The 57,294-nt window shown below is 70.9% G+C and carries 55 protein-coding genes (2 of these 55 running past the window's edge); 48 read left to right on the top strand and 7 right to left on the bottom strand.

The window, feature by feature from the left end; translation table 11 throughout:
* Positions 1–150 carry the 3' end of an HAD family hydrolase gene (locus ABIA35_RS28040; RefSeq protein ID WP_370341724.1) on the top strand. The gene continues 513 nt to the left of window position 1, outside the view, so the window shows 150 of its 663 coding nt (coding positions 514–663); its start codon lies beyond the left edge, outside the window; it ends in the stop codon at positions 148–150.
* 190 nt (positions 151–340) lie between these two features.
* Here ABIA35_RS28040 and ABIA35_RS28035 read toward each other — a convergent pair whose 3' ends face one another.
* Positions 341–1,318 (bottom strand): RecB family exonuclease, encoded by a 978-nt coding sequence (locus ABIA35_RS28035; RefSeq protein ID WP_370359875.1) that lies wholly within the window; start codon positions 1,316–1,318, stop codon positions 341–343.
* A gap of 114 nt (positions 1,319–1,432) precedes the next feature.
* On the opposite strand from ABIA35_RS28035, the gene ABIA35_RS28030 reads away from it, so the two are divergent.
* From ABIA35_RS28030 to ABIA35_RS28000, 7 genes are all read left to right on the top strand, one after another.
* The gene (locus ABIA35_RS28030; protein WP_370359874.1) at positions 1,433–2,704 is read left to right on the top strand and encodes a site-2 protease family protein; all 1,272 of its coding nucleotides are present in this window, start codon (positions 1,433–1,435) and stop codon (positions 2,702–2,704) included.
* Between the two features lie 73 nt (positions 2,705–2,777).
* Positions 2,778–3,806, top strand: a complete 1,029-nt coding sequence (locus ABIA35_RS28025) for a tRNA (adenine-N1)-methyltransferase (protein ID WP_370359873.1) — start codon at positions 2,778–2,780, stop codon at positions 3,804–3,806.
* A 163-nt stretch (positions 3,807–3,969) separates the two neighbouring features.
* Positions 3,970–4,926 carry a carbohydrate ABC transporter permease gene (locus ABIA35_RS28020; RefSeq protein WP_370341719.1) on the top strand — a complete coding sequence of 319 codons (957 nt, stop codon included), beginning with the start codon at positions 3,970–3,972 and terminating at the stop codon, positions 4,924–4,926.
* A gap of 103 nt (positions 4,927–5,029) precedes the next feature.
* Complete coding sequence (locus ABIA35_RS28015) at positions 5,030–6,373, top strand: extracellular solute-binding protein (RefSeq protein ID WP_370341717.1); 1,344 nt, start codon at positions 5,030–5,032, stop codon at positions 6,371–6,373.
* On the top strand, positions 6,370–7,242 hold the full coding sequence (locus ABIA35_RS28010) for a carbohydrate ABC transporter permease (protein ID WP_370341716.1): 873 nt from the start codon (positions 6,370–6,372) through the stop codon (positions 7,240–7,242). The genes ABIA35_RS28015 and ABIA35_RS28010 overlap by 4 nt, the downstream gene beginning before the upstream one ends.
* Entirely contained in the window at positions 7,235–7,984 is a 750-nt protein-coding gene (locus tag ABIA35_RS28005) for an HAD family hydrolase (protein WP_370341715.1), read from the top strand. Before ABIA35_RS28010 ends, ABIA35_RS28005 begins: the two co-directional genes overlap by 8 nt.
* A gap of 19 nt (positions 7,985–8,003) precedes the next feature.
* Positions 8,004–9,296, top strand: coding sequence for an MBL fold metallo-hydrolase (locus ABIA35_RS28000; RefSeq protein WP_370359872.1), 1,293 nt, complete (start codon positions 8,004–8,006; stop codon positions 9,294–9,296).
* Between the two features lie 117 nt (positions 9,297–9,413).
* Here ABIA35_RS28000 and ABIA35_RS27995 read toward each other — a convergent pair whose 3' ends face one another.
* On the bottom strand, positions 9,414–9,716 hold the full coding sequence (locus tag ABIA35_RS27995) for a ferredoxin (RefSeq protein WP_370341712.1): 303 nt from the start codon (positions 9,714–9,716) through the stop codon (positions 9,414–9,416).
* A 329-nt stretch (positions 9,717–10,045) separates the two neighbouring features.
* Between ABIA35_RS27995 and arc the strand changes: the two genes are divergently transcribed.
* The 11 genes from arc (at position 10,046) to ABIA35_RS27940 (ending at position 20,174) form a co-directional block, all read left to right on the top strand.
* A complete protein-coding gene (arc, locus tag ABIA35_RS27990; RefSeq protein WP_370359871.1) occupies positions 10,046–11,830 on the top strand; it encodes a proteasome ATPase in 1,785 nt (594 codons plus the stop codon).
* 151 nt (positions 11,831–11,981) lie between these two features.
* Complete coding sequence (locus ABIA35_RS27985; RefSeq protein WP_370341708.1) at positions 11,982–12,209, top strand: hypothetical protein; 228 nt, start codon at positions 11,982–11,984, stop codon at positions 12,207–12,209.
* The gene (locus ABIA35_RS27980; protein ID WP_370359870.1) at positions 12,196–12,501 is read left to right on the top strand and encodes a type II toxin-antitoxin system PemK/MazF family toxin; all 306 of its coding nucleotides are present in this window, start codon (positions 12,196–12,198) and stop codon (positions 12,499–12,501) included. Before ABIA35_RS27985 ends, ABIA35_RS27980 begins: the two co-directional genes overlap by 14 nt.
* 138 nt (positions 12,502–12,639) lie before the next feature.
* Complete coding sequence (gene dop / locus ABIA35_RS27975) at positions 12,640–14,151, top strand: depupylase/deamidase Dop (protein WP_370341706.1); 1,512 nt, start codon at positions 12,640–12,642, stop codon at positions 14,149–14,151.
* Between the two features lie 171 nt (positions 14,152–14,322).
* Positions 14,323–14,532, top strand: coding sequence for a ubiquitin-like protein Pup (locus tag ABIA35_RS27970; RefSeq protein WP_370341705.1), 210 nt, complete (start codon positions 14,323–14,325; stop codon positions 14,530–14,532).
* A gap of 74 nt (positions 14,533–14,606) precedes the next feature.
* The gene (gene prcB / locus ABIA35_RS27965; RefSeq protein WP_370341704.1) at positions 14,607–15,467 is read left to right on the top strand and encodes a proteasome subunit beta; all 861 of its coding nucleotides are present in this window, start codon (positions 14,607–14,609) and stop codon (positions 15,465–15,467) included.
* Positions 15,468–15,533: 66 nt separating this feature from the next.
* Complete coding sequence (prcA, locus tag ABIA35_RS27960) at positions 15,534–16,376, top strand: proteasome subunit alpha (protein ID WP_370341702.1); 843 nt, start codon at positions 15,534–15,536, stop codon at positions 16,374–16,376.
* Positions 16,377–16,447: 71 nt separating this feature from the next.
* Complete coding sequence (gene pafA, locus ABIA35_RS27955; protein ID WP_370341700.1) at positions 16,448–17,809, top strand: Pup--protein ligase; 1,362 nt, start codon at positions 16,448–16,450, stop codon at positions 17,807–17,809.
* Between the two features lie 127 nt (positions 17,810–17,936).
* A complete protein-coding gene (locus ABIA35_RS27950) occupies positions 17,937–18,935 on the top strand; it encodes an FKBP-type peptidyl-prolyl cis-trans isomerase (protein WP_370341699.1) in 999 nt (332 codons plus the stop codon).
* Positions 18,936–19,027: 92 nt separating this feature from the next.
* The gene (locus ABIA35_RS27945; protein WP_370341697.1) at positions 19,028–19,402 is read left to right on the top strand and encodes an FKBP-type peptidyl-prolyl cis-trans isomerase; all 375 of its coding nucleotides are present in this window, start codon (positions 19,028–19,030) and stop codon (positions 19,400–19,402) included.
* Positions 19,403–19,544: 142 nt separating this feature from the next.
* Entirely contained in the window at positions 19,545–20,174 is a 630-nt protein-coding gene (locus ABIA35_RS27940) for a LysE family translocator (RefSeq protein ID WP_370341696.1), read from the top strand.
* Positions 20,175–20,209: 35 nt separating this feature from the next.
* Here the strand turns inward: ABIA35_RS27940 and ABIA35_RS27935 are convergent, their stop codons facing one another.
* Both ABIA35_RS27935 and ABIA35_RS27930 read right to left on the bottom strand, forming a co-directional pair.
* Positions 20,210–20,755, bottom strand: a complete 546-nt coding sequence (locus ABIA35_RS27935) for an anti-sigma factor (protein ID WP_370359869.1) — start codon at positions 20,753–20,755, stop codon at positions 20,210–20,212.
* A gap of 27 nt (positions 20,756–20,782) precedes the next feature.
* Positions 20,783–21,868: a DUF3866 family protein gene (locus ABIA35_RS27930; RefSeq protein WP_370359868.1), complete on the bottom strand. Its 1,086-nt coding sequence runs from the start codon at positions 21,866–21,868 to the stop codon at positions 20,783–20,785.
* Between the two features lie 142 nt (positions 21,869–22,010).
* On the opposite strand from ABIA35_RS27930, the gene ABIA35_RS27925 reads away from it, so the two are divergent.
* The 8 genes from ABIA35_RS27925 (at position 22,011) to ABIA35_RS27890 (ending at position 30,477) form a co-directional block, all read left to right on the top strand.
* Positions 22,011–23,135 (top strand): helix-turn-helix transcriptional regulator, encoded by a 1,125-nt coding sequence (locus ABIA35_RS27925; RefSeq protein ID WP_370359866.1) that lies wholly within the window; start codon positions 22,011–22,013, stop codon positions 23,133–23,135.
* Complete coding sequence (locus ABIA35_RS27920) at positions 23,132–24,103, top strand: helix-turn-helix transcriptional regulator (RefSeq protein WP_370341691.1); 972 nt, start codon at positions 23,132–23,134, stop codon at positions 24,101–24,103. Before ABIA35_RS27925 ends, ABIA35_RS27920 begins: the two co-directional genes overlap by 4 nt.
* A complete protein-coding gene (locus ABIA35_RS27915) occupies positions 24,100–24,894 on the top strand; it encodes a zinc ribbon domain-containing protein (protein ID WP_370359864.1) in 795 nt (264 codons plus the stop codon). Before ABIA35_RS27920 ends, ABIA35_RS27915 begins: the two co-directional genes overlap by 4 nt.
* 8 nt (positions 24,895–24,902) lie before the next feature.
* Positions 24,903–25,112 carry a hypothetical protein gene (locus tag ABIA35_RS27910; RefSeq protein ID WP_370341689.1) on the top strand — a complete coding sequence of 70 codons (210 nt, stop codon included), beginning with the start codon at positions 24,903–24,905 and terminating at the stop codon, positions 25,110–25,112.
* A 75-nt stretch (positions 25,113–25,187) separates the two neighbouring features.
* On the top strand, positions 25,188–25,412 hold the full coding sequence (locus ABIA35_RS27905; protein WP_370341688.1) for a translocase: 225 nt from the start codon (positions 25,188–25,190) through the stop codon (positions 25,410–25,412).
* A gap of 16 nt (positions 25,413–25,428) precedes the next feature.
* Positions 25,429–26,406 carry a twin-arginine translocase subunit TatC gene (gene tatC, locus ABIA35_RS27900; RefSeq protein ID WP_370341687.1) on the top strand — a complete coding sequence of 326 codons (978 nt, stop codon included), beginning with the start codon at positions 25,429–25,431 and terminating at the stop codon, positions 26,404–26,406.
* 90 nt (positions 26,407–26,496) lie between these two features.
* Entirely contained in the window at positions 26,497–27,459 is a 963-nt protein-coding gene (locus ABIA35_RS27895; RefSeq protein ID WP_370341686.1) for a diacylglycerol kinase, read from the top strand.
* 147 nt (positions 27,460–27,606) lie between these two features.
* Positions 27,607–30,477 carry a DEAD/DEAH box helicase gene (locus ABIA35_RS27890; protein ID WP_370341684.1) on the top strand — a complete coding sequence of 957 codons (2,871 nt, stop codon included), beginning with the start codon at positions 27,607–27,609 and terminating at the stop codon, positions 30,475–30,477.
* A 119-nt stretch (positions 30,478–30,596) separates the two neighbouring features.
* Here ABIA35_RS27890 and ABIA35_RS27885 read toward each other — a convergent pair whose 3' ends face one another.
* Positions 30,597–31,517, bottom strand: coding sequence for a 5'-3' exonuclease H3TH domain-containing protein (locus tag ABIA35_RS27885; RefSeq protein ID WP_370359917.1), 921 nt, complete (start codon positions 31,515–31,517; stop codon positions 30,597–30,599).
* A gap of 251 nt (positions 31,518–31,768) precedes the next feature.
* Between ABIA35_RS27885 and ABIA35_RS27880 the strand changes: the two genes are divergently transcribed.
* The 8 genes from ABIA35_RS27880 (at position 31,769) to ald (ending at position 41,186) form a co-directional block, all read left to right on the top strand.
* The gene (locus ABIA35_RS27880; RefSeq protein ID WP_370341683.1) at positions 31,769–32,971 is read left to right on the top strand and encodes an ABC transporter substrate-binding protein; all 1,203 of its coding nucleotides are present in this window, start codon (positions 31,769–31,771) and stop codon (positions 32,969–32,971) included.
* On the top strand, positions 32,968–36,360 hold the full coding sequence (locus ABIA35_RS27875) for an ATP-binding protein (RefSeq protein ID WP_370359863.1): 3,393 nt from the start codon (positions 32,968–32,970) through the stop codon (positions 36,358–36,360). The genes ABIA35_RS27880 and ABIA35_RS27875 overlap by 4 nt, the downstream gene beginning before the upstream one ends.
* Before the next feature lie 12 nt (positions 36,361–36,372).
* Positions 36,373–36,870 carry a roadblock/LC7 domain-containing protein gene (locus tag ABIA35_RS27870; protein WP_370341681.1) on the top strand — a complete coding sequence of 166 codons (498 nt, stop codon included), beginning with the start codon at positions 36,373–36,375 and terminating at the stop codon, positions 36,868–36,870.
* Positions 36,867–37,295 carry a DUF742 domain-containing protein gene (locus ABIA35_RS27865; RefSeq protein WP_370341680.1) on the top strand — a complete coding sequence of 143 codons (429 nt, stop codon included), beginning with the start codon at positions 36,867–36,869 and terminating at the stop codon, positions 37,293–37,295. Before ABIA35_RS27870 ends, ABIA35_RS27865 begins: the two co-directional genes overlap by 4 nt.
* Positions 37,288–37,872, top strand: a complete 585-nt coding sequence (locus ABIA35_RS27860) for an ATP/GTP-binding protein (protein WP_370341679.1) — start codon at positions 37,288–37,290, stop codon at positions 37,870–37,872. The genes ABIA35_RS27865 and ABIA35_RS27860 overlap by 8 nt, the downstream gene beginning before the upstream one ends.
* A 64-nt stretch (positions 37,873–37,936) precedes the next feature.
* The gene (locus ABIA35_RS27855) at positions 37,937–38,380 is read left to right on the top strand and encodes a hypothetical protein (RefSeq protein ID WP_370341677.1); all 444 of its coding nucleotides are present in this window, start codon (positions 37,937–37,939) and stop codon (positions 38,378–38,380) included.
* Between the two features lie 100 nt (positions 38,381–38,480).
* Positions 38,481–39,689: an RtcB family protein gene (locus ABIA35_RS27850; RefSeq protein ID WP_370341676.1), complete on the top strand. Its 1,209-nt coding sequence runs from the start codon at positions 38,481–38,483 to the stop codon at positions 39,687–39,689.
* Between the two features lie 381 nt (positions 39,690–40,070).
* Entirely contained in the window at positions 40,071–41,186 is a 1,116-nt protein-coding gene (gene ald / locus ABIA35_RS27845) for an alanine dehydrogenase (RefSeq protein WP_370341674.1), read from the top strand.
* Positions 41,187–41,253: 67 nt separating this feature from the next.
* Here the strand turns inward: ald and ABIA35_RS27840 are convergent, their stop codons facing one another.
* Positions 41,254–41,892, bottom strand: a complete 639-nt coding sequence (locus ABIA35_RS27840) for a hypothetical protein (protein ID WP_370341673.1) — start codon at positions 41,890–41,892, stop codon at positions 41,254–41,256.
* A gap of 196 nt (positions 41,893–42,088) precedes the next feature.
* Between ABIA35_RS27840 and xerD the strand changes: the two genes are divergently transcribed.
* The 7 genes from xerD to ABIA35_RS27805 all read left to right on the top strand — a co-directional run bounded on the left by xerD (position 42,089) and on the right by ABIA35_RS27805 (position 48,862).
* Positions 42,089–43,000 carry a site-specific tyrosine recombinase XerD gene (gene xerD / locus ABIA35_RS27835; protein WP_370341671.1) on the top strand — a complete coding sequence of 304 codons (912 nt, stop codon included), beginning with the start codon at positions 42,089–42,091 and terminating at the stop codon, positions 42,998–43,000.
* Between the two features lie 407 nt (positions 43,001–43,407).
* Positions 43,408–44,427: a ParA family protein gene (locus ABIA35_RS27830; protein ID WP_370341861.1), complete on the top strand. Its 1,020-nt coding sequence runs from the start codon at positions 43,408–43,410 to the stop codon at positions 44,425–44,427.
* 2 nt (positions 44,428–44,429) lie between these two features.
* Positions 44,430–45,125: a hypothetical protein gene (locus tag ABIA35_RS27825; RefSeq protein ID WP_370341669.1), complete on the top strand. Its 696-nt coding sequence runs from the start codon at positions 44,430–44,432 to the stop codon at positions 45,123–45,125.
* 16 nt (positions 45,126–45,141) lie between these two features.
* Positions 45,142–46,143, top strand: coding sequence for a ScpA family protein (locus ABIA35_RS27820; RefSeq protein WP_370341668.1), 1,002 nt, complete (start codon positions 45,142–45,144; stop codon positions 46,141–46,143).
* Positions 46,140–46,931, top strand: coding sequence for an SMC-Scp complex subunit ScpB (gene scpB, locus ABIA35_RS27815; protein ID WP_370341667.1), 792 nt, complete (start codon positions 46,140–46,142; stop codon positions 46,929–46,931). Before ABIA35_RS27820 ends, scpB begins: the two co-directional genes overlap by 4 nt.
* A gap of 113 nt (positions 46,932–47,044) precedes the next feature.
* Positions 47,045–47,755: a septum formation family protein gene (locus ABIA35_RS27810; protein ID WP_370341665.1), complete on the top strand. Its 711-nt coding sequence runs from the start codon at positions 47,045–47,047 to the stop codon at positions 47,753–47,755.
* A 90-nt stretch (positions 47,756–47,845) separates the two neighbouring features.
* Positions 47,846–48,862: a pseudouridine synthase gene (locus ABIA35_RS27805; protein WP_370341664.1), complete on the top strand. Its 1,017-nt coding sequence runs from the start codon at positions 47,846–47,848 to the stop codon at positions 48,860–48,862.
* 67 nt (positions 48,863–48,929) lie between these two features.
* Here ABIA35_RS27805 and ABIA35_RS27800 read toward each other — a convergent pair whose 3' ends face one another.
* Entirely contained in the window at positions 48,930–50,492 is a 1,563-nt protein-coding gene (locus ABIA35_RS27800; RefSeq protein WP_370359862.1) for an MFS transporter, read from the bottom strand.
* Between the two features lie 101 nt (positions 50,493–50,593).
* Here ABIA35_RS27800 and ABIA35_RS27795 point away from each other — a divergent pair, with 101 nt between their 5' ends.
* The 6 genes in view from ABIA35_RS27795 to ABIA35_RS27770 are tightly spaced (at most 60 nt apart) and all read left to right on the top strand, a layout consistent with a single transcriptional unit that may run on beyond the window.
* Entirely contained in the window at positions 50,594–51,523 is a 930-nt protein-coding gene (locus tag ABIA35_RS27795) for a helix-turn-helix transcriptional regulator (RefSeq protein WP_370341662.1), read from the top strand.
* A 60-nt stretch (positions 51,524–51,583) separates the two neighbouring features.
* A complete protein-coding gene (gene aroH, locus ABIA35_RS27790) occupies positions 51,584–51,946 on the top strand; it encodes a chorismate mutase (protein ID WP_370341661.1) in 363 nt (120 codons plus the stop codon).
* A gap of 28 nt (positions 51,947–51,974) precedes the next feature.
* Entirely contained in the window at positions 51,975–53,060 is a 1,086-nt protein-coding gene (locus ABIA35_RS27785) for a prephenate dehydrogenase (RefSeq protein ID WP_370359861.1), read from the top strand.
* Positions 53,061–53,107: 47 nt separating this feature from the next.
* The gene (locus tag ABIA35_RS27780; RefSeq protein WP_370359860.1) at positions 53,108–54,268 is read left to right on the top strand and encodes an exonuclease SbcCD subunit D; all 1,161 of its coding nucleotides are present in this window, start codon (positions 53,108–53,110) and stop codon (positions 54,266–54,268) included.
* Complete coding sequence (locus tag ABIA35_RS27775; protein WP_370359859.1) at positions 54,265–57,111, top strand: AAA family ATPase; 2,847 nt, start codon at positions 54,265–54,267, stop codon at positions 57,109–57,111. Before ABIA35_RS27780 ends, ABIA35_RS27775 begins: the two co-directional genes overlap by 4 nt.
* Positions 57,080–57,294: the 5' portion of a DUF445 domain-containing protein gene (locus ABIA35_RS27770; protein WP_370341860.1), read on the top strand. Its footprint extends 1,072 nt past the window's final position; the window shows 215 of its 1,287 coding nt (coding positions 1–215); it begins with the start codon at positions 57,080–57,082; the stop codon falls past the right edge of the window. The genes ABIA35_RS27775 and ABIA35_RS27770 overlap by 32 nt, the downstream gene beginning before the upstream one ends.

Raw genomic sequence — 57,294 nt, 5'->3', positions numbered from 1 at the left:
CCGACCGGCGCCGCCGCCGGCCACGCCGCAGGCTGCCGCGTGATCGCGGTGCCGCACGCGGCGCCGGTGCCCGAGCGCGAGCGGGTGACGGTGGTGGATTCGCTCCGGCGAGTGAATCTGGCCTTCCTGCACGGATTGTTCGACGAGTAGACGTCGGACGAGAGATAACTGGCCCATGGGGGACGACGAGGGCATAGGCACCGGCGACATCCTCGACGACACGGTCGGCCGAAACCGGCGCTTCCGAGTGGGAACGGGATGGCTGGACCGAGGCTGCGAGCCGGAATGCTTCGGCGCGGCGCCCGCCCCGATACCGGCCGAGCGCTTGCATCCCGCCGAATCAGCCTTCTTCCCCGCCCGCCTCGCTCGTCGTCGTCGCCGCCCGCCCCCGCTGCCCGGGCACCGCATCCGAAGCCTCGACCACCTGCACCGGCGGCAGCACTGGCGGTGTGCCGCCGTACTCCGGGCACAGCGCCTTGTGGTCGCACCAGTCGCATAGGCGTGAGGGGTTCGGGCGCCACTCGCCGCGCTCGGCGGCGGCGCGGATCGCGCTCCAGAGGGCGGCGACCTTGCGTTCGGTGGCGCGGAGGTCGGATTCGTCGGGGTCGTAGGTGACGATCTGGCTCTGTCCGCCCAGGTACATCAGCTGGAGGCGGCGGGGGACCACGCCGCGGGTCTTCCACAGGACCAGGGCGTAGAACTTCATCTGGAACAGCGCCTTGCCCTCGAAGGCCGGGCCCGGGGCGCGTCCGGTTTTGTAGTCGACCACGCGGAGCGCGCCGTCGGGGGCCACGTCTAGGCGGTCGACGAAGCCGCGCAGCAGGAGTCCGTCGGCTACGCGGGTGTGGACGAACAGTTCGCGCTCGGCCGGCTCCAGGCGGTTCGGGTCCTCCAGGTGGAAGTAGCGCTCCAGCAGGTCCACCGCGCCGGCCAGCCAGGCCTCGTCGCCGCCGGCCTCCTCGGCCAGCGCTTTGAGCTCCGGGTCGGCCTGGACCATGCGCTCCCATTCGGGGGGCAGCATGCTGGAGGCCGAGGTCGGGGTGCGCTGGCCGGTCGGCAGGTCGAAGAGGTGCTCCAGGACGGCGTGGACCAGGGTGCCGCGGGTGGCCGCCGCGCTCTTGCGCTCCGGGAGCTTGTCGATGACGCGGAAGCGGAACAGCAGCGGGCAGGTCATGAAGTCCGATGCGCGCGAGGGTGACAGCGCCATCGGGAGCGTCACGGTCGCCGTTGTCGTTGCCGCTGTCGCCGCTGCCTCCGTCGTCCCCGCCGCCGTCACCGTCACAGGGCTCGTCGTCACCGCTGCGTCCATCGCGTCCATGGGCCTCGACCCTACTCGGCGGTACCGACATCCCCGGCGCCGGGCACGCCGTGTGATGAGATCGCCCGCGCGGTGAGTGGTCTTGCAAGTTCGCCTGCGCATAGAGTCGAAGACGTGGCGGAAGACGAGGGCAGGCAGAGCACCGGTGGTGGTGGCTCCGAGGGCGACGGCGGCGGATCCGGCCGCAATTCGATCCTCCGCGGCCCCGGCCTGCGCCTGGGGCGGCCGTTCGGCATCCCGCTGTACGTCTCGCCGTCGTGGTTCGTGGTCGCCGCTTTCATCACGGTCCTGCTGGCCCCGCAGTCCGGGGACGTCTCCGACCCGAACAACGACTTCGGTAACGAGCTCGGCGGCTGGCGCTTCGTCCTGTCCCTGGCCTACGCCATCTTCCTCTACGCCTCCGTCGTGGTCCACGAGCTCGCGCACTCCGCCCTGGCCAAGCGCCTGGGCCTGCCGGTGCGCCGTATCGTCATCCACTTCCTCGGCGGCGTCTCGGAGATCGAGAAGGAGTCCGACGCGCCCGGCAAGGCGTTCTGGATCGCCTTCGTCGGCCCGCTGACCTCCGCCGCGCTGGCCGGCATCGGATTCGCGGTCTACCAGGTCATCCCGCACGACGACACGGTCAGCCTGGGCCAGAAGGTCGCCGCCACCCTGGTCTTCGGCTTCTGGGCCTCCAACATGCTGGTGGCGCTGTTCAACCTGCTGCCGGGCCTGCCCCTGGACGGCGGCCAGATGCTGCGCGCCGCGGTCTGGAAGGCCACCGGCCGGTCGATGGCCGGCACCGTCGCCGCCGCCTGGGCCGGCCGGGTCCTGGCGATCGCGGTCTTCGTCGTGATGAACCTGCTCTACGCCCGCGGCGGCAGCATCCAGCCCTTCGGCCTGGGCCTGGCGGTCTTCATGGCCATGTTCATCTGGTTCGGCGCCACCCAGGCCCTGGTCGTGGCCAAGCTCCGGGAGCGCATCCCGGGCCTGTCGGCGCGCAAGATGACCCGCCGCGCGATCAGCGTCGAGGCCCGCACCCCGCTGGCCGAGGCGCTGCGGCGGGCGCACGAGGTGAACGCCCGCGGCATCGTGCTGGTGGACGGCAACGAGAAGCCCACCGGCCTGGTCAACGAGGCCCAGGTGATCGCCACCCCCGAGCAGCGCCGGCCGTGGATCGAGGCCGGCGACGTGGCGCGGCCGCTGGCGGAGAACCTGATAGTGGCCGCCGACCTGACCGGCGAGGCCCTGCTGGACGTGCTGCGGGCCAACCCGGCGCCGGAGTACCTGGTCGTCGAGGCGGGCGGGGAGATCGTCGGGGTGCTGGCGGCCTCCGACGTGCAGGCGGCGTTCCTGGGCAAGCCGCCGAGCCCGCCGCCGGCGGCGCAGCGGCGGATGCCGGTCTAGCACCGGTCTGGCACCGGCCCGGCACTGAACCGGGGCGGTCTGGGGGTACCAGCAGCGCCGGTAGGCTGAAGGGATGGACAGCACGCCCTCGACGCCCTCCGCCGAGCCCTCTGAGCCCGCTGAGCCCTCTGAGCTCTCCGAGCCCACCGGCGCCGACCACCGCCGCGGCCCCTTCAAGCCCGGCGACCAGGTTCAGCTCACCGACGCCAAGGGGCGGATGAGCACCATCACCCTGCAGGCGGGCAAGCAGTACCACACGCACAAGGGCTCCTTCGATCACGACGAGCTCATCGGCTCGCCCGAGGGCGTGGTCGTGAAGACCTCCGGCGGCAACGAGTACCTGGCGCTGCGCCCGCTGCTGTCCGACTTCGTGCTGTCGATGCCGCGCGGCGCGGCCGTGGTCTACCCCAAGGACGCCGGGCAGATCGTGCAGATGGCCGACATCTTCCCCGGGGCCCGGGTGGTCGAGGCCGGCGTCGGCTCCGGCGCGCTGACCTGCTCGCTGCTGCGGGCCGTCGGGGACTCCGGCAGCGTGCACTCCTTCGAGCGCCGCGAGGAGTTCGCCGAGATCGCGGCGAAGAACGTGCGCTCCTTCTTCGGCGCCGAGCACCCGGCGTGGGAGCTGACGATCGGCGACCTGGCCGAGAAGCTGGCCGACGAGGAGGTCGACCGCGTCGTGCTGGACATGCTGGCGCCGTGGGACTGCGTGGACGCGGTCGCCAAGTCGCTGGTGCCCGGCGGAGTGCTCGTCTGCTACGTCGCGACCACCACCCAGCTCTCGCGGACCGTGGAGACCCTGCGCACGCACGGCGCGTTCACCGAGCCGCAGCCGTGGGAGTCGATGGTGCGCGGCTGGCACGTGGAGGGCCTGGCGGTGCGGCCGGACCACCGGATGATCGGCCACACCGGCTTCCTGGTGACCGCGCGCCGGCTGGCCGACGGCGTCACCCCGCCTGTGCGCCGCCGCCGGCCGTCCAAGGGCGCCTACGCCGCCGACTACCTCGCCGAGGGCGCGACGCCGGCGGCCGGGAGCGCCGCCGACCCCGAGTTCAACGAGGACGGCACGGTGACCTCCTCCGTGGCGCGCCGCGTGCTGCCCTAGCCGTCCTGATCCCGCGCGGGCGCGGAAGGTCGGCCGGTCTTCCTGGTTAGGGACTGGCCAACATTCCAGGACACCACAAGATCGCGAATATAAGAAGCCTTGTAGTCATCTGTTCATCGAAACGTCGCGGGAACGCAACCCGGACCCGCGACAGTTTCGTGCCGTGACCGCAACGACCGAGGCCGGCAAGGCCCTCGCCGCACCGCCCGGCCCGGCCCGCCGACAGCGCGCCCGCGACTTCCGCGCCACGCGCTGGGGCTGGGCGTACTCGGCTCCTGCCGTGCTGGTGTTCCTGGCCTTCGTGATCGTCCCGACCGGGTACACGTTCTACGTCTCGCTGTGGAAGTGGAACGCGCTGAACCCGGCGCTGTCCAAGTTCAAGGGGCTGGGCAACTACTCGCGGATGTTCGACGCCACCCAGCCCACGTTCCTGACCAGCCTGGGGCACTCGCTGTACTTCACCGGCGCGATGGTGATCGGCGGGACCGCGATCTCGCTGGGCCTGGCCCTGCTGCTGCAGCGCGGCGGCGCGCTGCTGAACGGCACCCGGGTGGCGCTCTTCCTGCCGCACGCCACGCCGGTCATCGCCACCTCGATGATCTGGACCTGGATCTTCAACTACAAGTTCGGCCTGGCCGACTGGGTCCTGCACAGCCTGCACCTGCCGACCTCGCAGTGGCTTCAGTCCTCCTCCTCGGCGATGCCCGCGGTGGTCGTCTACAGCCTGTGGCACGAGGTCGGCTTCACCACCGTGGTGTTCCTCGGCGGGCTGGCCACGCTGTCCAACGAGCTGTCCGAGGCCGCGCGCGTGGACGGCTGCTCGGCCTGGCAGGAGTTCTGGCACGTCACCTGGCACCAGCTCAAGCCGGTCACCGTGTTCGTCATCGCCATCACCGCGATCACCTCGCTGCAGGCCTTCACGCAGTTCTACCAGCTGGCCAACGGCGGCCCGGCCTACGCCACCACGACCCTGAGCTACCTGGTCTACCAGGAGGCCTTCGTCTTCAGCGACACCGGCTACGGCGCGGCGCTGGCCGTGGTCCTGTTCGCCGTCACCGTCTTCTTCACCCTCGTCCGGCGCCGCACCGCGGCCGGCGGCGAGTCGCACGCTCTCGTCTGAACACGCTCTCGTCTGAATCTGAATCTGAATCTGAATCTGGTTCTGGTTCTGAATCTGAATCCGCACTGCCACCCACCCCTCGAAATCGGGAGACAGAACACCCATGCGTAAGCGCATAACCGCGGCCGCGGGCCTGGCCGTCCTCGCCTTGACCGCCACCGCCTGTGCCGGCGGCGGGACCTCCACGCCGAAGTCCAGCGGCGGCACCTCCGCCAAGAGCTCCGGCTCCGGCACCGAGCTCGCGGTGCCCACCGGCCCGGTGACCATCACCTTCGAGGAGGCGATGACCATCGGCACCCTGAAGCCGGCGATGGAGAAGCTGGTCTCGGACTTCCAGGCGAAGTACCCGAACATCACCGTCAAGCTCCAGGGCGACCCGGACTACGGGACGATGTACACCAAGGAGAAGGCCGAGGTGCAGGCCGGGAACGCCCCGACCCTGGGCCAGGCCTACGAGAGCTGGGCCTCCTACTTCAATTCCGCCGGCAAGCTGGTCCCGATCAGCGACCTGGCCGGCACCGACACCCCGGCCGAGATGTCCACGTTCTACAAGGGCATCCAGACCGACATGAAGCTGCCGGACGGCAAGACCTGGATGTGGCCGTTCAACAAGAGCGTGCTGGTCCTGTTCGAGAACTCCGACATGCTGGCCAAGGACGGCCAGAGCGAGCCCAAGACCTGGGACGACTACGCCACCGTCATGAAGGCGGTCTCCAAGGACGGCGTCACCGGCTCCACCATCGACCCCGGCTCGGCCACCGGCGCCGCCTACGGCACCCAGTGGTTCGAGATCCTCTCCGAGGCCGACGGCGCCAAGCTCTACGACGCCGACGGCACCCCGCACCTGAGCGACCCCGGCGCCGTCAAGGCCCTGCAGTACATGCAGGACCTGAAGAACGCCAACGCCCTGGCGACCGGCAAGAACTACCCCGGCGAGACCGCGCTGGGCGCCCAGAAGGGCGCGTTCGACATCTCCTCGGCGGCCGGCTACGGCTTCGAGAACAAGACCGTCGGCGGCAAGTTCAAGCTCGGCATCACGGCGCTGCCCTCCGGCCCGGCCGGCGCGGTCAACGAGCTGACCGGCACCAACATCGTGATGTTCACCGGCGCCACCGCCGACCAGAAGGCCGCCGCCTGGGCCTTCCTGAAGTTCATCGACAGCCCCGCCGAGCAGGCCGGGTGGTCCGCCACCTCCGGCTACCTGCCGGTGACCAGCCAGGCCCTGAGCGACCCGGTGATGCAGGACTTCGTGGCCAAGAACCCGTACGTGACCGCCGCGGTCTCCGAGCTCGACACCGCCTTCACGCTGCCCGGCTTCGACTGGATCTTCAAGTGCCAGGGCTATGAGGCCACCGCGATCCAGGAGGTGCTGGAGAACGGCAAGCAGCCCTCTGACGCGCTGAACACCGCGCAGACCGCGTGCACCGCCGCGAAGGCGCAGGGGTGAGCAAGAACACGGCATCCCGCGGCATGGCGGGGTCGAGCCGCGCCGGGCGTTACGCCCGGCGCGCGCTCGCCGTCGCCGTCGGCGTGGCCTTCGTCTTCCCGTTCTACTGGACGGTGGTCATCTCGCTGGGGCACCCCGGCGAGTTCAGCAGCTTCCCGCCGGTGCTGGTGCCGCACTGGGACTGGTCGAACTGGTCCCGGGCCTGGCACTCGGCGCCGTGGGTCCGCCTGTTCGGGAACACGATCCTGATCGCCTCCTGCACCGTGGTCCTGTGCCTGGTCACCTCGCTGCTGGCCGGCTTCGCCTTCGGGGTGCTGCGCTTCCCGGGCCGCAAGGTGCTGACCCTGGTGGTCCTGTCCGTGCTGATGATGCCCGGCACGGTGCTGATCATTCCGGACTACGTGCTGGCCAACGACCTGCACCTGCTGAACACCTACTGGATCCAGATCATCCCGTGGGGCGCCAGCGTCTTCGGGATCTTCCTGGTCCGGCAGTTCTTCCTGACCATGCCGGCCGAGATCCTGGACGCAGCGGCGCTGGACGGCGCCTCGCGGCTGCGCTTCCTGCGCTCGATCGGCGTGCCGATGGTACGCCCGGCGCTGGTCATCGTGGCCATCAACGTCTTCCTGGGCTCCTGGAACTCGTTCCTGTGGCCGGTGATCATGACGAACTCCAGCATGGACTCCTCGAACACGGTGCAGCCGGTCGAGGTCGGGCTGTCGACCTTCGCCAACGCCGAGGGCACCGACTTCCCGGGCCTGGCCGCCGCGGTCACCTTCACCACGCTGCCGGTCATGGTGTTCTTCCTGCTGTTGCAGCGGCAGTTCATCCGCGGCGCGCTGTCGGCGGCCGGAGGCGTCCGTGGCTGAGCCGGGGATGGGGACGGGGACGCCGGACCGCCGGCCGGTCCTGGTCGTGGACTTCGACGGCACCGTCTACCGCGACGACGGCCCGGTGCGCTTCTACGCCGAGCACGCGGCCGGCAGCCTGCCGAACGAGTGGCGCGGGCGGTTCCTGGACCTGTTCGAGGCCTACCTCGAGCACGGGGTGGCCGCCGCGGACCGGGTCGCCGACGAGGCCGCGGCCGCCGTGCTGCGCAGCTCGGTGGACGCCTGGGGCGCGGCGGCGGGCCTGGCGGCGCTGTCCGGCGTGGGCACCGCGGCCACCGAGGAGGCGTTCCTGGCCAGCCGGCAGTACATGCTGACCGCCGACTGCCGGGTCACGGCGGTCCCGGCGCTGGTCGAGGCGTTCGAGAAGCTGCGCGGCCAGGCACGGATCGTGCTGGCCACCAACAGCCCGGCCGGAGGGCTCGCGCCGCTGCTGGCCAAGCTCGGGGTCACCGGCCTGTTCGAGGAGGTCGTCTCCGGAGCGAACAAACCCGAGGGACTGCGGCGCTGGATCGCCGCGGAGCTGGCCCACCGGCCGGCCGTCGAGCTCTTCTCGCTCGGCGACCACTACTTCAACGAGATCGAGCCCGCGATGTCGGTCGGCGCGAGCGCCGGCTACATCGACCGGTTCGGCCGCGCCGACGGCCCCGCGACGCTGAGCGCCGCGACGGTCGAGGACCTCCTGCCCGGGATCGTCTCCTGGGTTCGCGCGCACAATTCATAGGAAGAGAACACATATCTCCATGGCAGCAACCGTCGAGTTCTGGGGCGGGGTCGGCGTCATCGGCTCCAGCAAGATCCTGATCACCGAGGGGGACCACCGCGTCCTGCTCGATTTCGGGCTCGACATCCCCCGCGGCACCGACCTGTTCCGTCCCCCGGTCGTGCCCCGGCCGCACCGCTACCTCGCCGACCGGCTGCGGGTCGGCGCGGCGCCGCGGCTGCCCGGGGTCTACGACCCGGCGATGGTCGAACCGGGGGATCCGCTCGGCGAGGACGGCCCGGCGACGGCGGTGTTCGTCAGCCACGCCCACATCGACCACTGCGGTCTGGTCGGAACCCTCAGGTCCGGAATTGAGGTTCACGCGGCCCCGGAGACCGTCGCCGTGATGCGCGCGCTGACCGCCGCCGGCGACGGCCTGCCCGGCGGCGACCCGGACTGGCGGCCGCTGGCCGACCAGACGCCGGTGGCCTTCGGGCCGCTGACCGTCGAGCGCGTCACCGTCGACCACGACGTGCCCGGGGCCAGCGGATACCTGGTCACCACCTCCGACGGCGTACTGGCCTTCACCGGCGACATCCGCTTCCACGGCCGCGCGCCGGAGCGGGCCTGGCAGCTGGCCGAGCGCGCGGCGGGCTGTGAGATGTTCGTCACAGAGGGTACGGCCCTCGGTCTGCCGGCGTTCCCAGGCCCGGTGCGCACCGAGGACGACGTGGTCCGGGACTTCGCCGCGGTGCTGGAGGAGGCGCGCGGGGACCTGGTGCTGCTCGCGATGTACCCGCGCGACCTGGAGCGGGTCGCGGAGTTCATCGAGGTGGCCGGCGCCGCCGGGCGGCGGATCCTGTGGGGCGACCCGGTCGCGGCGTTCCTGCGCGCGCTGGACGTCCAGGGCGTGGTGGCGTACTCCGAGGTGGGTCTGGAGGAGCTCAAGGCCGATCCCGGCGCCTTCGTCTACCAGCCCGACCTGCGCGACCTGCGCGGCATCCCGGACCTGGCGGACCTGCCGGTGGGGGAGCGGACCGTCTGGCTGCACGCCAACGGGGAGCCGCTGGGGCCGTTCGAGTCCCGCTGGGCGCTGTTCACGGAGTGGCTGGACGTCCTGGGCATCCCGCTGCGCCGGATCGGCTCCTTCGGCCACGCCACGGCCGACGACCTGCACACCCTGGTGCACCGGGTCGCGCCGCGGACCGTGGTGCCGATCCACACGGATGCCCCCGAGCGGCTGCACCCGGTCGGCGGTCCGGTGCGGCTGCTGCCGGTCCTGGCGCGGCGTTATGACCTGGGCGGTCACCCGATCGAGCGGAATTTTTCCTGAGGCGGCAACCTGGACGGCCGGTGAGACGTCTGGGTTAGCGGGCCACGGGGAAGACGGCGATGGAGACAGGTGCCGAGCTGGGGCGGAACCCGTCTCCCGCCGTCCGGCCCGCTCTTGTCACGCCCCGTCGGCGTCCGGACCGGCCACGACCACCCCGTCAGCCGCCCGCCGGACGTGGATGCAGTCCCCGGGACACTCCTTGGCCGAGTCGATGACGGCCAGCACCAGATCGGCCGGGACCGGCACGCGGGCCTCGGCGCCGGTGCGCAAATCGGCGTCCGGTCCGTCCTTCACGTAGGCGACACCGTCGATGTCGAGTTCGAACACGTCCGGCGCATACTGCGCGCAGATGCCGTCGCCGGTGCACAGATCGTGATCGATCCATACCTCGAGTGCATCCGTGTCAGTGGTGACGGTCATATTCGAGACGCTATCAAGCCGGTTCGGCGAACCTTCCGGCCCCCTCGCACGTTGATCGATTGTCCTCGACAAAGCACCAGCAGTGGGCAAGGATCGGGATCACAACTCCGGGCCGGCGCCACATAACCAGCCGAGTGAGGGGGAATCGTCATGACGACAGGCCTTGTTGTTCGAACGAGGAGCACCCGAGTTCCGGATCCGCGGGGGATGCCGCTCCCGGTCTCGGTCGCAACTGCACAACATTCAGCGGTTTCAAGAACGCTTCCGCTAGGCAGGACAGCAGCAAGGAAGTTCTTGAGCATCGCAGCTTCCGGCGGGAGGTGAGGACCGTGCCAGCACACGACGACGACATCCGCGAGGGCGCCGGCCGCTCGGCGCGCGGGTCGGATGACCTCGCTGCCCAGGTCACGTACCTGGAGCAGGAGATCGCCGTCCTGCGGCGCCGGCTCCGCGACGCCGCGGACGCCCCACGGGGCGGCCGGGCCGTGGAGGAGCGGATCAACGAGTTGCAGGCCACTGTGGCCGGGCTCACGAGCCAGAACGAACGGCTGGTGGCGACGCTGCGAGAAGCGCGCGACCAGATCGTGGCGTTGAAGGAGGAGATCGACCGCCTCGCGCAGCCGCCGAGCGGTTTCGGGGTGTTCCTGGAGGACGCCGGCGAGGGCAACGCCGACATCTTCACCGGCGGCCGCAAGATGCGGGTGTCGGTGAGCCCCTCCATCGAACCCGGCTCGCTGCGCCCCGGCCAGGAGGTGATGCTGAACGAGGCGCTCAATGTCGTCGCCGCGTTCGGCTTCGAGAGCGTGGGCGAGATCGTCAGCCTCAAGGAGATCCTGGAGGACGGCACCCGCGCCCTGGTCACCGGCCGGACCGACGAGGAGCACGTGGTCCGCCTGGGCCAGCCGCTGCTGGAGTCCGGCGTCAAGCTGCGTCCGGGCGACGCGCTCCTGATGGAGCCGCGCAGCGGCTACGTCTACGAGGTCATCCCCAAGTCCGAGGTCGAAGACCTCGTGCTGGAGGAGGTCCCGGACATCTCCTACCTGGAGATCGGCGGCCTGGACGGGCAGATCGAGCTGATCCGGGACGCCGTCGAGCTCCCGTATCTGCACCCTGACCTGTTCAAGGAGCACCAGCTGCGCCCGCCCAAGGGCGTGCTGCTGTACGGGCCTCCCGGCTGCGGCAAGACCCTGATCGCCAAGGCGGTGGCCAACTCGCTGGCCAAGAAGGTCGCCGAGGTGACCGGCTCGGACAACGTGAAGAGCTACTTCCTCAACATCAAGGGCCCTGAGCTGCTCAACAAGTACGTCGGCGAGACCGAGCGGCACATCCGCCTGGTCTTCCAGCGGGCGCGCGAGAAGGCCAGCGAGGGCGCCCCGGTCATCGTGTTCTTCGACGAGATGGACTCGCTGTTCCGCACCCGCGGCAGCGGTATCAGCTCCGACGTGGAGAACACGATCGTCCCGCAGCTGCTCTCGGAGATCGACGGCGTCGAGGGCCTGGAGAACGTCATCGTCATCGGCGCCTCCAACCGCGAGGACATGATCGACCCGGCGATCCTGCGCCCGGGCCGGCTGGACGTGAAGATCAAGATCGAGCGTCCGGACGCCGAGGCGGCCAAGGACATCTTCAGCAAGTACGTCACCCCCCAACTGCCCCTGCACGCCGAGGACCTGGCCGAGCACAGCGGCGACCGGCAGGCCACGGTGTCGGCGATGATCCAGGCCACGGTCGAGCGGATGTACAGCGAGATCGACGAGAACCGGTTCCTGGAGGTCACCTACGCCAACGGCGACAAGGAAGTCATGTACTTCCGCGACTTCAACTCCGGCGCGATGATCCAGAACATCGTCGACCGCGCGAAGAAGACCGCGATCAAGGACTTCCTGGACCACAAGCAGAAGGGCCTGCGCGTCTCCCACCTGCTCGGCGCCTGCGTCGACGAGTTCAAGGAGAACGAGGACCTGCCGAACACGACCAACCCCGACGACTGGGCCCGCATCTCCGGCAAGAAGGGCGAGCGCATCGTCTTCATCCGCACCCTGGTCACCGGCAAGCGCGGTGGCGACACCGGCCGGTCGATCGACACGATCGCCAGCACCGGCCAGTACCTGTAGCAGCCGGCAAGGCCTGTCCGCCGCCCGCGCGCCGTCTTCAAGACGGCGCGCGGGCGGCGCGTGCTTTGTGGCGGCGCGTTATTGCCTCGGCGGCGCGGCGAGGCGTTGCGGATCCGCGTCTCGTACCATTTCTCATGGTATTCTCCGTACCATGCCGAAGCTTGACGTCAGCGTGAAGGCGGAGACCATAGAGGCTTCCCGGGCCGCGGCCGAGGCCGCCGGGATGAACCTGTCCAACTGGACGGACAAGGTCCTCGCGGAGGCGGCTTGGCGGCAGCGGTTCAGTCGCTCGGCCGAGCGGGAGCGTCGGCTGGGCGTCACGCCTGAGTGGTTGGCGCAGCACAAGAACGGCATCGAGGAGCAGCGTGCGGCAGGGTGAGGTCTGGGAGCGCGGCGACCGGCCGACTCTGGCTCTGATCCTGTCCTCAGACCTCTACAACGAGGCCGGACCCGGCCGCGTGATCGTGTGCCCGGTGCTCCCCGGCGAGCCCGTGCCCCTGGAGGAGTTCGCCGGCGACGTCCCGATCGCCACCCCGCTGACCGGCACGGTGCTGGCCGAGCTCATCGAGTGGCTTCCGGCCTCCGGGCTCACAGCACCGCGCGGCATGCTGTCCGGGCCGGACTGGCGGCGGGTGGACCAGGTCGTCAGGGCCGTGCTGGGCCACCTCTGAGCGTGACGTAACCCCTCGTCCGCCCACGGTTCATTGATCACCGCCCGGGTACACACACCGAGTGGCAACCCGTCATCCCAGTAAAAACCGTGCACAAGGCACTGCCACACGTCACCCCCGCGGAATAAGGTGGCCGGTATGAGCGTGTGGCGAATCATGGGCACCGAGACCGAGTACGGCATCTCCGTACCAGGAAACCCCGGCGCCAACGCGATGCTGATCTCGTCCCAGATCGTCAACTCCTACGCCGCGGCCATGCACCGGGCCCGCCGTGCGCGCTGGGACTTCGAAGAGGAGAACCCCCTGCGGGACGCCCGGGGCTTCGACCTGGCCCGGGACATCGCCGATGCCAGCCAGCTCACCGACGAGGACGCGGGCCTGGCCAACGTGATCCTCACCAACGGGGCCCGCCTGTACGTCGACCACGCGCACCCGGAGTACTCCTCGCCGGAGGTCACCAACCCGCGCGACGCGGTGATCTGGGACAAGGCCGGGGAGTGGATCATGGCCGAGGCCTCGCGCCGGGCCGCCGAGATCCCCGGGACCGCGCCGATCAACCTGTACAAGAACAACACCGACAACAAGGGCGCCTCCTACGGCTCGCATGAGAACTACCTCATGCAGCGCACCACGCCGTTCGCCGACATCGTCCGCAACCTCACCCCGTTCTTCGTCTCCCGGCAGGTGGTCACCGGCGCCGGCCGGGTCGGGATCGGGCAGGACGGCCGGGCGCACGGGTTCCAGATCTCGCAGCGGGCCGACTTCTTCGAGGTCGAGGTGGGCCTGGAGACCACGCTCAAGCGCCCGATCATCAACACCCGGGACGAGCCGCACGCCGACCCCGAGCGCTACCGCCGGCTGCACGTCATCATCGGCGACGCCAACCTGGCCGAGATCTCCATCTACCTCAAGATGGGCACCACGGCGCTGGTCCTGGCGATGATCGAGGAGCGCTTCATGTCCACCGACCTGTCGGTGGACGCGCCCGTGCGCACGCTGCACCAGGTCAGCCACGACCCGAGCCTGCGCCAGCTGGTCACGCTGCGCAGCGGCCGCAAGCTGACCGCCGTGCAGCTGCAGATGGAGTACTGCGAGCAGGCCCGCAAGTTCGTGGAGGACCGGTTCGGCTCGGACGTCGACGACGTCACCAAGGACGTGCTGGAGCGCTGGGAGTCGGTGCTCACCCGCCTGGAGTCCGATCCGATGTCGCTGTCCAGGGAGCTGGACTGGGTCGCCAAGTACGAGATCCTGCAGGGCTACCGCAAGCGCGACGGGCTGGACTGGGACTCCTCGCGCCTGGAGCTGGTCGACCTGCAGTACTCCGACGTGCGGCCGGAGAAGGGCCTGTACCAGCGCCTGGCGGCCCGCGGGCGGTTCGAGCGGATCACCACCGAGGAGCAGATCCGGCAGGCGGTGGACCACCCGCCGGAGGACACCAGGGCCTACTTCCGGGGCCGCTGCCTGGACAAGTACGCCGACTCCGTGGCCGCCGCGTCCTGGGACTCGGTGATCTTCGACGTCCCCGGTCGCGAATCCCTGCAAAGGGTGCCGACACTGGAACCGACGCGCGGAACCAAGCAGCACGTCCAAGCGTTGATCGATAGAAGCCGCACCGCGGAGGATCTGGTGCGGGCTTTGACCGAAGGCTGAGACGACTCGTTCCACATATCGGACCAGCGCCGCTTCGGCGCTGGTCCGACGAATTCCACGAACGTCATTTATTCGGTCCCCCGGGCACGAGTGGAATACCCCCGTTCGGGGGAAGTTGAAGCTAGAGTGAGGAAGATCGGCAACCTTGCCGAGGAGTGGGAGAGGGCTGAGATGGCAGCGGACGAACGCGGCGGCCAGCAGCACGCCAACCGTGACAAGCAAGAGGTCGAGGAAACCGCCCCCGAGGCGAGCAGCGACCTGCAGGAGCGTCAGGAGAAGCTCTCCGAGGACGTGGACTCCATGCTGGACGAGATCGACGAGGTGCTCGAGGCCAACTCCGAGGACTTCGTCCGGGGCTTCGTCCAGAAGGGTGGCCAGTGAGGTTCGCGATCAACTAGGGTCGCAGCACCTCAAGCTCTGTTTCGTACGAATCTTGATAGAAGGGGATTGCTGAAGTGGAATCCAACGCGGACTGGGGCACACGGGGCGGTCTGCCGCAGGCGTTCCTCACGCCGGGCATCTCCTCTTTCAGCGAGTTCTTGAAGGGCTTCGCCCCCGAGTACCTGCCGGCCGGGCGCTCCCTGCCGGCCGGGTCCTCCCTTTCCGGCGGCGACATCGCGCCGCACGGCACCACCATCGTCTCCATCACCTTCCCCGGCGGCGTGCTCCTGGCCGGCGACCGCCGGGCCACCATGGGCAACTTCATCGCCCAACGGGACATCGAGAAGGTGTTCCCGGCCGACGAGTTCTCCGCGGTCGGCATCGCCGGCAGCGCGGGCCTGGCCGTGGAGGTGGTCCGGCTGTTCCAGCTGGAGCTGGAGCACTACGAGAAGATCGAGGGCGTCACGCTCTCCACCGACGGCAAGGCCAACCGCCTGGCCACCATGATCCGCGGCAACCTCGCGATGGCGATGCAGGGCCTGGCCGTGGTCCCGCTGTTCGCCGGCTATGACGAGGAGACCGGCCAGGGCCGGATCTTCAGCTACGACGTCACCGGCGGCATGTACGAGGAGCACGACCACTACTCGGTCGGCTCGGGCTCGATGTTCGCCCGCGGTGCGCTCAAGAAGCTGTTCCGCCCGGACTTCACCGCCGAGGAGGCCGCGATCGCGGCCGTGCAGGCGCTCTACGACGCCGCCGACGACGACTCGGCCACCGGCGGCCCCGACCTGTTCCGCAAGATCTACCCGGTCGTCGCGGTGGTCACCGAGGACGGCTACCGGCGGCTGCCGGACTCCGAACTCTCCGCGCTCGTCGAGGGCATCATGGACGCCCGCCGCGCGGTTCCCGACGGACCCCGCTCCCCGCTGCGGTAACTTGCACTCCGTAGCGATCGAATCAACAGTCTTGCAGGCACCGGTCCCAGTCAGGAGTGACCCGTCGTGACGACGCCGTTCTACGTCTCGCCCGAACAGATCATGAAGGACCGGGCCGAGTATGCCCGCAAGGGCATCTCGCGTGGCCGGTCGGTGGCAGTCATCTTCTATGACAAGGGCATCCTGTTCGTCGGGGAGAACCCGTCGCGGGCCCTGCACAAGATCTCCGAGATCTACGACCGCATCGCCTTCGCCGCGGCCGGCCGGTACAACGAGTACGAGCAGCTGCGCATCGCCGGCGTCCGGCACGCCGACATGCGCGGGTACGTCTACGACCGCCGCGACGTCACCGGCCGGGCCCTGGCCAACACCTACGCCCAGGCCCTGGGCACGATGTTCAGCGAGGGCGCGGGCAAGCCCTACGAGGTGGAGCTGGCCGTGGCCGAGGTGGGCGACAAGGCCGCCGACGACCAGGGCTACCGGGTCACCTTCGACGGCCAGGTCACCGACATCCGCGGCTTCCAGGTGCTCGGCGGTGCCGCGGACGCCGTGACCCAGGTGCTGGAGTCCTCCTACGAGGAGAACGCCGCGCTGGAGACGGTGCTCAACGCCGCGGTCGAGGCCCTGGGCCGGGACGGCACCGAGCCGCGCACCCTGGCCCCCAACCAGCTGGAGGTCGCGGTCCTGGACCGCACCCGCACCCGGGTGCGCAAGTTCCGGCGGATCACCGGCCCGGCCCTGGCGGCCCTGCTCGGTGTCGACGGCGACGCCGACGGGGGCAAGGGCGGCAAGGGCGGCAAGGGCGGCGAGGACGGGGACGCCCCGGCCGAGCCGGAGCTGTCCGACAAGGACGTGCTCGGCGCCGTGGACGACCTCCTGGACGAGGACGGGACTCCTGAGGAGTCCTGACATGCGGTGGCCGGACAACGACGCAAAGGTCTGGCGCGGATTAAAGTCTTACGCGGCATAAGGTGGTCATCATGGACCGGCGGATCTTCGGACTCGAAAACGAATACGGCGTCACCTGCACGTTCCGCGGCCAGCGTCGTCTGTCCCCGGACGAGGTCGCCCGCTACCTCTTCCGCCGCGTCGTGTCCTGGGGGCGCTCCAGCAACGTCTTCCTGCGCAACGGCGCGCGGCTGTACCTGGACGTCGGCTCGCACCCGGAGTACGCCACTCCCGAGTGCGACTCCGTGCGCGAGCTGATCGTCCACGACAAGGCCGGCGAGCGGATCCTGGAGGGTCTGCTGGCCGACGCCGAGCGGCGCCTGCACGAGGAGGGCATCGCCGGCGACGTCTACCTGTTCAAGAACAACACCGACTCGGCCGGCAACTCCTACGGCTGCCACGAGAACTACCTGGTGGGCCGGCACGGGGAGTTCTCCCGCCTGGCCGACGTGCTGATCCCGTTCCTGGTCACCCGCCAGCTGATCTGCGGCGCCGGCAAGGTGCTGGCCACCCCGCGCGGCGCCGTCTACTGCGTCTCGCAGCGGGCCGAGCACATCTGGGAGGGCGTCTCAAGCGCCACCACCCGCTCCCGCCCGATCATCAACACCCGTGACGAGCCGCACGCCGACGCCGAGAAGTACCGGCGCCTGCACGTGATCGTCGGCGACTCCAACATGTCCGAGACCACGATGCTCCTGAAGGTGGGAGCCACGGACCTGGTCCTGCGCATGATCGAGGCCGGCACCACGCTGCGCGACATGACCCTGGAGAACCCGATCCGGGCCATCCGCGAGGTCAGCCACGACATGACCGGCCAGAAGAAGGTCCGTCTGGCCAACGGCCGCGAGATGAGCGCGCTGGAGATACAGGAGGAGTACTTCACCAAGGCCAGGGACTTCGCCGAGAAGCGCGGTCTGCGCACCGGCGCCGTGGACAAGATCCTGGACCTGTGGGAGCGCACCCTGACCGCGGTGTCCACCGGCGACCTGGACCTGATCTCCCGGGAGATCGACTGGGTGATCAAGTACCAGCTGATCGAGCGCTACCGCGCGAAGAACAACCTGGCGATGTCCGCCCCGCGGGTGGCGCAGCTGGACCTGGCCTACCACGACATCTCCCGCAACCGCGGGCTGTACTACCTGCTGGAGAAGCGCGGCATGGTGGAGCGGACGGCCACCGATCTGGAGATCTTCCAGGCCAAGTCGGTCCCGCCGCAGACCACCCGGGCGCGCCTGCGCGGGGAGTTCATCAAGCGGGCGCAGGAGCAGCGGCGGGACTTCACCGTCGACTGGGTGCACCTGAAGCTGAACGACCAGGCCCAGCGCACCGTGCTGTGCAAGGACCCGTTCCGGTCGGTGGACGAGCGGGTGGAGAAGCTCATCTCGTCCATGTAGCGACAACCTCGGTATTCGTCTTCTCATGGCCCGCGCCCGGCCCCCGCCGGACGCGGGCCACGCTACTGTGGTGCGGTCCCACGACGTGTGATCGTCGTATCCCCCCGCGCCGATTCGAGGTTTTCCAGTGCGCCGTCCCGTGGCCACCCGCCGGACCCAGACCACCCTCGCCGGCCTCGCCGCCGGCCTGGTGCTGCTCGCCGGGTGCTCGTCGTCGAGCAAGCCCGCCGCGCCCAAAACGCCGGCCGGCTCCACCGCGTCCACCGGCGCGCCGGTCGCCGACGCGGTCGGGGTGCGGCCGAACATCACGGTTCCGGCCGGGCAGCCCGACGGCAAGCTCGGCGTCAAGGTGAAGATCCAGGGCGACGGGCCCAAGGTCACCGACGGCAGCGTGCTGGTCCTGCAGTTCGGCGCCAAGCTCTGGCGCGACGGCTCGGACCTGGGCAGCAGCTACGACCAGGGTCAGCACCCGGCGCTGCAGGTCGAGGGCCAGAACCAGATGCTGCCGGGCTGGGAGCAGGGCCTGAAGGGCCAGGCCGCCGGCAGCCGGGTGGAGCTGGTGGTGCCGCCGGCGCTGGGCTTCGGGGCCAAGGGGACCACCGATGGCAAGATCACCATCACCGGGACCGACACCATCATCTTCGACATCGACATCATCGGCGTGTACCCCTCGGTGCAGGCCGACATCCCGGCCGGCACCGGGGTGCCGAACGACCCGACCCTGCCGAGCGTGGCCACCACCGTGGGCAAGGACGACCCGAAGGTGACCATCCCGGCCGGCAAGCAGCCGCCGACGACGGCCGTCTACAAGCCGGTGATCGTCGGCAAGGGCGCGCCGGTGAAGAAGGGCCAGACCCTGGTGGTCCAGTACGAGGGCCTCATCTGGCGCACCGGGCAGATCTTCGACTCCTCGTTCAGCAAGGGCAAGTCGCTGTTCGCCACCCAGATCGGCGTCGGCGACGTGGTGCCGGGCTGGGACGAGGGCCTGGTCGGGCAGACCGTCGGCTCGCGGGTGCTGCTGGTCGTGCCGCCGGACAAGGGGTACGGCGCGCAGGGCCAGCCCGACGCCGGGATCCAGGGCACCGACACCATGGTGTTCGTCGTGGACATCCTCGACGCCCGCTAGGACTCCTTCGGCGCCACCGTCGGGTGGCGCCGAAGACGCCCTGATAGCGTAACGAGGAGTCCATCACCGACAGGATTGGGAACAGCTAGCCCATGAGTCTTGACAAGCCTGAGATCGACTTCCCCGACTTCGAGGTCCCCGCGGACCTGGTGATCGAGGACATCACCGTCGGCACCGGCGAGGAAGCCAAGGCCGGCCAGCAGGTCACGGTGCACTACGCCGGCGTGTCCTACTCCACCGGCGAGGAGTTCGACGCCTCCTGGAACCGCGGCCAGCCCTTCAGCTTCCCGCTGGGCGGCGGCCGGGTCATCGCCGGCTGGGACCGCGGCGTGGCCGGCATGAAGGTCGGCGGCCGGCGCAAGCTGGTCATCCCGCCGCACCTGGCCTACGGCGACCGCAGCCCGAGCCCGCTGATCAAGCCGGGCGAGACGCTGATCTTCGTCGTCGACCTGCTCGGCGTCAGCTGACCCGGCCAGGCGCTCCGCCTTCGATGGCCGTCCCGGGATCCGGGACGGCCATCGGCGTTTTGCGGGCCAATCCGCGACCGGTGGCCCGATACACCCCCATCGACCTGCCGCGCGACCGCGATCCCGTGGCAGCATCGGCGGTATGCCTGTCGCGTCCTTCGCCGCCTTGCTGACCGTCTGGACCCTGGCCCTGCTGATCCCGGGCCCCGACTTCCTCGCCGTCTCCCACGCCTCGGTCGCGCGCTCGCGCCGCGACGCGGTCTTCGTGGGCCTGGGCGTCGCCTCCGCGATGGCGGTCTGGGCCACGACCAGCCTGGTCGGCCTGACCGTGCTGCTGGTCAGGTTCCAGCCGGTGTTCGAGGCGGTGCGGGTGGCCGGTGCGGCCTATCTGCTGTGGCTGGCCTTCCAGCTCCTGCGCTCGGCGGCGCGCCGCAAGCTGCACGGACCGGCCGCCGGCGTCGTGGGAGTCCGCCCGCGCAGTGCCCTCTCGGCCTTCCGCGCAGGCTTCCTGTGCAACATCGGCAACCCGAAGGCCGCCGTCTTCTTCTCCAGCGTCTTCGCCGCGCTGCTCCCGCCGCACGTGGACTGGGAGTACCGGACCGCGATCGGCGTGGCGATCCCCGCGGTCGGCGTCGCGTGGTACGTGCTCGTGGCGTGCTTGTTCTCCGCCAAGCGGATCGCGGCCGCCTACGCGCGGGCCCGCCGGGTCGTCGACGCGGTGACCGGGACGTTGTTCGCGATCCTGGCCGGCGACCTGCTGATCACCGAATAGCGCGCGGCGGGCCCGGGCGACCGGGCCCGGGGCGGCTATCCCAGCGTCAGCTCGGCGATCGGCGCCCCCGACAGCGTGGACACGCCGCCGGAGGGCTCGACCGAGACCGCCAGCGAGGCCGCCGCGGTCGGGAGCCAGACCACGACCATGTCGTTCTGCGGCCCGTCGAAGCGCGAGGTCCCGGCCTCCTTCGCCGGCTGGCCGGCGCCGGTGCGGTACCAGAACTCGTAGGTCTTGCCGTGACCGAGCGAGGGCAGGTCGTGGCCGGTGATCGCGAACCGGTGCAGCTTGGCGGAGTAGAACGCGGTCACCGAGCCGCCGCCGGCCGCCGGCTGCTCCGAGGTCTGCAGGCCCGGCGTGCCCAGCAGGAACGCGACCGCCTTCTCGTTCGCCTCCGCCGACATCTGCCGGTCGTGGACGCGCAGCGTCGTCCAGGCGAACGCCGCGGCCGCCAGGCCGAACACGACGCAGCTCAGGATCAGGACGGGCACCGCCCGGAGCTTGCGCTCGGTCGGGGTCACGATGTGCTCGTGCTCTCCGTGCTCCGCGGCGGCGTTGACTTCTTCGACGCCCTCTTCCACGACCAACGTCCCTCCCGGATCTCGGTCTCAAGTGTGAAGCATCCCATAGTGCTGACTGCCGCCGACAGACGCCAGTCGACCCGCGCAGGCCGAGGCGAGGAATGCCGCGTAATCCTGATCCAGACCGCGGCCCATGGTGCTCAGCTTCACCGGGGAGGAACGCAAAGCGGAATCCAGTCCGTCGACGGATACGGAGACGACTGTGTGCCGCGCCGCTAACTCCGCAGTCTGTGAAGCCACTCCGTGCCAGAAGACATCGTCCACGTCCGGCAGCGCTACTTCGGCGCGCGCCAAGGCGACCTTTCCATAGGCGGTGAGGCTGTGGTGGCTCAGTCCGTGGTGGCGCTCGCGGGCGTCTCCGGACGAAACCCTTAGCGCCGCGACCGGCAGTCCTCCGAGTACCGCCACCGCATTAATGGCTTCTCCGCACGCCACCCCCGAGAACCCCCACTCGGTCCCGGTGCCGAGGTTGCCGGGGCCTTGCGTGACGACGGCGATGTCCGCCTTCAGTACGTGGCGCGCCGCAAGGAGCCCACTGTGTACGGTCACGCACTCCAGATCCCCGCCGAACGCCTGTCCGACGGTGACCGTGCCCGCCGTCAGCCACCCGGCGCCCCGCAGCCCGTCAACCGCCCGCGAGAACCACAGCGGGAGTGCGCCTCCGTCGGTCATCACATAGGCGACGCGCGCATCGGGACGCTCCGCGCGGATGCCGGCAAGGACCGCCGGCAATGCGGAATGCAGATCGGCCACCACCACCGGCATCCCGTCCAAGGACGATGCGTTCGCCAGCTCCGGGTAGCGTTCCTCGGCTCCATCTACAACGGTCTGCAGCGGCGTATAGCGCGCCTTCACCATGTGTCCCTCTAGAGGAGCGTCCTCAGGGAGCCGGGACGGGATCGCCACGACCAGCGCATAGCCTCCGGTCCCGAGTCCCAACTCGAGAGCCGCGACGGAGACCAGCACCTCGTCGCCGACCTCCGGACGTCCGACCAGCTCCGGATAAGCGAGGGCACGGAACATTCGTCCATCTGCGGCCGTTACATCTATCTCCAGAGAACCGCGCCATGCGCGGCCTACAGCTGCAACCACACCGCGCCGCCACTGGATCACCCGCCCCACGCTACCGGCACAGTGGCACCCGTTAGCCCACCAGTCTTCACCCGTTCGTGTTCGCCAATGTGTACGACGCTGCGCCACCCCTCCGTTTAGCGCTACCGTTCACGCGTACCCGAGTAGTTGTAGGAGAACCTCGATGCCCGCCACGAAGACCGAGCGGTTGGTGAACCTGGTCATCTGCCTGCTCGCGTCCAAGCAGTACGTGACCAAGGAGCGCTTGCGCGCCACGTTGGAGCCGTATCGGGAGTGCCCGACGGACGATGCTTTCGAGCGTATGTTCGAGCGGGACAAGGACGAGCTCCGCGAGATGGGCATCCCCCTGGAGACCGGTACCAACAGCGCGCTGTTCGAGGACGAGATCGGCTACCGGATCCCCAAGGACTCCTACAACCTGCCCGAGATCCGTCTGGAGCGCGACGAGGCGGCCGTGCTCGGCGTCGCCGCGCGCTTCTGGCAGCAGGCGGTGCTGGCCTCCGACGCCTCCTCGGCGCTGCTCAAGCTCAAGAGCGCGGGCATCGAGGTCGGGGACATCAGCCAGTCCGGCATCGAGCCCCGGGTGCGGACCGAGACCAGTGCCTTCGAGCCGTTGCTGCAGGCCATCTGCGACCGGCGCCCGGTGTCCTTCGGCTACCGCAAGTCCGGCGAGGTGGACCCGGCCGAGCGCAAGGTCGAGCCGTGGGCCATCGACTCCTGGCGCGGGCACTGGTACCTGGCCGGGTACGACCGGGCCCGCGGCGCCGACCGGATGTTCCGGCTGGACCGGATCGTCGGCGAGGTGGTGCTGCTGGCCGGGCACCTGACCGAGCCGGTGCCCGACGACATGGACGTGCACGCCAAGGTCGCCGACTTCGCCTGGAAGCAGAACCGCAACGTCGGCACCGCCCGGCTGCGGCTGAAGGCCGACACCGGCTTCCTGCTGCGCCGCCGGGCCACCGAGTGCGAGCCGGAGCTGCTCGACGGCGAGCCGACCGGCTGGGACGTGCTGACCGTGCCGCGCAACACCGGCATGGCCGGCTGGCTCGCCGAGTTCGGCCCCGACGTGCAGGTCCTGGAACCCCCGGAGCTGCGCGCCGCGGTGATCAACCGGCTGCGCGCGGCCGTGACCGGCAACGCGCTGGCGGCGAGCGACGAGATGACACACCCGGGCGTCCGGGTCGGCGCCCAGGCCGGCGCCGAACGGTCCGAGCGCACCGAAGGCACCGAACGCACCGAACGCACCGAACGCTCCGACACCGGCGAGATGACGGGAGCAGCCCGATGAGCGGCGCCGCGGCGCAGGTCCGCCGGCTGTTGAACCTGGTGCCCTACCTGCTGGAGCACGAGGGCGCGAAGCTGACCGAGGTGGCCGGCGAGTTCAACGTCTCCGAGAAGCAGCTGCGCAAGGACCTGGAGACGCTGTGGATGTGCGGGTTGCCCGGCGGTCTGCCGGACGACCTGATGGAGGCCCACATCGGCGAGGGCGGCACCATCCACCTGGAGAACGCCGAGGCCATCGTGCGCCCGCTGCGCTTCTCGGTCCGCGAGGCGGTGGCCCTGCTGGTCGCCCTGCGCGCGCTGGCGCAGCTGCCCGGAGTCGCCGACCGCGACGCCCTGCTGCGCGCCATCGCCAAGCTGGAGGAGGCGGCCGGCGAGCGCGGCGCGGAGGCCTCCCAGCGCGTGACCGTCGCCTTCGAGGCGCGCGCCACCGTCCTGGACCGCATCCGCCAGGCCCTGGACACCGGCCGCCGCCTGCGCCTGGAGTACTTCGTCCCGTCCCGCGACCAGGTCACCGAGCGCGACGTGGACCCGATGCGCGTGATCCTCTCCGACGGCCACGCCTACCTGGAGGGCTGGTGCCGCCGCAGCGAGGCGGTCCGCGTCTTCCGCCTGTCGCGCATAGTGGCCATCGACGTCCTGGACATCGCCGCCGAGATCCCGGAGTCCGCCGAACCGCAGGACCTCGACGACGGCGTCCTCCGCCCGGCCGCGGACGACCCCCTGGTCACCCTGGAGGTCACCCGCCACGCCCGCTGGGTCGCCGAGAACTACCCGAACGAAGGCGTGGAGGAACTCCCCGAAGGCGGCCTCCGCATCGCCCTGCGAGCCCCCGACCAGGGCCGCATCCTGCGCCTGGTCCTCCGCCTCGGAGCCGACGGCCGCATAGTGGACCCCCCGGCCCTGGCCGACCAGGTCCGCAAGAGCGCCGCCGAGGCGCTGGCCCTGTACGGCGACACCGAGGTCCCGGCGTGAGCGAAGCGGGCGACCCGCCCGACACGCGCGACACGAGCGACTGGTTCGGCGGCCGCTCGGCACCGGAATCAGAACCGGAATCAGAACCGGAAGCAGAATCGGAAGCAGAATCGGCACCGGCGTCGGACCCCGGATCGGCGCCGCGCGCGCCCCGACCGGTCGCCGAGGCCTTCGGGCACCTGCCGCGGCCGGCCGAGGCGGCGGCGGGGGAGTCGGACTGGTTCGACGCGGGGGCCGAGCAGGCGGATGGCGGTGAGGAGCCCGGCGCTGTCGGCGCGCCCGCCGCATTGCGCGAGGTGTCGGCTGCCAGCCCGCTCGCCGAGCCTGCTGCCGCGAGCGCGCCCGCCGAAGCCGCCGAGCCTGCCGCCGTCGAGCCTGCTGCCGCCCCCGCCCCCGCCCCCGAACCCGACGGCCGCGTCCGTCTCCGGGCCCTGACCGGCGGCCTGGCAGACCTCTCCGACGCGCTGGCTGCGATCGGTGTCGAATCCGTCGCGGTCCGTAACGCCGACAGCTCCGGGCCGGCGCGCCCGGCACCGGCCCCGCCGTCCGAGGCCCCCGCCGTCGCCGACTTCCGGGTGCGGTGTCCGGATTGCGGACCTCAGTACGTTGCCGTCTCCGACCTGCGTTTCGTCGAGACCGGCGACGGGGCCGAGGCCAATCGCTACCTGTTCACCTGCCCCGCGTGCGGGGCCCGGGTGCGGCGGCCGGCCGGGCCGGAGTTGGCCGCGATTCTGAAATCCTCCGGGGTGGCCACCCTGGCCCTGCGTCGCGGGCCCGGCCAGGCTCTATAGTTTCTGGCATGTACTGGGTCCTGCTGATCGCGATCACCGCCGTCCTCGCCCTGGTGATCACCGCCGCCTTCGGCCTGCGGGTGTTCGCCGCGGCCAAGGGGCTGATCCGGGAGCTGAAGACGACCACCACCGTTCTGAACGACGCGAGTCAGACATTGCGCGGTGTTCAGGAAATGGAGGGCGTCAAGGCGATGCGGGCACGGGCCCAGCACGATTAGTCTTCGCATCGTGCCCGTGTACGTGTCCGTGACGCCCGCCCGCCGGGGGCTCGTCGCAGTGAAGGGGGTCGGCCCGTGTTCGAGAGGCTGATCGAGATCGGTTTGATCGTGCTGGTCGCGTGGGCGCTGTTCGGGCGCAACCGGCTGCCCGATTCGGTGCGCAACGTCCGCAAGTCGGCGCGGATCATGAAGTCCGAGATGCAGGCCGCCGCGGACGACGTGGAGCTGCCCGAGGCCAAGGTGATCCCCGGCTCGATCGTCGACGGCGGCGCCCAGCGCGCCGACAACGCCCAGAACTGAACGGACCCCCGACACCATGACCACGCAGGCCAGCGCCAACGGGACCCGGCCCAAGGGCAAGAGCAAGCCGCCGAAGATCGTCAAGGTCCCCAAGGACCCCGAGGGGCGGATGCCGCTCGGCGACCACATCCGCGAGCTGCGCACCCGGCTGTTCCGCGCCTCGGTGGCCATCGCGCTCGGCGCGGTGGTCGGCTGGCTGCTCCACACCTGGGCCATCAACCTGCTGTCCGACCCGATCTGCCACATCAAGAGCGTGCACGGCATCGGCGGCACGGTGTACGACCCCGCCGCCCCGTGCCCCAACCACGCGCTGTCGGTCACCGGGCCGACCTCGGGCCTGGCGATCAGCCTCAAGGTCTCGCTGATGTTCGGCATGCTGCTGTCCAGCCCGGTGTGGCTGTACCAGCTGTGGGCGTTCATCGCGCCGGGCCTGCACCGGAACGAGAAGAAGTACTCCCTGGGCTTCGTCGCCGCCGGCGTGCCGCTGTTCGTCGCCGGCGCGTGGCTGTGCTTCTTCATCTTCCCCACGGTGATGAGCGTCCTGCTGGGCTTCAATCCGGACACCACCGTCACCAACGTGCCGTTCGAGCAGTTCGTCAGCTTCTTCCTGCGGATGGTGCTGATCTTCGGGGCCTCCTTCGAGGTTCCGCTGATCGTCGTCGCCCTGAACTTCGCGGGCGTGCTGTCCGCCGTACGCCTGAAGAAGTCCTGGCGCTACGTCACCTTCGGCATCTTCATCTTCGCCGCCGCCGCGGTCCCCACCGGCGAGCCGCTGGGCATGACCGCCCTGGCCGCGCCGATGTGTCTGCTCTACTACAGCGCCATCGGCATCGCGGTCCTGAACGACAAGCGCCGCGCCGCCCGCGCCGCCGCGGCCTACGTCTCCCCGGATGAGGCCTCCGACCTCGACCTGAGCCCGGTCCCGGTCGAGCAGGCGCGCCCCGTGGAGCAGGTCCGGCGCAGCTTCGACGACGACTACGACGACCTCACCTGAGGCAGCGCGGCGACGACCGGCGACGACCCGCGATAACGCGCCGGTCACGCCGCCATGACGCGGGAGGGCGCGCGCTGCTAACGTCTGCGCGTGCCGAGCAGTCTCAACCAACACAGACCCGACCACGTCGTCGCCTTGATCAACCCCACGTCCGCCAAGGGCGCGGGGGCCGAGGCCGGCCGGCGCGCCGTCGCCGCGCTGCGCGCCGCCGGGATCCAGGTGACCGACATCGTCGGCCGCGACGCCTTCGACGGCGAACAGCGTGCCGCCGACGCCCTGCTGAAGGACCCCGACGCCGCGCTGGTCGTGGTCGGCGGCGACGGCATGGTCTCGGCCGGGCTGCGGCTGCTGACCGCCGAGCCCGAGCGCGTCCTCGGCGTCATCCCGGCGGGTACCGGCAACGACACCGCGCGCAGCCTGGGCATCCCGCTGAAGGACCCGGAGGCCGCGGCCCAAGTGATCGCCGCCGGCCAGGTCGGCGAGATCGACCTCGGCGAGGCCACGGTCGGCACCGGCACCTCCGCCGAGGTGGTCCGCCGCTTCGCCACCGTGCTGGCCTGCGGCCTGGACTCCAAGGTCAACGACCGCGCCAACCAGATGAGCTGGCCGCGCGGCAAGCGCCGCTACGACCTGGCGATGCTGCTGGAGCTGCCGCGCTTCAAGGCGCCGGCCTTCCGGATCGTGCTGGACGGCACGAGCGTGGACGCCGAGTGCATGCTGGTCGCGGTCGGCAACGGCCCCTCCTACGGCGGCGGCATGCTGGTCTGCCCCGAGGCGCGCATGGACGACGGCCGCTTCCAGCTCACCGCGGTCCGCAGGATCTCCAAGCCGACGCTGCTGACGATCTTCCCCAAGGTCTTCTCCGGCCGGCACGTGAACCACCCCAAGGTGGACGTCCACCACGCGGCCGAGGTCGAGCTGCACGCCGAGAACGTCAGCTGCTGGGCCGACGGCGAGCGGATCGGCGCGCTGCCGGTGACGCTGCGGACGCTGCCGGGCGCGCTGCGGGTGTTCCGGCCGGCCCCGGCGACCCAGGTGCCCTCCGCCGCCTGAACGACTTGAGCCACCTGCGCCGCGAGTCCCGCGGAACAGGAACGCGAGCCCCGCGGAACAGGAACGCCAGACCTGCGGGGACAGCACCGAAAGGGCCTCCCCGCAAACCTGAGGCGCAGCGATCAAGCTTGAGGTTAGGGTGGAGGCATGTCATCGCCCGCTGAGCCCCTGCGGGCTCCCGATGTGCCTGCCCTCTCCGAGTTCCAGCGCTTCCGCGGCGGCTACGACTTCGATCTCGACGGGTTCCAGATCGAGGGCTGCCGAGCGCTGGAGGCCGGGGACAGCGTCCTGGTCGCCGCCCCGACCGGGTCGGGCAAGACCGTCGTGGGGGAGTTCGCCGTCCACCTCGCCCTCGCGCAGGGCGTCAAATGCTTCTACACCACCCCGATCAAGGCGCTGTCCAACCAGAAGTACTCCGACCTGGTGGCCCGGCACGGCGCCGCCAACGTCGGCCTGCTGACCGGCGACAACACGGTCAACGGCGAGGCCTCGATCGTCGTGATGACGACCGAGGTCCTGCGCAACATGCTCTACGCCGGCTCCGGGACGCTGTCCGGGCTCGGCTACGTCGTCATGGACGAGGTCCACTACCTCGCCGACCGCTTCCGCGGCGCGGTCTGGGAAGAGGTCATCATCCACCTGCCGGAGTCGGTGCGCCTGGTGGCGCTGTCGGCGACGGTGTCGAACGTCGAGGAGTTCGCCGGCTGGCTGCGCACCGTGCGCGGCGACACCAAGTCCATCGTCTGGGAGCACCGTCCGGTGCCGTTGTGGCAGCACGTGCTGTCCGGCCGGCGGATGTTCGACCTGTTCGCCAACGGCGCCGACGGCGAGGCGATGCCCGGGGCCAACGGCCAGGGCGGCATCTCCGCGGCCCGCGAGCTGCGCGTCAACCCCGAGTTGGTGCGGCTGAACCGCGAAAGCTCGGAGTCGGGGTTTTCGAGTGGCAGAGTCAAGCGGGGCGGCCCGCGCGGCGGCGGGGGCGCGGGCGGCAACCGCGGCCAGCGCGGCCGGAACCAGCGCCGCGGCCGCGGCGGCTGGGTGCCCAGCCGCGTGGACGTCATCGAGAAGCTGGACACCGAGGGCCTGCTGCCGGCCATCACCTTCATCTTCAGCCGGGCCGGCTGCGACGCGGCGGTGCAGCAGTTCCTGCACGCCGGTGTCAGGCTGCTGAACGCCGACGAGCGCGCCCGGGTCAAGGCGCACGTGCTGGAGCGGACCGGCCGGATCCCCTCGGAGGATCTCAACGTCCTGGGCTTCCACGACTGGTTCGACGGCCTGCAGCGGGGCGTCGCGGCCCACCACGCGGGCATGCTGCCGACGTTCAAGGAGATCGTCGAGGAGCTGTTCGTCCAGGGCCTGGTCAAGGCGGTGTTCGCGACCGAGACGCTGGCGCTGGGCATCAACATGCCGGCGCGCACCGTGGTGATGGAGGCGCTGACCAAGTGGAACGGTGAGAACCACGTCGACCTGACCGCCGGGGAGTACACGCAGCTCACCGGGCGCGCGGGCCGGCGCGGGATCGACATCGAGGGCCACGCGGTCGTGCTGTACCGGCCCGACCTGGACGTCAAGGCGCTGGCCGGGCTGGCCGGGACCCGGACCTACCCGCTGCGCAGCTCGTTCAAGCCGTCCTACAACATGGCGGTCAACCTGGTCGGCCAGTTCGGCGCCGAGCGCGCGCGCAACCTGCTGGAGACCTCCTTCGCGCAGTACCAGGCCGACCAGGCCGTGGTCGGCCTGACCCGCCAGGTGCGCAAGAACACGAACGCACTCGACGGCTACTCCGAGGCCATAACCTGCCACCTGGGCGACTTCGAGGAGTACATGGGGCTGCGCCGCCGGCTCTCCGAGCGCGAGGCCGACCTGTCGCGGCAGGGCGCTGCGAACCGCGCCGCCGCCGCGCTGGAGTCCCTGGAGAAGCTCCAGCCCGGCGACATCATCGTGGTGCCGGCCGGCAAGCGCGCCGGCGTGGCCGTGGTCCTGGACCCGGGGATACCGGCCGCCACCGCGGGCCGCCCGAAGCAGGTCACCGGCGACGGACCGCGCCCGGTGGTGCTGACGGTGGACCGGCAGGTGGTGCGGCTCTCGCTCACGGACTTCCCCAGCCCGGCCGAGGCGCTGGACCACATGCGCATCCCGAAGTCCTTCAACGCCAAGTCGCCGCAGTCCCGCAAGGACCTGGCCGCCGTCCTGCGCAGCAAGGCGGGGGACAAGGAGATCCCGCCGTATCGCAAGACCCGCTATCGCTCGGGGGCCGTCGACGACACCGAGATCAGCAATCTGCGCAAGGCGATCCGCGCGCACCCCTGCCACGGCTGCCAGGACCGCGAGGACCACGCGCGCTGGGCCGAGCGGTACCACAAGCTGGACCGCGAGACCAAGCAGCTGGAGAAGCGCGTCGCCGGGCGTACGAACAGCATCGCCAGGGTCTTCGACCGGGTCTGCGGGCTGCTGGAGCAGCTCGGGTACCTGGACGGCGACCAGGTCACGCCCATCGGCAAGCGGCTCGGGCGGCTCTACACGGAGCTGGACCTGCTGACCGCCGAGACCCTGCGCGCCGGGCTCTGGGAGGGGCTGACCCCGCCCGAGCTCGCGGCCTGCGTGTCGGCGCTGGTGTACGAGGCGCGGCGGGCCGACGACGCGGGCCCGCCCAGGCTCCCCGGAGGCGCGGTCCCCCAGACGCTCGACGAGATGGTGCGGCTGTGGGCCAAGCTGGAGGAGCTGGAGACGGACCACCATCTGGAGTTCCAGCGGGAGCCGGATCTCGGGTTCGCGCTGCCGGCCTTCCACTGGGCGTCCGGCAAGGCGCTGGAGGAGGTCCTGTGGGATGTGGAGATGCCCGCGGGCGACTTCGTGCGCTGGTGCAAGCAGCTGATCGACCTGCTGGGGCAGGTGGCCAACGCGGCCGCCGAGCTGACGGCGACCGGGGGCAGGGCGAGCACGGTGCGCACCGCCGCGCAGGAGGCCATCGACGGGCTGCGGCGCGGCGTGGTCGCCTACTCGATGATGAACAGCTGAGCGCGGATTGAGCAGCTGAGCACGAGTCGAGCAGCTGAGCGCGGGTTGAGCAGCTGAGGATGAGTTGAGCAACTGAGCGTGGGGGCTGCGGCGCAGGCGCGCCGCAGCCCGGCCGGTCTCTACCGCTCGGCCATGACCTTCGTCAGCCGGGCGACGGCGCCCTTCAGCCCGAACTTCTCCGCCAGCATCTCCGCCATGACCGCGTCCTTCGGCTCCCGGGGGAGCAGGTCGTCGTGCTCGGCGACCGGGGCGTCGCGCACCACCCGCACCACCGTCGGGGCCGCGTCCAGGTAGCCGGCGGCCTCGATGATGCGCTTGCGCTGGGCGGGCTTGAGCGCCGAGGCCGGGTCGCCGGCCGCCGCGCGGACCCCCGCCAGGTCGCCGTACTGCGAGATCAGCGCCGCCGCGGTCTTCTCACCGATGCCCGCCACCCCCGGCAGGCCGTCGCTCGGGTCGCCGCGCAGCGCCGCGAAGTCCGCGTACTCCCCGCCGGTGATGCCGTACTTCTCGCGCAGCGTGTCGTCGGTGACCACCTCGAGCTTGGTCACGCCCTTGCCGATGTTCAGGACCCGGATGCCGCGGGCGTCTTCGACCATCTGGTACAGGTCGCGGTCCATGGTCACCACGTCGACCGGGCCGTGGCCGCCGGCGCTCCAGCGCTCGGCCAGCGTCGCCAGGACGTCGTCGGCCTCGAAGCCGGGGGCTTCGGCGCGCGCGATGCCGAGCGCGTCCAGGGCCGCCTCGATCACCGGCACCTGCGGGGTCAGGATGTCCGGGACCTCCTCGACGTCCACGCCCTCCGGTGCCTCCTCCAGGACCCGGTGCGCCTTGTACGACGGGATCGCCTCCACCCGGAAGGCCGGGCGCCAGTCCGCGTCGAAGCAGGCCACCAGACGGTCCGGCTTGTAGGTGGCGATCAGGTGGCTGACGAAGTCCAGGGTGCCGCGCACTGCGTTCACCGGCATTCCGTCGGGCGAGCGGATCGTGTCGGGGACGCCGAAGAAGGCGCGGAAGTACAGCGTCGGGGTGTCGAGCACCATCAGGCGCTCCGGGTTCTTCGCCATGGACTGATCCTAGAGGTCGTCACCGACTGGCTCACCTGCCGGATCGCTCCCGCACGGATGTTTGGGCCTGGACGGGTCCAGGCCTTTTCATACGTTCGCTGATTCTCTACCGACCATACGATCGTGTAGTGTGCAGCGCGTCGCGTACGGTTGCGTGCCGTCCGTGTCCCCCCCCACGCAAGGCTCTGGCATGACAAGCGACGAGTGAGCAGAAGGCGCCCCGGTCTATGGCGATAGTGCGGTCGGCGGTCCTCGGACGCCGATACGGGTCCCTCGCGGCGCGCCTGGCCGCCGCGGTCGCCGCATTGGCGCTGGTGGCCGGCTGCTCCTCGAGCCCCGGGTCGGCGGCCGGCGGTGCCTTCGTGGCCCCGCCGATACCCACGGCCGAGCCCGGCACCTCCTCCGAGGGCGACCTCTACATGGTGGTCTGGGACGGCTACGCCGAGAACCAGTGGATCGCGCCGTTCCAGAAGCAGTCGGGGTGCACGGTGCACGCCGAAACCGCCGGCAGCTCCGACGAGATGGTCGCGGACGTGAAGTCCGGCCGCTACGACGTGGTCTCCGCCTCCGGGGACGCCAGCCTGCGGATGATAGCCAGCGGGGACGTCGCCCCCGTCGACGTCTCCAAGGTGCCCAGCTACGCGCAGATCTACCCGACGCTGAAGAACCGGCCCTGGAACTCGGCCGACGGAGTGCCCTACGGCATCCCGCAGGGCCGCGGCGCCAACGTCCTGATCTACAACAAGGCCAAGGTCAATCCCGCCCCCACCTCGCTGAGCGCGGTGTTCGCCCCCGATCCCGCGGTCGCCGGCCACGTGTCGGTCTACGACTCCCCGATCACCATCGCCGACGCCGCGGTGTACCTGATGCAGAGCCAGCCGGCGCTCGGGATCACGAACCCTTACGCGCTGGACCAGAACCAGTTCGACGCCGCCGTCGCGGTGCTGACCAAGCAGCGCGCCGCGGTCGCCGACTACTGGCCGGACACCGGCGCCCAGCAAGCGGCCTTCACCCACGGCGCGGACACCATCGGCACCGGCTGGCAGTCGGTGGTCAACGGGCTGCAGGGCAACGGGTACAAGGACATCGTCGGCGCCAAGCCGGCCGGGGGCACCACCGGGTGGTCCGACACCTGGATGGTCAGCTCCACCGCGAAGAACCTGACCTGCGCCTACAAGTGGCTCAGCTACGTCACCTCCCCGGCGGTCAACGCGCAGGTGGCCCAGTACGTCGGCGAGGCCCCGGCGAACGCGCAGGCCTGTGCACTGGTGGCGAAGTTCTGCGCCGCCTACCACGCCGCCGACGAGTCCTACTGGGCCGACGTGCACATGTGGGTCACGCCCACCGCCAAGTGCCAGGACGGCCGGACCGGCGGGTGTGTGGCCTACCCGCAGTGGGTGGCCGCCTGGAACCGGATCAAACAGCAATGACCGCACGGGGAAAGGCAGGCGGTGCGGACATGACGCAGGGCCCGGGCACCGACGTCGCCACCATCACCACCTCCACCGACGGCAGCGGCGCATCGAGCGCCGGCGCCGGCAGCGCCTCCAGCGTCTCCAGACCGGCGGTCCGCAGCCGGCTGCCGTTCCGGCGCCGCATGGACCTGCTGGTCGTGCTGCCCACCGTGGCCATGGCCGCGCTGATGACGCCGGTCGCCGTCCACGAGGTGAACGTGGCCGGCCAGTGGAACTCGGCGGCGGACTTCCTGTCCTCCTCCAAGTCCGTCAGCCAGCTGATCCAGGACCTGTCGCTGGAACGCGACAAGGCCCAGGCGGCGATGAGCGGCGACCCGGACAAGGACAAGGAGTACCAGGCCGCCATCGCGACCACCGACTCCCAGGTCGACCAGGTCACCCTGGACTTCGGGCGGCACGCCACGCCGACGCTGACCGCAGCGCTGGCCGCCGTGTCCGACCTGAGTTATGTGCGCGAGCTGCCGGCCAGCGAGGGCATGTCGCAGAACTATGTCCTGCAGGCGCACGTCCAGCAGCTGGTCGACACCGTGTACGGCGCCATCGACTCGCAGATGGTCTCGGCGCTGGACTTCGGCGGCCACGCCGCCGCCGGCGGCCCGGCCGCCTCGCTGGAGGCCGAACTGGCCGCGCTGTACTCCGGCGACATGGCCGAGAGCCAACGCGAGGCCTCCCTCACCGCCTTCGCCTCCGGCCCCACCGAGTTCAACGCCGGCGAGCAGTACGCCACCGCGCTGCGCTGGGACCAGGTCGCGCAGGTCCAGTTCGGGCTGGTGCAGCAGTCCCAGGCCGGCGCCGACCGCACCGCCATCAGCGCCCTGCTGGGCTCCCCGCAGGCCCAGGTCTTCCGGACCTACCAGGACAAGGCCGAGGCCATGTACGGCCAGGCCTTCGACGCCATCCGCGGCGTCAACGGCAACGCCGCGGTGGACCTGCAGAACATCCAGACCCTGAACGACCGCACCATGCTCACCGCGGCCTTCGAGACCGCGAGCAACAGCCGCGCCGCGGCCGAGGCGCAGATCACCGACCGCATCATCGGCCTGGCCCGGGACAACGCCCAGCAGGCGGAGATCACGGTGGCGCTGATGATCGGCGTCGGCGTGCTGGCCGCCGGGGCGCTGATGGTGCTCTCCGGACTCATCCGGCGCTCGGTGGTGCGCCCGGTGCTGGCCCTGACCCGGGCCGCCACCCGCGTGGCCCGCGCCGCCGCGGCCGACCTGGAACGGGTCACCGACGAGGACCTCGGCGAGCGCGGCGAGCTGCCGGAGTTCGAGGCCATCCCGGTGCCGACCGACGACGAGCTCGGCGACCTGGCGCTGGCGTTCAACAAGGTGCAGGAGACCGCGCTGCTGATGCTGGAGCGCCAGGTCACCATCCGGCGCAACACCGCGGAGATGTTCGGCAACGTCGGGCACCGGATCCACAACCTCACCGGGCGCCAGCTGTCGATCATCGACCAGGTGGAGCGCAGCGAGACCGACCCGGTGCTGCTGGACCGGCTGTACCGCATCGACCACCTCGCGGTGCGTCTGCAACGCGGTGCCGACAGCCTGATCCTGCTCTCCGGCGAGCGCGAGGCGAACATCTCCGGCGCGCCGATGCGGCTCACCGACGTCGTGCGCTCGGCCGTCGGCCGCGTCGAGGGCTACCAGCGCGTGGTGCTGATCGCCGAGGACGACGCCATGGTCGCGCCCTCGGCCGTCGGCGACATGACCCTGATGGTCGCCGAACTCGTGGAGAACGCGGTGTCGTTCTCCCCGGCCAGCCAGCGCGTGGAGATCGCGGTCGGGTTGTCGGCGCGCGGGTTCGTGATCGAGATCGTGGACCGCGGCATGGGCATGTCCCCGGAGCAGATGGCGCAGGAGAACGCGCGCCTGGTGCGCCGCGAGCGCCTGGACCTGGCGCCGACCCGGGTGCTGGGGCTGTTCGTGGTGGGCCGGCTGTCGGTGCGGACCGGCGCCGCGGTGGAGCTGTCGCCGACCACCGGCGGCGGGACCACCGCGCGGGTGTACGTGCCCGGATTCCTGCTGGCCGGCCCGGTCGCCGAGACGGCCGGGACCCGGGCCCCGCGCGGGGACGCCGCCGAGGCGGCCGCGAGCGGGACGCCGGCCGCGACCTCGGCGCCCGCGGCCAACGGGGTGCCCGCGCTGCCGTCGAGCCCGGCGCAGGCCCATGCTCAGGCCCTGGAGATGCGGGGCCGGCCGCCGCTCACGCCGGCGCAGCCGCTGCACGCGCCGCCGGCCGTGCCGCGCACGAACCCCGCCGCCCCGGCCTTGCCGCCCGGCGCCGAGGGTCTGCCGCGGCGGGTGCCCGGTGCCACGCAGCCTGCTGAGTCGTTCGGCCTGCCGACGGGTACGGACTTCGACGCCTACGCGACTCCGGGGACCGCTCCCGCCGGATCCGGTGCGGGCCAGACGGGCCAGACGGGCCAGACCGGCGGCCATCAGGCCCCGTCGTATCAGCCCGCTCCGACCGACCCCGCCGCGGCGAGTGCCGCGGCGAGTGCCGCGGCGAGTGCCGCGGCGAGTGCCGCGGCGAGTGCTGCGGCCGGCGCCGCGAGCGGCCTTCCGGAGTCGCCCTCGTACCAGCAGTTCGACCGGGCCGCGAACCCCGCGCAAGGCCAGTTCGCCGCGCCCTCGCCCGCATATCAGCCGATCGACCCCCAGGCGCCGGCGGGCCACCAGCTCCAGCCGTATCAGCCGCCGACCACTGGGCCGGACGGCTCGTCGCTCCAGGTGTCCGGACTCGACGCGCTCGGTCAGCCGGCCGCGCCGGACGCCCCCGGGGCCCGCTACTCGCTCGGCCCGCTGGCGCCGGTGCCGCCCGAGGGCCTCGGCCGTCGGCGCGCGCTGTCCGGCGGCGAGCCGCAGCACCTGCCGCACCAGCCCGTGCCCGAGCCCCGCCGGGAGACCGAGATGCTGCCGGTGCGCCGGCCGCCGACGGTCCCGGCCCCGCCCGGCGCACCCGCTCCGGAGGCGCCCGGAATGGTTCAGCCGCACCAGCCGGCGCCGGAGCCGCCGCGGTTCGCCGCGGGCCCGGCCCCGGCCGCTCCGCCCGGCGCCGCCCCGCCGAGCGCGACCACCCCGCAGCCCGCCGACGGGGCCCTGCCCCGCCGAGTCCGCAAGACCCCGCCCTCGCACCCGGACTGGCCGACCAGCCAGATGCCGACGGTGGCCGGGCCGGTCCCGCCGCAGGACGCGCGGGCCGTGCGGGACGCGCTGATGGAGTTCGAGGCGGGCGTGGAACGAGCGAACCGGGACAGCGCCGAACAGTTGCCGACCCGCCGGCAGGCGGCCCGCCACGCGGGCCCGACCACGCCGGAGCGGGACGGGGAAGACCAATAGGAGGACGACACCATGATCGGCTCTAACAGTGCCGCCCCTTGGGAGAGCGAAGAACAGCGGCTCGCTGCCGACGCCGCGGACTTCACGTGGATGGTCGCCCGCTTCGCCAACGAGACCGCCGGCGTGGTCGACGCCATCGCGGTCTCGTCCGACGGGCTGTTGATCGCCGTCTCGCGCCCGCAGGACCCGGGGTCCTCCGAGCGGCTGGCCGCCGTGGTCTCCGGGATGACCTCGCTGGCCGCCGGCGCCGGCGGCAACTACGGCCTGGGCGCGCTGAACAAGGTCATCATCGACATGGAGGGCGGCTACCTGCTGATCACCCGGATCGGCAGCGGCGCGGTGCTCGGCGCGGTCACCACGGCCGACGCCAAGCTCGCCAACGTGGCCTACGAGATGACGCTGTTCGCCAACCGGGTCGGCGCGGTCCTGAGCCCGGCGCTGATCATCGAACTGAAGAACACCGTCGGCATGGGCGTCCCCGCACGCAGACCGGGCGGTGGGCAGGGGTGACCGAGCCGGGCGGGGGAGGCGCCGCGGAGCAGGAGCCGGCCGGTGACGCCGTCGAGCAGGTCTCGGCGGTGCGCCCCTTCCTGCTCACGGAGGGCCGCGTGGTCGCCGAGGAGCAGGCGCTGCCGATGGAGACCCAGCTGGTCGCCACCCCCGAGGCACTGGCCCGGCTGGAGGAGCCGCACCTGGCCTTCGAACGCCGGGCCATCATCGAGACCTGCCGCGTCCCGGTCTCCCTGGCCGAACTGGCAGCCCGCCTGCGGCTGCACCTGAACGTGGTCCGCGTCCTGGTGGGCGACCTGCACACCCGACAACTGCTGACCGTCCACGTACCCCGCGCGGCCGGCAGCTCGGATCTGGACATCTTGAGAAGGGTGATCGATGGCCTCCGCGCAATACACACGTCAGGCGGGCCCGGCCATGACTGACGGCACCACCACCGCGACCGCCACCCGCCCCCCGCAACCGGTGAAGATGGTCATCTCCGGCGGCTTCGGCGTCGGCAAGACCACCGCCATCGGAGCGGTGAGCGAGATCGAACCGCTCACCACCGAAGCCGCCATCACCGAGGTGGCAGCGGGCGTGGACGACACCAGCATGACCCCCCGCAAAACCACCACCACGGTCGCGATGGACTTCGGCTGCCTGACCCTGGACCCGACCCTGAAGCTCTACATCTTCGGCACCCCGGGCCAGGACCGCTTCGGCTTCATGTGGAAGGACGTGACCCAGGGCGCCCTCGGCGCCCTGGTGGTCGTGGACTCCCGCCGGCTGGACGACTGCTTCCCCGCAGTGGACTACTTCGAACGCGACGGCACCCCCTTCGCAATCGCGGTGAACGCCTTCGACGGCGTCCTGTCGCACTCGCTGCCCGCCGTACGCTCAGCCCTGGACGTGGCACCGGAGGTCCCGGTCGTGGCGTTCGACGCGCGAAGCGGCGACTCGGTCCGCGAGTCGCTGATCGTGGTGCTGGAGCACGCGCTGACGCGGGCTCGGGGGTACTAGGCCGAACGGGTGGCGTGTTGTCGATCATCGGACGAACGCGGGTCTTGATCTGCAGGTCGGGTTCATGGAGTTCATGGACCTCAGCAAGCCTGAGTACTCGTACATGTTCGGTTTTCTGCAGACCGATGGGACCCTGACCCAGGGCAAAGGGCTCAAGGGCAGGGTCTCGGTGGAGATCCAGCGTGTGTCGGCAGGCGAACACGCACCACCAACTTCAAGGTCGGCTACCAGTCCTCGGTGGTGGGTCGCTCCGCCAAGTGTGGACCACTCCTCGCCGGACAACGGTGGCATCGCGCTCGAACGCAAGCAATCGACGGCGGACTCGGTAGCGGCGTGGACCCGTCCTGCGGGGATGCGGCGTCGAAGCGAAACAAGGCGGTGGACTCCCGAGCAGGACGCGGTCGTCCTGGCCAGTTCCGTAGCCGATGCGGCGCAGATCCTGGGCCGCGCTGAACAGAGTTGCTACATGCGTAGGTGGCGGCTTGCCAAGCCCGGCGCGCTCGGCTGACGTGGAGCTCGACAAATTCTGTTGCCGTCCCACCATCCCCCATGGCCTCATAGTTCCCGTCTTACAGCGAACGCGAATGCGAAAGAGGCAGGGTAGAAGCATGTACACGACAGTTCCCGGATCGACCGAGCAGAGCTCGCCGATCCGGATGTGGGCCGATCCGGAGTCTGTGGAGCCTCAGGCGCTGGAGCAGCTCCGAAACGTCGCGGCGCTGCCCTGGACTCGCGGCGTCGCCGTGATGCCCGACGTGCACCTCGGCATCGGCGCGACCGTCGGTTCGGTGATCGCGATGGAGGGCGCGGTGTCGCCGGCGGCGGTCGGGGTCGACATCGGCTGCGGTATGTCGGCGGTGAAGACCACGCTCACGGCCGATCAGCTGCCGGACGACCTCGGCAAGCTGCGGTCGCGCATCGAGCAGGCGATCCCGGTCGGGCGGGGCGTGCATCACAAGGAACTGCGCCTGGAAGCGGTGCAGGAACCCGGAGCGAAGAAGCCCATGCGCGGATGGCACGAGTTCTGGCAGGGCTTCGATGATCTGGAGAGTTCCGTAACTCGTGGCAAGCTGGGAAAAGTGCATCAACAGCTTGGCACCCTCGGAACGGGCAACCACTTCGAAGAGGTTACGATTGATAAGTCGGGCTCCGTTTGGCTCATGCTCCACTCCGGCTCCCGCGGCATCGGCAACCAGCTCGCCGCGTACCACATCGAGGTGGCCCGCACCCTCCCGCAGAACCAGGACCTCCCCGATCCCGACCTCGCGGTCTTCCTCGCCGACACTCCGCAGATGGCGGCCTACCGGCGGGACCTGTTCTGGGCGCAGGAGTACGCGCGGCGGAACCGGGCTGTGATGCTCTGGCTGTTCTCGGAGGTCATGCGCAAGGAGTTCCCGAAGATCGGCTTCGACAAGGCCATCTCCTGCCACCACAACTACGTGGCCGAGGAGACCTACGACGGTGTCGACGTCCTGGTCACCCGCAAGGGTGCGATCCGGGCCGGGGGCGGGGACCTGGGCATCATCCCCGGTTCCATGGGTACCGGGTCCTACATCGTGCGGGGGTTGGGCAACGATGCCGCCTTCAATTCCGCGTCGCACGGTGCCGGGCGGCGGATGAGCCGGACGCAGGCGCGCAAGCAGTTCAGTGTCGAGGATCTGAAGGCGCAGACCAAGGGGGTCGAGTGCCGGAAGGACCCCGGGGTCGTCGATGAGATCCCCGGTGCGTACAAGGACATCCGGTCGGTCATGGCGCAGCAGACCGATCTGGTGGAGATCGTCGCCGAGCTGAAGCAGGTGGTCTGCGTGAAGGGGTGACCCACACCGGCGCCTCGCTCTTTCGAACCCCGCCCGCCTCGAACTCACGAGGCGGGCGGGGTTCTGCCTGTCTTCCCCAGGGCGATGACCTCGGCGGCCTTCGATCGGCAGGTGGATGGCGCTGCACCTCGTACGAATTCCGGGCTCCGGCCTGACATGCTGTAACCGATTCAGCCGGTCACGCGGAGATACACTCGCCACAACACCTTGAGTACGAGTCGGTCACTCGACCGCATTTCCCACGCGTCGGGTGTCTCTGGCATTTCTTCACCAGCCATGCCAAGCAATACCAAAGCCATATCAAGCACACCGAGCACACCGCACGCCCGGGGCCGACAGCGAGGTCGGCGCCGTACCGAACCGAACGAAGGACTGGTCGCCATGAAGGTCGGCGTTCCCCGCGAGCTCAAGAACAACGAGTTCCGTGTCGCGATCACCCCCTCCGGGGTCCACGAGCTGGTCCGCAACGGCCACGAGGTCTTCGTCGAGAAGGACGCCGGCGCCGGCTCGTCCCTGTCCGACGAGCAGTACGTCGCCGCCGGCGCGACGATCCTGGACACCGCCGACGAGGTCTGGGCCACCGGTGACCTGATCCTGAAGGTCAAGGAGCCGATCGCGGCGGAGTACCACCGCATGCGCCGCGACCAGGTCCTGTTCACCTACCTGCACCTGGCCGCCTCCCGCGAGTGCACCGACGCGCTGCTGGACTCCGGCATCACGGCCATCGCCTACGAGACCGTGCAGCTGCCCGACGGCTCGCTGCCGCTGCTGGCCCCGATGTCCGAGGTGGCCGGCCGGATGGCGGCCCAGGTCGGCGCGGCGACGCTGCAGAAGGCCAACGGCGGGCGCGGCGTGCTGATGGGCGGCGTGCCCGGCGTGCAGGCCGCGAACGTGGTGGTCATCGGCGGCGGCGTGTCCGGCATCAACGCCGCGCTGGTCGCCAAGGGCATGGGCGCGCACGTGAAGCTGCTCGACAAGAGCATCTCCCGGCTGCGCCAGGTGGACGCCGACCAGTTCGGCTCGATCCAGACCCTGGCCTCCAACGCCTTCGAGATCGAGCAGGCCTGCCTGGACGCCGACCTGGTCATCGGCGCGGTCCTGGTCCCCGGCGCCAAGGCGCCCAAGCTGGTCAGCAACGAGCTGGTCTCGCGTATGAAGCCGGGCTCGGTGCTCGTGGACATCGCCATCGACCAGGGCGGCTGCTTCGAGGACTCGCACCCGACCACGCACGCCGAGCCGACCTTCCAGGTCCACGACTCGGTCTTCTACTGCGTCGCCAACATGCCCGGCGCCGTGCCCTACACCTCCACCTACGCGCTGACCAACGTCACGCTGCCGTACGCGGTCGAGATCGCGAACCACGGCTGGAAGGACGCCTGCCAGCGCGACCACGCCCTGGCCCTGGGCCTGAACACGCACGACGGCCAGCTGACCTACCCGCAGGTCGGCGAGGCGCACGACCTGCCGTCGCTGAAGCTGGACGAGGTGCTGGCGTAACACAGGGCATTAAGAAGGGCCCCGGCGAAAGCCGGGGCCCTTCTCAGGGTTCTCTGACCGAGCCTGGTCACCCCTGGTTGTACGGGCCCTGACCCTGGCCCTGGTTGTACTGGCCCTGACCCGGGCCCTGGTTGTACTGGCCACCCTGGTCGTACGGGCCGCCCTGGTTGTACGGACCCTGAGGGCCCTGGGGACCCTGCGGCCCCTGCGGACCCGTCCCGTTCTGGAACACGGCGCCCAGGTTCTTGATGTCGCCCCCCTTGGCGACGAAGTCCAGGTAGCCGAACACCGCGACGACGATCGCGAGCACCACGCCCACGTACGTGCCCCACAGCGCCCCGACGCTCGCGCCGCCGCCGGAGGCGGTCTGGTACGTCAGCCACCGCAGCAGCACGACGACCGCGGCCAGAGCGCCGCCGGCGAACTCGACGAAGCCGATCATCAGCGGCGCGAACGGCAGCTTGCCCAGCGCCCCCAGCACCGCCACGGCCGCGACGGCCACCAGCAGCAGGACCGAGAACCAGGCCCCGAACCCGGCGCTCCACGCGCTGACGCTGGTCTGGACGCCCATGGCCTTGAGCTCGGAGGAGCCGCCGCCGCTGAGTCCGTACCAGGAGAAGAAGCTGTCGATGAACATCAGCAGACCGCCGACGACGAGGACCATCCCGTTGCGGCCGAGTCTGGCCTGTAGCTGGTTGAAGTCCATTTGCCCGAAACCCCCTAATTCTGCAATGCGCTGACGACGCACAGCCGACACGATGCCGGAACGACTGTTTTACGCCATGCCACCCCCCACAAGTAAAGTCCCTCGGCCGAAGGCCTAAGCAAACATCAGCGGAACGCCACCCGACCTGCCAACCCATCAGAAACCTGATCGATCGGGGCCGGGGTACCGTGACCCCGTGTCCGACGACCTCGAATCCCGTGTGAAGGCCCACCTGGAGCACCTGTCCGTCGAGCGCGGCCTGAGTGCCAACACGCTCGCGGCTTATCGGCGAGACCTCGCTCGGTACAGGGTTTTCTTGGACACCCGCGGGTGTGCAAATTTCGCCGCCATCGAGCGCGCCGACATTTCCGCATTCCTGGCCAGTCTCCAGGACGGTGCCGCGTCGTCCGCCGCGCGCACCATGTCGGCGGTCCGCGGCCTGCACCGGTTCGCTGTAGCCGAGGGCTGGGCCGGTGTCGACGTCACCGACGACGTGCCGCCGCCGCAGGTGCCGATGCGCCTGCCCAAGGCGCTGCCGCTGGACGACGTCGAGCGGCTGCTCGCGGCGACCGAGGCGGACGAGCCCATGGCGTTGCGCGACAGGGCCCTGCTGGAGTTCCTGTACAGCACCGGGGCGCGCGTCAGCGAGGCGGTGGCGCTGGACGTGGACGACGTCGACCGCGAGGACCGCACGGTCATCCTGGACGGCAAGGGCGGCAAGCAGCGTCTGGTGCCGGTCGGTTCTTATGCGTGCCGTGCGATCGACGACTACCTCGTGCGGCTGCGCCCGCAACTGACGCGCAAGGCCCGATCCGGGAACGCAGGGGCGCTTTTCCTCAACGCGCGCGGCGGACGGCTGACGCGTCAGGGTGCGTGGACGGTCCTCGGCGCGGTGGCCGAGCGCGTGGGCCTGGCCGGCAAGGTCTCCCCGCACACGCTGCGGCACTCTTTCGCGACCCATTTGCTCGACGGGGGAGCGGACATCCGGACCGTGCAGGAATTGCTGGGTCACAGTTCGGCCACGACCACCCAGATCTACACCCGGGTGACCGTCGACCGGTTGCGTGAGGTCTACGCGACCAGCCATCCCAGGGCTCTGAACAGCTGATCGCGGTACCCTGACCGTTCAGGGCGGAGGCCGCGCGCGGCTTCGGTGGGGGCTCCGGCGGACACTGAGACCCGATCGTGACCTACCCTCCTGATATGAGATGACAGATAGCGGGGCCGCATACCGGTTCGGGTGATTTATCTCGCGTTTTCCGCCAGTAACCAGGGTGAAACGACCCGGGTGTGTCTCATTGCCTTGCTGTAATGACACCGTGCCCATAGAGTCACTCCAGCGATGAGAGTGGGCAAGTCGGTAAGGAGGTAGAACGACTTGTGAATGAGTCGACATTTGCCGCCGGCCGGGTGGTCGCACCGACCTCCGCCGCCCCGGGCGGCTCCGCCGGCGCGATGGCGCCTCAGACGGGGATCACGCCTGCTCCTCGTAATCCACAGCGTTCCGAGGACATGATGAACACGACTGACAAGACCTCCGACGCCACGCGCGCCGGAGTGGAGTTCGACGACCCCTACGGCATCATCGAGGACGAACTCCGCTACCAGGACGGGTTCGACCCGGACGCGGAGATAGAGCCCGATCCCGATTACGCCGCCACCCTGGCGCCGGACCCGGCGACGCAGCGCCGCGAGCGGGTGGGGCCCACGGGCCGCCCGATGCCGCGCTTCCCGGTGCCCCGGCCCCCGGTCGAGCACGGCCCCGCGCGCATCATCGCGATGTGCAACCAGAAGGGCGGCGTGGGCAAGACCACGTCCACCATCAACCTGGGCGCGGCGCTGGCCGAGTACGGGCAGAAGGTGCTGCTGGTCGACTTCGACCCGCAGGGCGCGCTGTCGGTGGGCCTGGGCGTGAACCCGATGGAGCTGGACCGCACCGTCTACAACCTGCTGATGCACCGCGGGGTGAACGTCGAGGACGTGCTGCTCAAGACGGTGACGCCGGGCATGGACCTGCTGCCGTCCAACATCGACCTGTCCGCCGCCGAGGTGCAGCTGGTCACCGAGGTCGCCCGCGAGTCGGCGCTGGCCCGCACGCTCAAGCCGGTGATGCAGGACTACGACTTCATCATCATCGACTGCCAGCCCTCGCTGGGTCTGCTCACCGTCAACGCCCTGACGGCCGCGCACAGCGTGATCGTCCCCCTGGAGTGCGAGTTCTTCGCGCTGCGCGGCGTGGCGCTGCTGACCGAGACCATCGAGAAGGTCCGCGAGCGGCTGAACCCGGAGCTGGAGCTGGACGGCATCCTGGCCACGATGTACGACGCGCGCACGGTGCACGGCCGCGAGGTGCTGGCCCGCGTGGTCCAGGCCTTCGGCCCGCAGGTGTTCCACACCGTGATCGGCCGCACCGTCCGCTTCCCGGAGACCACCGTCGCCGGCGAGCCCATCACCTCGTACGCCTCGGCCTCGGTGGGCGCCGCCGCCTACCGCCAGCTGGCGAGGGAGGTTCTGGTCCGGTGCCACGCCGGGTGAGGATGCCCGCGGCTGACGAGCTCTTCCGCACGACCGCCGGCAACGGGACCCTGGTGCGCGAGGCGCGCGAGGGCCATGGTGAGGACAACGCCGGCGCCGCCGGCGCCGAGCGCCCCGGCCGCGAGCGGGGGCACGGCGCCTCGGTCGCGGCGGCGAACACGGCCGGCGCGGGTGCGGGTGCGAGCGGTGCAGTCGGCTCGGTGAGCGCGAGCGGCGCGGCCGGGAGTGCCGGGTCAGCAGGGTCTGTCGGGTCTGCCGGTTCCAAGGGCACGGCCAAGGCCGTTCCGGCTCCGGCGGCATCGGCCGACCAGACCGGTTCCGCGTCTGGACCTATGTCTGCGTCTGCGTCTGCGCCTGCGGTGCAGGCGTCGTCGGCGGTCGCGAGCGGGCCGGTTTCACCAGCCGCCCCCCCGGCCCCGGCGCAGACGACGTCATCGACTCCGTCAGCTCCGTCCCGCAAGGTCACGGCCCCGCGCCGGCCCAGCGGCCGCGAGCGCCACGACGAGAAGATCACCGTCTACGTGTCCCCGGACGAGCTCCTCGGCCTGGAGCACGCGCGCATCATGCTGCGCGGCGAGTACGGCCTGGCGGTGGACCGGGGCCGCATCGTCCGCGAGGCGGTGGCCGCGCTGCTGGCCGACCTCGACGCGCGCGGCCGCGACAGCATCCTGGTCAAGCGGCTGTCCGCCGGCGGGTGACCGCTAGAGTGCAAGCGTGACTCTGGAAGCAGCCTCCGCCGAACAGGCCCCGGTACCGGTACCGGCCGGCCAGAACGCCGGGACTGCCGAGACCGGGACTGCCGAGACCGGGACGGCCGACGGCGGCGCGGCGCGCGTCGAAGGCTTCCAGGTCAGCCTGCCGGAGTTCGAGGGCCCCTTCGACCTGCTCCTGGGCCTGATCGCCAAGCACAAGCTGGACGTCACCACCCTGGCGCTGTCCAAGGTCACCGACGAGTTCATCGCCTACATCCGGTCCATGGGCGACTCCTGGGACCTGGACCAGGCCTCGGAGTTCCTGGTCATCGCGGCCACCCTGCTGGACCTGAAGGCCGCGCGCCTGCTCCCGGCCGCCGAGGTCGAGGACGAGGGCGACCTGGCCCTGCTCGAAGCCCGCGACCTCCTGTTCGCCCGCCTGCTCCAGTACAAGGCCTACAAGCAGGTGGCGACCGAACTGGGCCACCGCCACGCCACCGCCGGCCGCATGTTCCCGCGCGCGGTGAAGCTGGAACCCTCCTTCGCCGACCTGCTCCCCGAAGTGATCATCAACCTCACCCCGGAACAGTTCGCGGCCCTGGCCGTGAAGGCGATGACCCCCAAGGCCGTGCCAGAGGTGTCGGTCACGCACCTGCACGGCAGCGCGGTCAGCGTCCGCGAACAGGTGGCAGTCCTGATCGCGAAGATGCGCGAGTTCCGCAAGGCCTCCTTCGACAAGCTCTGCGAGGACGCCCCGGACACCCTGACAATCGTCGCCCGTTTCCTCGGCCTGCTGGAACTCTTCCGCGAGGCCGTGGTGATGTTCGACCAGCCGGACGCCTTCGCCGAACTGACGGTCTCCTGGACCGGCAGCGAGGAGGGCGAACTGACGGTCGCGGTGGACGAGTTCGACCGCAGCGCCCCGGCCGAGGATGCGCCGGAGGAGCAGGACGGGCTGGATGAGCTGGACGGCCTGGACGAGCTGAACGAGGACGAGCAGTGGGAAGCGGGCGAGCCGGAATGAGCGACGACTGGGAGTACGAGAGTCCGGAGTACGCGGCCGGCGACGAGCCCGCTGCCGAGACTGAGGCCGGCCCCGAAGCAGTCGCCGAGCCCGCCGCCCCGCTCCCGGCTGCTGAGGCGACCGTTCCATCGCCCCGCAGCGAGGCCAAGCCCTCGCTCCCAGCGCCGCGCACAACCTCCGCCGAGCCGTCCCTGGACGCCCTCGACGACGCCACCTGGCAGCTCTCCACCGACATGGCCCCGCTGCCGCCCCTGCGCCAGTGCCTGGAGGCCATCCTGCTGGTGGTCGAGGAGCCGGTGGCCGATGTGGTCCTGGCCCAGATCACCGAGCGTCCGCGCGACGAGGTCGTCCAGACCCTCCTGGAACTCGCGGCCGAGTACACCGAGCAGCAGCGCGGTTTCGACCTGCGGCAGGTGGCCGGCGGCTGGCGGTTCTACACCCGCGCGGCCTGTGCGCCGCTGGTGGAGAAGTTCGTCCTCGACGGCCAGCAGGCCAAGCTCAGCCAGCCGGCGCTGGAGACCCTCGCGGTGGTCGCCTACCGCCAGCCGGTCAGCCGCTCGCGCATCTCCGCGGTGCGCGGCGTGAACTGCGACGGCGTCATGCGCACCCTGCTGACCCGCGGCCTGATCGAGGAGGCCGGCACCGACGTGGACTCCGGCGCCATCCTCTACCGGACCACGCTGCTCTTCCTGGAGAAGATGGGCATGCGCACCCTCGACGAGCTGCCGGAGCTGGCTCCGCTGCTGCCGTCGGTGGAGTCGATGGAGGAGTCCGAGACACTGGCCTGACCCGGGCCGCCCGGCTCTGGATCCCGGCCCGATTCCGGGACGATTCAGGCATCGATCATGAGTGTGTCAAGTGAGCAATACGCTGTCGGCACGGTCCACTACAGTTCACCGCCATGACCGAACCTCAATCGAACCAGTCGCCTTACCAGGGCATATCTGGTCCCGGCGGGAGCAGCGCGCCGGTTCAGGACCAGGTACCCGGCGGGGCGCAGAACCCGTATGGCCAGCAGCAGAATCCCTATGGCCAGCAGCAGAACCCTTACGCCCAGCCGCAGAACCCGTACGGCAACGGCAACGGCGGCGGCAGCTACGGCCCCACGCCCAAGCGCCGGCGCGGTCCGGTGTTCCTGTACATCCGCGCCGGGATCTTCGTCGTCGTCCTGATCATCGGCGGCATCAGCTGGCTGGTGACCAACAGCCACAAGTCGCACCGCGACTCCAGCGGCAGCATCAGCAAGAGCGGCAACCTCGACGCCGTCAGCCTGCGCTCCGGTGACTGCTACGAGAAGCCCACGGACGCCTCGGTCGGCTTCGACTCGGTGAAGGCGATCCCCTGCACCCAGCCGCACAACGCCCAGGCCTTCTACAGCTTCACCTATCCCAACGCGACCTCGGTGGCCCCGAGCGACGACGATCTGACGGCCAACGCCCAGCCGCTGTGCGAGAGCGCGGCCAAGGACAAGGTCGACCAGTCCAAGCTCCCGCAGAACGCGCAGCCCAGCATGCTGTTCGCGGACGAAAGCACCTGGTCGCAGGGGTACCACGACATCACCTGTGTGTATGAGAACGACACCGACTTCACCGGCTCGATCCTGAAGAGCTGAACCGGCCGCCCGGCCGGCATACGGCGAGCGTGTAGCCCGCCTGAACGGGGGCGGACGAGCGGGGGTCCCCGATAGGGGACAATGGTTCCCATGAACACCCCCGCTCGCCGTTCCCAGCCCAGTAAGTCCGGTGGAGGCCGGGGCTCCGGCTCCGGCGGCGGATCCCGGGGGTCCGGTGGATCGCGGCAGGCCGGGACGGGCTCCGGGTCCGGCGCCGGTCGTCAGCCCGCGCCCTACGGCGGGCGCTCGCCCGGCAAGACCAGCGGCCGCTCCGGCGGTGCGAGTGGCTCGGGCGGTACCGGCGGCTCCGGTAATGCCAAGCAGACCGCCCCGAGCGCCGGCGGCCGTGACTGGCGCGACTACGACCCCTTCGCGGACCCCAACGAAGAAGGCGTGCGCCTTCAGAAGGTCCTGGCCCAGGCCGGCGTCGGCAGCCGGCGGGTCAGCGAGGACCTGATCGCCGCCGGGCGGGTCGAGGTCAACGGCGAGATCGTGCGGCACCAGGGCATGCGGGTGGATCCCGAGACCGCCGTGATCCGCGTGGACGGCATGCGCATCTCCACCGCCGAGGGCATCGTGCACTTCGCCTTCAACAAGCCGGTCGGTGTGATCTCCGCGATGGACGACCCGGACCGCCCCAACCTCGGCGACTACGTGCGCGGCCGCAACGAGCGCCTGTTCCACGTCGGCCGCCTCGACGTCGACACCGAGGGCCTGATCCTGCTCACCAACGACGGCGAGCTCGCGCACCGGCTGGCGCACCCGTCGTACGAGATCCGCAAGGTCTACCGCGCGCAGGTCTACGGCACCGTCCCGAAGGACCTGGGCCGCCGCCTGCGCGAGGGCGTGGACCTGGAGGACGGCCTGGCGCGCGTCGACCACTTCCGGCTGCTGGACTCCGTCGGCCGCAACGCGCTGGTGGAGATCACCATCCACGAGGGCCGCAACCGCATCGTCCGCCGCATCATGGACGCCGTCGGGCTCCCGGTGCGCGGCCTGGTCCGCACCAAGTTCGGCCCGATCTCGCTCGGCGACCAGAAGCCGGAGCGCATGCGGCCGCTGAACAAGGAAGAGGTCGGCGCGATCTACAAGTCCGTCGGGCTCTAGCACAGCAAGGAAGCGCCCCCGGAGTGATCTCCGGGGGCGCTTCGCTGTATTCAGTGCGGGGTCAGGCTCAGACCGTCGCCACCGCCGCGGCCTTCGCGGCCCGCTCGTGCTTGTCCAGCCGGTACAGGTGGAAGGAGAACACCACCGCCACCAGCGTCACCAGGACCCCCGCGCCCGACAGGTAGGCCATGGCGTGGCCCGCGGAGTGCACCGCGTGGCCGGCGGCCACCGTCAGGTACAGCGTGCCCAGCGAGGCGATGCCGACGACCTGCGCCAGCTGCGCGTTCGTGGCCAGGGTGCCCGAGGCGTCGGCCGCGTCGGAGACCGGGACCCGCATCAGGGCCAGGGTCATCGTCGGGGCGTTGCCGATGCCGATGCCCAGGCCGAAGACCATCTGGTTCAGGTAGAACCACAGGCCGCCGTAGCCGCCGTCCTTGAACATCCAGATCTGCGCCGCCATGCTGGCCGCGCCGATCAGCAGGCCGATCACCGACAGCCGGCGGATCAGGTGCGCCGGGATGTTCCGCCAGAAGTAGCTCACCAGGCCGAAGGAGGCCGCGCAGGGAGCGAAGGCCAGGCCGGTCTTCAGCGCGCTGAAGCCCAGGGCGCCCTGCAGGTGGATGGCGGTGGCGAACAGGTTGCCGGCGTAGACCACCATGACCAGGAAGATCACGATCAGCGAGGGCTTCATGCCGGACATCGACAGGATGCGGCCCGGCAGGATCGGGGCGGTGCCTCGGCGCGCCACCCGGCGCTCGACGGCCAGGAACAGGGCCAGCAGCGGCACGGTCGCGGCCAGCAGGACCCAGCCCCAGATCGGCCAGTGCTCGTCGTGGCCCAGCACCAGCGGGACCACCAGGGCCAGGATGGTCGGCGACAGGGTCAGCACGCCGGCCAGGTCGACCTTGTTGCCCGCCGCGGTGTTCTGCGGCTTCACCGAGGGCAGCGAGCGGATCGCCGCGATGTACAGCACGATCCCGATCGGCACGTTCACCAGGAACACCGGGCGCCACGACCAGCCGAACAGGTTCGCGGTCACCAGCACGCCGCCGAGCACCTGCCCGACCACGATCCCGGAGGCCAGCACCGCGGTCCAGGCGCTCATCGCCTTGGCCCGGGCCTCGCCCTGGAAGTTCTGCTGGATCAGGCTGAGGACCTGCGGCAGCATGACCGCCGCGGCTATGCCCTGGATCACCCGGAAGACGATGAGCTCGCCGCTGTTCTGCGCCAGCCCGCAGGCCAGCGAGGCGATGGTGAAGCCGAGCAGTCCGGCCTTGAACAGCCGTTCGTGGCCCAGGATGCGGCCCAGCCGGGCCCCGGTCACCAGCAGCACCGCGTAGGCGATGATGTAGCCGGCGGCGACCATCTGCAGGCTGGCGCCGGTGGCGTGCAGCTTCTCGCGGATGCTGGGCAGCGCCACGTTCACGATGGAGCCGTCGAGCAGGGCCATGAAGTAGCCGACCAGCACGGTCGCCAGGATCAGCCCCGACCGGCGGTTGCCGGCCGGGGCGTCTACAGCGCCCGGGCCGCGTTGCGTTCTTGGCGGGGTTAACGTGGCGGTGGCACCGCCGGCGGGAGAGGTCGTCACCTGATTCGGTCCGGTCGCGGACTCGCTTATCGTCTTGGTCACAACACCAGGATGCGCCGGACTTTATGGGGGTACCAGGAGTCCCGTTATCCTATTACCACCAGTACCTGGCACCAGGATGTCCGAGGATGCATCATGGTGGTGTGAGCATAGACGTTTCCATCCCCCCGCTGTCCCCGGTGCGGGCTCCCGCCAAGGACGGCGCGCCGCGCCGTTCGGAGCTGGCCTCGTTCCTGCGCAGCCGCCGCGAGCGGCTCGACCCGGAGGTCCTGGGCCTGCCCACCGGCACCCGGCGCCGGACCCCGGGCCTGCGCCGCGAGGAGGTCGCGCAGCTCGCCGGCGTGGGGGTGACCTGGTACACCTGGCTGGAGCAGGGCCGGCAGATCAACGCCAGCGTCCAGGTCCTGGACGCGGTCGCTCGCACGCTGCGCCTGGACCCGGCCGAGACCGAGCACCTGTACCAGCTCGCGGACGTCCCGGCCGTTCCGTCGATGACCGGCTGCCGGCGCCTGGACCCGGAGGTCCAGCAGATCCTGGACGGCCTGGACCCGCTGCCCGCCTCGGTGGTCAACGGCCGCAGCGACATCCTGGCCTGGAACCGTCCCTACGCGCTGCTGTTCCCGTTCCTGGTGCACCTGCCCGAGGACAAGCGGAACTCCCTGTGGTCGTGCTTCACCAGCCCCAAGTGCTGCCACCCGTTCGTGAACCGTCAAGAGGACCTGGCCCGGATGGTCGCGAACTTCCGGGCCCGCTACGGCCGGCACGTCGGCGAGCCGGCCTGGGACGAGTTCGTGAAGCGGCTGTGCGCGGCCAGCCCGGAGTTCGCCGAGCTGTGGGCCGAGCACGGCGTGGCCGACGGCGGCGTCCGGGTGAAGGTCTTCCGGCACCCGGCGATCGGCGATCTCAGTGTCGTGGTCACCACCCTCGACGTGGCCGCCACCCCCGAGACCCGGATGATGGTCTACACCCCGAACGACGACGCCACCCGGGAGCGCTTCGAGATGCTGCGGCTGGAACGGCTTCCCACCGGCACCACCTATCCCTGCGGTCACAGCTTCGACGTGCCGGCGTAGGCCGTCTCGCACGGCGGGACGCCACGCGCGGCGTGTTCGTGTGATCAGTAGGGTGGCCTCATGGCAGTGCGGGCGGTACGAGGCGCGATCCAGCTGGACGTAGACGACCGGGACCACCTCCTGGCCGGCACTACTGAGCTGGTCAAGCAGGTGATGGAGCAGAACGGCTTCACCGTCGACGACCTGATCAGCATGCTGTTCACGGCCACACCGGACCTGCACAGCGAGTTCCCGGCCCTGGCCGCGCGCGAGCTGGGCATCGTCGACGTGCCGCTGATGTGCGCGCAGGAGATAGACGTCGAGGGCGCGATGCCGCGTGTGGTCCGGCTGCTGGCGCATGTGGACACGCTGCGCTCGAAGCACGAGATCCAGCATGTCTACCTCGGTGGTGCTGCGGCACTGCGCAAGGACATCGCGCAATAGCGGCCGCGTAGGCCGATAGGGTTTCCCTATGCGTTCCGCCTTGGTCGTCGGTACCGGACTCATCGGCACGTCCATCGCCTTGGCGTTGACCCGCCGCGGTATCGAGGTGCACCTCAGCGACTCCGACGAGGGCGCCGCACGTACCGCCGCCTCGCTCGGCGCCGGCCGGACCGGCCGTCCGCCACAGCCGGTGGACCTGTGCATCCTGGCCGTGCCGCCGGCGCGGATAGGGACGATGCTGGCCCAGGCCCAGCGCGAGGACTGGGCCCGCGTCTACACCGACGTCGGCTCGGTCAAGGCCCTGGTGCACGGCTCGGCCGAGGAGGCCGGCGCCGACTTGAGCCGGTTCATCGGCGGCCATCCGCTGGCCGGCCGCGAGCGCTCCGGCCCGCTGGCGGCCCGCTCGGACCTGTTCGAGGGCCGTCCCTGGGTGCTGACACCGGGCCCGACGACCTCCCGCGACGCCCTGAACCAGGCCCTGGAGCTGGTCTCGCTGTGCGGCGCGGTGCCGGTCGTGATGGACACCGAAGAGCACGACCACGCCGTGGCCCTGATCTCGCACGCCCCGCACCTGGTCGCCGCGCTGATGGCGGCGCGCCTGGAGAACGCCCGCGAGGAGTCGGTCCGCATCTCCGGCACCGGTATCCGGGACCTGACCCGCATCGCCGGCGGCGCGCCGGAACTGTGGGAGGACATCCTCTCCGCCAACGCTCCGGCGATCGCCGAGGTCCTGGCCGCCTACGCCGCCGACCTGAACGAGGCGGTCGAGGCGCTGCGCGCCCTGGCCGGCCCGGACGCCGAGGCCGCCAAGCGCGGCGCCACCGACCTGGCCGAGCTGCTGCGCCGGGGCAACGCCGGCCACGCCCGCATCCCCGGCAAGCACGGAGCGGCTTCGGCCTCTTACTCGGCGGTGCCGGTGCTGATCTCCGACCGCCCCGGCGAGCTGGCGCGGCTGTTCGCCACGGCCGGCAGCGTCGGGGTGAACATCGAGGACGTCCGCATCGACCACTCCCAGGGCCGCGAGGCCGGCCTGGTGGAGCTGCTGGTGGACCCGGCCGTGGCCGACCGGCTGGCGGCGGACCTGGCCGCCTCCGGCTGGCGGGTCCAGTCCTGACCCGAACCGCCGCGGGCTGACAGTCCGACGGTCTACGGTTGACCTCTATGCGATTCCTGCACACCGCCGACTGGCAGCTCGGCATGGGCCGGCGGTACCTGGACCCCGAACGCCAGGGCCAGTTCGACGCCGCGCGCCGTGACGTCCTGGGCACGCTGGGGCGCCTGGCGGTGTCCGAGGGCTGCGAAGCGATCGTGGTGGGCGGGGACGTGTTCGAGACGAACACCGAGTCGGCCCGCACGGTCCGGCAGGCCATGGAGAAGCTGAAAGCCCTGCCGCTGAAGGTGTTCCTGCTGCCGGGCAACCACGATCCGCTGAACGCCGCCTCGATCTGGGACTCCGAGCGCTTCCTGCAGGCGTGCCCGCCCAACGTGGTGGTGTTGCGCGACGGGCATCCGGTCCAGGTGCGCCCCGGCTTCGAGGTGGTCGGTGCGCCGTGGCGTTCCAAGCGGCCGACCTCGGACCTGCTCGGCGACCTGCTCGAAGCCCTCGAAACGGCCCCGCCCGGCGTGGTGCGCGTCGCGGTCGGCCACGGCGCGGTGGACGCCGTCGCCCCGCAGGCGGACCCGGTGTCGCTGATCCGCATCGCGGGCGTGCGCGCCGCGCTGGAGGCGGGCAAGGCGCACTACGTCGCGCTCGGCGACCGGCATTCGACCACTGAGGTGACGCCGCGGGTGTGGTACTCCGGGGCGCCGGAGCCGACGGACTTCGACGAGGTGGACGCCGGCAATGTGCTGGTCGTGGAGATCGACGAGGCCGATCTCACGCTCGCGCCGAAGGTCGCCCGGCACCGGGTCGGCACGTGGCGGTTCGAGCCGGTGACGGTCGAGCTCAGCGGCGCCGCCGATGTCGAGGCGCTCCGGGCCCGGCTGGCGGACCTGCCGGACAAGGACCGCACCATTTTGAACTTCGCGCTGCGCGGGACCCTCTCGGTCGCCGAGAAGGACGCGCTCGACGCGGTCCGCGACGAGGCCGCCGATCTGTTCGCCGGGTTCCGCGACTCCTCCAGCCGCACCGATCTGGCGATCCGCCCCGCCGACGACGACTTCGACGCGCTCGGCCTGACCGGCTTCGCGGCGCGCGCTTTGGACGATCTGCGAGAACTGGCCGGCGGCGCCGATGAGGCGGCGGCGCGGCAGGCATCCGACGCGCTCGGACTGCTGGTGCGTCTGTCGGGCGCGGGCATCGGTGCCGGGAGGGCTTCGTGAGGCTGCTGCGGATCCACCTGACCAACTTCCGCGGCGTCGCCGACCGCGAGCTGACGTTCGAGGAACACGGCGTGACCGTGGTCGAGGGCCCCAACGAGTCGGGCAAGAGCAGCACCATCGAGGCCTTCGGCCTGCTCCTGGACGAGCTGGACTCCTCCCGCAAGGAGGCCGTGCGCGCGGTCAAGCCCCGGCACACCGACGCCGCGCCGGAGGTCGAGGCCGAGTTCCGGGTCGGCGGCCACCACCTGGTCTACCGCAAGCGCTGGCTCCGTCCGCTGACCGAGCTGCGCATCCTGGCGCCGGCCCCGGAGACGCTGACCGGCCGCGAGGCCCACGAGCGCGTCCTGGCCATCCTGAACCAGGCCACGGACTACGACCTGTTCAAAGCCCTGCGGGTCTTGCAGGACAAGCCCTTCGACGTGGACCGCATCGCCGGCAGCTCCTGGCTGCGCGCCGCCCTCGACACCGCGGCCGGCGGTGAGTCCGGGCCCGGCGACGGGTCCGAGGACACGCTGGTCCAGCGGGTCGAGAAGGAGTTCGCGCGCTACTTCACGGCGAAGAACCACCAGCCGACGGGGGAGTACCGCGCCGCGCAGGACGCCGCCGCGAGCGCGACCGCCGAGGCCGAGGACCTGGCCCAGACCCTGGCCCGGGTCGAGGCCGACACCGAACGGCACGGCGAGGTGACCGCGCGCCTGGCCGAGCTGCGGCAGCGTCTGGTGACCGACCGCGGCGACCTGGACGATTTCGGCAAGCGTGCCAAAGACGTCGAGACCCTGCGCACCCGCCGTGACGACGCGGCGGCCCTGGTGGAGCGAGCCTCGCGCGACGCCGAACTCGCGGCCGGCGCCCGCACGGCGCGCCTGGCGCTGGTGCGGAGCGTGGACGACTACGAGGACGAACTCCAGGCGCTGGACCAGCAGATCGCCGCCCACACCGAGCTCCGCACCGAGGCCGACTCCCGCCGCGAGGGCGCCTCGGCGATGCACCGCACCGCCGACGAGGCGCACCGCCTCGCACTGCGCCAGTACCAGGACGCGGACGCCGACTACCGCTGGATGCGCGACGCCTACGAGCTGGAGCGGGTCCGCGCCGACCGCGAAGCCCTGGCCGAGGCCGACCGCGAGGTGGAACTCGCCGCCGCCGAGACCGCCGCCACGGAGATCGACGACCGCGCGGTCGAGACCATCGACCAGGCCGACCGCGGCGTGCGCGACGCGCGGACGGCGATCGAGGTGGCTGCGGCGACGGTGCGGGTGGAGCGGTTGGGGAGTGCGCTGGTGACGGTGTCGGTCCCGACCGCCCGCGCGTCGGCCGACGCCACCGCATCCGCCGGCACCGCATCCGCCGGCACCGTATCCGCCGGCATCGCCGCCGCCGCAGCCACCGTGCCCGAGGCCCGCGCCCGCACCGCCGCCGAATCGGTCTCGCTGGTCCCCGAGGCCCGCACCGAAGCCGACTTCGCCGAGCCGCTGGTCCGCCGCCTCACCGACCACCTCGTCATCGAGGCCGAAGGCGTCCTGCGCGTCACCCTCGCCCCCGGCGCCAGCGAGCGCGAGCTGCGCGGCAAGCTCGACGCCGCCGAGTCCTCCCTCGCCACCCTCTGCCGCCAGGCCGGCGTCCGCGACCTCGCGGCCGCCCGCGTCCGCCTCCAGCGGCACGTCGAGGCGCGCGCCGCGCTGGTCGCCGCCGAGTCCGCACGCACCAGGCTGAGCAAGGACCCTGCCGCCCTCGCCGATGAGCAGGCGCGGCTTGAGGCCCGCATCGCCGAGCATCTCGAGCGCCGTGATGCCGGGGTGCTGCCGCCTGCCGACCGGGGTGAGGCCGAGACCGTCGCCGACCACCGGCGGGCCGAGTCGGAGGAGACCGCCGCCAACCTCGAGCGTGCGGCCGATGCGCTGCGGCTGGCCGAGGCGCGGGCGAGCGAGATCGTCGCCGACGCGCAGAAGCTCGCCGGGCGTGCCGAGCATCTGGCCGCCGAGCACGAGGCCGCGCGTACCCGGCTGGCCGAGGCCCGGCTCGCCGCCGAGGATCCGGTGGTCGAGCAGCGCGACGCCGAGGCGGCCAAGGCCCTCGCCGCCGCCGTCCAGGACCGTGCCGCCCACGACGCCAACTACCGCGACGCCCAGCCCGAGCAGGTCGAGCTCCTGCTGCGCAACGCCCGCGACGTCGTGGCGCGCACCGAGGCCGAGATCACTGACGCCCGCGCGGGCCTGCAGCACCTGGCCGGACGCCTGGACGCCGTTGGCGACGACCTGGCCGACCGGCACCGCGAGGCCGAGGCCCGGCGCGACGCCGCCGAGCGCGACCTGGCCTCGGTCACCGCCCGCGCCGAGGCCGCGGAGCTGCTCCGCAGGACGATCCTGCTCCGTCGCGAGGAGGCCACGCGCTCCTATCAGGGCCCGTTCAAGGAGCAGGTCGAACGGTTCGGGCGCCTGGTGTTCGGGGCCTCGTTCGAGGTCACCGTGGACGCCGACCTGCGCATCGCCTCCCGCACCCTGGCCGGCCGCACCGACCCCTACGCCGAGCTCTCGACCGGCGCGCGTGAGGCCGTCGCGATGTGCGTGCGCCTGGCGTGCGCCGCGCTGGTCGGGCCGGACGGCGGGGTGCCGGTGATCATCGACGACGCGCTCGGTGCCGCCGACCCCGGCCGGCGCCGCATGCTCGGCGCCCTGCTCAACCACGCCGGCAGCGCCGCCGCCACGCCCGAGGCGACAAACGGCGGTAAACCGACCCAAATCATCGTCTTCACCTGTGATCCCGACCGTTACCGGGCCGTGGGCTCGGCGCAAGTCCGCCAGCTGGGCCACAATAACGATCGTGACGAAAGCCCGGCCCCGTGACCCGCTGACCCCCAGCGAACTGACCAGGCGGCGCGGGATGCGCCGCATGAAGTCGGTGGCGACCGGGTTCTTGTTGGCGGCGGCGGCCGTCTACATCACGATGAAGACCCTCCAGAACCACGGCGTCACCGGCTGGACCGGCTACGTCCAGGCCGCCGCCGAGGCCGGCATGGTCGGCGGGTT

Origin of the sequence: Catenulispora sp. MAP12-49 (assembly GCF_041262705.1) — a bacterium.
Lineage (GTDB): Bacteria > Actinomycetota > Actinomycetes > Streptomycetales > Catenulisporaceae > Catenulispora.
The sequence above is the reverse complement of the archived record's forward strand: the minus strand, read 5'-3'. Positions and strand labels throughout refer to the sequence as shown.

Coding starts and splice junctions, on each gene's coding strand:
- ABIA35_RS27875 (WP_370359863.1), top strand. CDS start 32,968: ATGACCGCACGGGGAAAGGCAGGCGGTGCGGACATGACGCAGGGCCCG.
- ABIA35_RS27985 (WP_370341708.1), top strand. CDS start 11,982: ATGCCGAAGCTTGACGTCAGCGTGAAGGCGGAGACCATAGAGGCTTCC.
- ABIA35_RS27840 (WP_370341673.1), bottom strand. CDS start 41,892: ATGGACTTCAACCAGCTACAGGCCAGACTCGGCCGCAACGGGATGGTC.
- ABIA35_RS27850 (WP_370341676.1), top strand. CDS start 38,481: ATGTACACGACAGTTCCCGGATCGACCGAGCAGAGCTCGCCGATCCGG.
- ABIA35_RS28000 (WP_370359872.1), top strand. CDS start 8,004: ATGGCAGCAACCGTCGAGTTCTGGGGCGGGGTCGGCGTCATCGGCTCC.
- ABIA35_RS27970 (WP_370341705.1), top strand. CDS start 14,323: ATGGCAGCGGACGAACGCGGCGGCCAGCAGCACGCCAACCGTGACAAG.
- ABIA35_RS28015 (WP_370341717.1), top strand. CDS start 5,030: ATGCGTAAGCGCATAACCGCGGCCGCGGGCCTGGCCGTCCTCGCCTTG.
- ABIA35_RS27780 (WP_370359860.1), top strand. CDS start 53,108: ATGCGATTCCTGCACACCGCCGACTGGCAGCTCGGCATGGGCCGGCGG.
- scpB (WP_370341667.1), top strand. CDS start 46,140: ATGAGCGACGACTGGGAGTACGAGAGTCCGGAGTACGCGGCCGGCGAC.
- ABIA35_RS27890 (WP_370341684.1), top strand. CDS start 27,607: ATGTCATCGCCCGCTGAGCCCCTGCGGGCTCCCGATGTGCCTGCCCTC.
- tatC (WP_370341687.1), top strand. CDS start 25,429: ATGACCACGCAGGCCAGCGCCAACGGGACCCGGCCCAAGGGCAAGAGC.
- ABIA35_RS27940 (WP_370341696.1), top strand. CDS start 19,545: ATGCCTGTCGCGTCCTTCGCCGCCTTGCTGACCGTCTGGACCCTGGCC.
- ABIA35_RS27870 (WP_370341681.1), top strand. CDS start 36,373: ATGATCGGCTCTAACAGTGCCGCCCCTTGGGAGAGCGAAGAACAGCGG.
- aroH (WP_370341661.1), top strand. CDS start 51,584: ATGGCAGTGCGGGCGGTACGAGGCGCGATCCAGCTGGACGTAGACGAC.
- ABIA35_RS27805 (WP_370341664.1), top strand. CDS start 47,846: ATGAACACCCCCGCTCGCCGTTCCCAGCCCAGTAAGTCCGGTGGAGGC.
- ald (WP_370341674.1), top strand. CDS start 40,071: ATGAAGGTCGGCGTTCCCCGCGAGCTCAAGAACAACGAGTTCCGTGTC.
- pafA (WP_370341700.1), top strand. CDS start 16,448: ATGGACCGGCGGATCTTCGGACTCGAAAACGAATACGGCGTCACCTGC.
- ABIA35_RS27945 (WP_370341697.1), top strand. CDS start 19,028: ATGAGTCTTGACAAGCCTGAGATCGACTTCCCCGACTTCGAGGTCCCC.
- ABIA35_RS27910 (WP_370341689.1), top strand. CDS start 24,903: ATGTACTGGGTCCTGCTGATCGCGATCACCGCCGTCCTCGCCCTGGTG.
- dop (WP_370341706.1), top strand. CDS start 12,640: ATGAGCGTGTGGCGAATCATGGGCACCGAGACCGAGTACGGCATCTCC.
- ABIA35_RS27885 (WP_370359917.1), bottom strand. CDS start 31,517: ATGGTGCTCGACACCCCGACGCTGTACTTCCGCGCCTTCTTCGGCGTC.
- ABIA35_RS27925 (WP_370359866.1), top strand. CDS start 22,011: ATGCCCGCCACGAAGACCGAGCGGTTGGTGAACCTGGTCATCTGCCTG.
- ABIA35_RS27830 (WP_370341861.1), top strand. CDS start 43,408: ATGAACACGACTGACAAGACCTCCGACGCCACGCGCGCCGGAGTGGAG.
- ABIA35_RS27860 (WP_370341679.1), top strand. CDS start 37,288: ATGACTGACGGCACCACCACCGCGACCGCCACCCGCCCCCCGCAACCG.
- ABIA35_RS27785 (WP_370359861.1), top strand. CDS start 51,975: ATGCGTTCCGCCTTGGTCGTCGGTACCGGACTCATCGGCACGTCCATC.
- ABIA35_RS28025 (WP_370359873.1), top strand. CDS start 2,778: ATGGACAGCACGCCCTCGACGCCCTCCGCCGAGCCCTCTGAGCCCGCT.
- ABIA35_RS27920 (WP_370341691.1), top strand. CDS start 23,132: ATGAGCGGCGCCGCGGCGCAGGTCCGCCGGCTGTTGAACCTGGTGCCC.
- ABIA35_RS27810 (WP_370341665.1), top strand. CDS start 47,045: ATGACCGAACCTCAATCGAACCAGTCGCCTTACCAGGGCATATCTGGT.
- ABIA35_RS28035 (WP_370359875.1), bottom strand. CDS start 1,318: ATGGACGCGATGGACGCAGCGGTGACGACGAGCCCTGTGACGGTGACG.
- ABIA35_RS27995 (WP_370341712.1), bottom strand. CDS start 9,716: ATGACCGTCACCACTGACACGGATGCACTCGAGGTATGGATCGATCAC.
- ABIA35_RS27880 (WP_370341683.1), top strand. CDS start 31,769: ATGGCGATAGTGCGGTCGGCGGTCCTCGGACGCCGATACGGGTCCCTC.
- ABIA35_RS27855 (WP_370341677.1), top strand. CDS start 37,937: ATGGAGTTCATGGACCTCAGCAAGCCTGAGTACTCGTACATGTTCGGT.
- ABIA35_RS27825 (WP_370341669.1), top strand. CDS start 44,430: ATGCCCGCGGCTGACGAGCTCTTCCGCACGACCGCCGGCAACGGGACC.